The 57,671-nt window shown below is 52.8% G+C and carries 43 protein-coding genes (1 of these 43 running past the window's edge); 19 read left to right on the top strand and 24 right to left on the bottom strand.

The genetic code is table 11. The features are described 5' to 3' along the window. From DUE52_RS26460 to DUE52_RS26500, 9 genes are all read right to left on the bottom strand, one after another. Positions 1-562, bottom strand: a 562-nt coding sequence (locus DUE52_RS26460) for a RagB/SusD family nutrient uptake outer membrane protein (RefSeq protein WP_170315710.1), incomplete at its 3' end; no start/stop codon positions are given. Between the two features lie 32 nt (positions 563-594). Further along, positions 595-3,774 (bottom strand): SusC/RagA family TonB-linked outer membrane protein, encoded by a 3,180-nt coding sequence (locus DUE52_RS26465; protein WP_114409099.1) that lies wholly within the window; start codon positions 3,772-3,774, stop codon positions 595-597. A gap of 521 nt (positions 3,775-4,295) precedes the next feature. Next, the gene (locus DUE52_RS26470; RefSeq protein ID WP_114409100.1) at positions 4,296-5,801 is read right to left on the bottom strand and encodes a DUF4384 domain-containing protein; all 1,506 of its coding nucleotides are present in this window, start codon (positions 5,799-5,801) and stop codon (positions 4,296-4,298) included. Positions 5,802-5,876: 75 nt separating this feature from the next. Then, positions 5,877-7,283 carry a caspase family protein gene (locus DUE52_RS26475; RefSeq protein WP_114409101.1) on the bottom strand — a complete coding sequence of 469 codons (1,407 nt, stop codon included), beginning with the start codon at positions 7,281-7,283 and terminating at the stop codon, positions 5,877-5,879. Further along, positions 7,280-8,401, bottom strand: coding sequence for a caspase family protein (locus tag DUE52_RS26480; RefSeq protein ID WP_114409102.1), 1,122 nt, complete (start codon positions 8,399-8,401; stop codon positions 7,280-7,282). The genes DUE52_RS26475 and DUE52_RS26480 overlap by 4 nt, the downstream gene beginning before the upstream one ends. Before the next feature lie 64 nt (positions 8,402-8,465). Next, entirely contained in the window at positions 8,466-9,203 is a 738-nt protein-coding gene (locus tag DUE52_RS26485; RefSeq protein ID WP_114409103.1) for a hypothetical protein, read from the bottom strand. A 14-nt stretch (positions 9,204-9,217) separates the two neighbouring features. Further along, positions 9,218-10,009, bottom strand: coding sequence for a LamG domain-containing protein (locus tag DUE52_RS26490; RefSeq protein ID WP_114409104.1), 792 nt, complete (start codon positions 10,007-10,009; stop codon positions 9,218-9,220). A gap of 254 nt (positions 10,010-10,263) precedes the next feature. Then, positions 10,264-11,754 (bottom strand): glycoside hydrolase family 130 protein, encoded by a 1,491-nt coding sequence (locus DUE52_RS26495; protein ID WP_170315712.1) that lies wholly within the window; start codon positions 11,752-11,754, stop codon positions 10,264-10,266. Between the two features lie 103 nt (positions 11,755-11,857). Next, complete coding sequence (locus tag DUE52_RS26500) at positions 11,858-14,158, bottom strand: glycosyltransferase family 4 protein (protein ID WP_114409105.1); 2,301 nt, start codon at positions 14,156-14,158, stop codon at positions 11,858-11,860. Between the two features lie 304 nt (positions 14,159-14,462). Here DUE52_RS26500 and DUE52_RS26505 point away from each other — a divergent pair, with 304 nt between their 5' ends. Beyond that, positions 14,463-16,823 carry an efflux RND transporter permease subunit gene (locus DUE52_RS26505; RefSeq protein ID WP_114409106.1) on the top strand — a complete coding sequence of 787 codons (2,361 nt, stop codon included), beginning with the start codon at positions 14,463-14,465 and terminating at the stop codon, positions 16,821-16,823. Positions 16,824-16,941: 118 nt separating this feature from the next. Here the strand turns inward: DUE52_RS26505 and DUE52_RS26510 are convergent, their stop codons facing one another. Continuing rightward, entirely contained in the window at positions 16,942-17,244 is a 303-nt protein-coding gene (locus tag DUE52_RS26510) for a DUF4286 family protein (protein ID WP_114409107.1), read from the bottom strand. 157 nt (positions 17,245-17,401) lie between these two features. Between DUE52_RS26510 and DUE52_RS26515 the strand changes: the two genes are divergently transcribed. The 3 genes from DUE52_RS26515 to DUE52_RS26525 all read left to right on the top strand — a co-directional run bounded on the left by DUE52_RS26515 (position 17,402) and on the right by DUE52_RS26525 (position 19,680). After that, the gene (locus DUE52_RS26515) at positions 17,402-17,863 is read left to right on the top strand and encodes a cytochrome B (protein ID WP_114409108.1); all 462 of its coding nucleotides are present in this window, start codon (positions 17,402-17,404) and stop codon (positions 17,861-17,863) included. Positions 17,864-17,941: 78 nt separating this feature from the next. Further along, entirely contained in the window at positions 17,942-18,439 is a 498-nt protein-coding gene (locus DUE52_RS26520; RefSeq protein ID WP_114409109.1) for a hypothetical protein, read from the top strand. Positions 18,440-18,507: 68 nt separating this feature from the next. Then, positions 18,508-19,680, top strand: coding sequence for a glutathionylspermidine synthase family protein (locus DUE52_RS26525; RefSeq protein WP_114409110.1), 1,173 nt, complete (start codon positions 18,508-18,510; stop codon positions 19,678-19,680). Between the two features lie 4 nt (positions 19,681-19,684). Here the strand turns inward: DUE52_RS26525 and DUE52_RS26530 are convergent, their stop codons facing one another. Further along, the gene (locus tag DUE52_RS26530; protein WP_114409180.1) at positions 19,685-20,482 is read right to left on the bottom strand and encodes an SDR family oxidoreductase; all 798 of its coding nucleotides are present in this window, start codon (positions 20,480-20,482) and stop codon (positions 19,685-19,687) included. A 156-nt stretch (positions 20,483-20,638) separates the two neighbouring features. On the opposite strand from DUE52_RS26530, the gene DUE52_RS26535 reads away from it, so the two are divergent. Next, entirely contained in the window at positions 20,639-20,986 is a 348-nt protein-coding gene (locus DUE52_RS26535; RefSeq protein WP_114409111.1) for a DoxX family protein, read from the top strand. Here the strand turns inward: DUE52_RS26535 and DUE52_RS26540 are convergent. Beyond that, complete coding sequence (locus tag DUE52_RS26540; RefSeq protein ID WP_114409112.1) at positions 20,977-21,525, bottom strand: GNAT family N-acetyltransferase; 549 nt, start codon at positions 21,523-21,525, stop codon at positions 20,977-20,979. The two genes, DUE52_RS26535 and DUE52_RS26540, sit on opposite strands and share 10 nt — an antisense overlap. Positions 21,526-21,867: 342 nt before the next feature. Here DUE52_RS26540 and DUE52_RS26545 point away from each other — a divergent pair, with 342 nt between their 5' ends. After that, positions 21,868-23,904 (top strand): M13 family metallopeptidase, encoded by a 2,037-nt coding sequence (locus DUE52_RS26545; RefSeq protein ID WP_114409113.1) that lies wholly within the window; start codon positions 21,868-21,870, stop codon positions 23,902-23,904. A gap of 5 nt (positions 23,905-23,909) precedes the next feature. On the opposite strand, the gene DUE52_RS26550 is transcribed toward DUE52_RS26545, so the two are convergent. The 7 genes from DUE52_RS26550 to DUE52_RS26580 form a co-directional block, all read right to left on the bottom strand. Continuing rightward, positions 23,910-24,560, bottom strand: a complete 651-nt coding sequence (locus DUE52_RS26550) for a putative outer membrane beta-barrel protein (protein WP_133299954.1) — start codon at positions 24,558-24,560, stop codon at positions 23,910-23,912. Positions 24,561-24,705: 145 nt separating this feature from the next. Then, positions 24,706-25,782: an aminotransferase class V-fold PLP-dependent enzyme gene (locus tag DUE52_RS26555; RefSeq protein WP_114409115.1), complete on the bottom strand. Its 1,077-nt coding sequence runs from the start codon at positions 25,780-25,782 to the stop codon at positions 24,706-24,708. A gap of 6 nt (positions 25,783-25,788) precedes the next feature. Beyond that, positions 25,789-26,226 (bottom strand): hypothetical protein, encoded by a 438-nt coding sequence (locus DUE52_RS26560; protein ID WP_114409116.1) that lies wholly within the window; start codon positions 26,224-26,226, stop codon positions 25,789-25,791. A 14-nt stretch (positions 26,227-26,240) separates the two neighbouring features. Continuing rightward, on the bottom strand, positions 26,241-28,145 hold the full coding sequence (gene serA / locus DUE52_RS26565; protein WP_114409117.1) for a phosphoglycerate dehydrogenase: 1,905 nt from the start codon (positions 28,143-28,145) through the stop codon (positions 26,241-26,243). Between the two features lie 9 nt (positions 28,146-28,154). Continuing rightward, positions 28,155-28,514, bottom strand: a complete 360-nt coding sequence (locus DUE52_RS26570) for a HepT-like ribonuclease domain-containing protein (RefSeq protein WP_114409118.1) — start codon at positions 28,512-28,514, stop codon at positions 28,155-28,157. Next, positions 28,498-28,785, bottom strand: a complete 288-nt coding sequence (locus tag DUE52_RS26575; protein ID WP_114409119.1) for a nucleotidyltransferase family protein — start codon at positions 28,783-28,785, stop codon at positions 28,498-28,500. Before DUE52_RS26575 ends, DUE52_RS26570 begins: the two co-directional genes overlap by 17 nt. A 7-nt stretch (positions 28,786-28,792) precedes the next feature. Then, positions 28,793-29,812 (bottom strand): YheT family hydrolase, encoded by a 1,020-nt coding sequence (locus DUE52_RS26580; RefSeq protein WP_114409181.1) that lies wholly within the window; start codon positions 29,810-29,812, stop codon positions 28,793-28,795. Between the two features lie 240 nt (positions 29,813-30,052). On the opposite strand from DUE52_RS26580, the gene DUE52_RS26585 reads away from it, so the two are divergent. Beyond that, positions 30,053-30,595 (top strand): DUF2911 domain-containing protein, encoded by a 543-nt coding sequence (locus tag DUE52_RS26585; protein WP_114409120.1) that lies wholly within the window; start codon positions 30,053-30,055, stop codon positions 30,593-30,595. A 169-nt stretch (positions 30,596-30,764) separates the two neighbouring features. On the opposite strand, the gene DUE52_RS26590 is transcribed toward DUE52_RS26585, so the two are convergent. Next, positions 30,765-32,771 (bottom strand): c-type cytochrome, encoded by a 2,007-nt coding sequence (locus DUE52_RS26590; protein WP_229312320.1) that lies wholly within the window; start codon positions 32,769-32,771, stop codon positions 30,765-30,767. Positions 32,772-32,786: 15 nt separating this feature from the next. Beyond that, positions 32,787-34,643, bottom strand: coding sequence for a 3-keto-disaccharide hydrolase (locus tag DUE52_RS26595; RefSeq protein WP_229312321.1), 1,857 nt, complete (start codon positions 34,641-34,643; stop codon positions 32,787-32,789). Between the two features lie 608 nt (positions 34,644-35,251). Between DUE52_RS26595 and DUE52_RS26600 the strand changes: the two genes are divergently transcribed. After that, positions 35,252-36,043, top strand: coding sequence for a 3-keto-disaccharide hydrolase (locus DUE52_RS26600; protein ID WP_114409123.1), 792 nt, complete (start codon positions 35,252-35,254; stop codon positions 36,041-36,043). A gap of 172 nt (positions 36,044-36,215) precedes the next feature. Next, on the top strand, positions 36,216-37,100 hold the full coding sequence (locus DUE52_RS26605) for a ChaN family lipoprotein (RefSeq protein WP_114409124.1): 885 nt from the start codon (positions 36,216-36,218) through the stop codon (positions 37,098-37,100). 317 nt (positions 37,101-37,417) lie between these two features. Here DUE52_RS26605 and DUE52_RS26610 read toward each other — a convergent pair whose 3' ends face one another. Continuing rightward, positions 37,418-38,017, bottom strand: coding sequence for an RNA polymerase sigma-70 factor (locus DUE52_RS26610; protein WP_114409125.1), 600 nt, complete (start codon positions 38,015-38,017; stop codon positions 37,418-37,420). A gap of 238 nt (positions 38,018-38,255) precedes the next feature. Between DUE52_RS26610 and DUE52_RS26615 the strand changes: the two genes are divergently transcribed. The 8 genes from DUE52_RS26615 to DUE52_RS26650 all read left to right on the top strand — a co-directional run bounded on the left by DUE52_RS26615 (position 38,256) and on the right by DUE52_RS26650 (position 50,285). Next, positions 38,256-39,338, top strand: a complete 1,083-nt coding sequence (locus DUE52_RS26615; protein ID WP_114409126.1) for a FecR family protein — start codon at positions 38,256-38,258, stop codon at positions 39,336-39,338. A gap of 214 nt (positions 39,339-39,552) precedes the next feature. Further along, positions 39,553-42,954 carry a TonB-dependent receptor gene (locus DUE52_RS26620; protein WP_114409182.1) on the top strand — a complete coding sequence of 1,134 codons (3,402 nt, stop codon included), beginning with the start codon at positions 39,553-39,555 and terminating at the stop codon, positions 42,952-42,954. A gap of 11 nt (positions 42,955-42,965) precedes the next feature. Then, complete coding sequence (locus tag DUE52_RS26625; RefSeq protein WP_114409127.1) at positions 42,966-44,651, top strand: RagB/SusD family nutrient uptake outer membrane protein; 1,686 nt, start codon at positions 42,966-42,968, stop codon at positions 44,649-44,651. A gap of 141 nt (positions 44,652-44,792) precedes the next feature. Next, complete coding sequence (locus DUE52_RS26630) at positions 44,793-47,279, top strand: hypothetical protein (RefSeq protein ID WP_114409128.1); 2,487 nt, start codon at positions 44,793-44,795, stop codon at positions 47,277-47,279. Between the two features lie 311 nt (positions 47,280-47,590). Continuing rightward, entirely contained in the window at positions 47,591-48,160 is a 570-nt protein-coding gene (locus DUE52_RS26635) for a hypothetical protein (protein ID WP_114409129.1), read from the top strand. Between the two features lie 109 nt (positions 48,161-48,269). Then, entirely contained in the window at positions 48,270-48,746 is a 477-nt protein-coding gene (locus DUE52_RS26640) for a response regulator (RefSeq protein WP_114409130.1), read from the top strand. Between the two features lie 50 nt (positions 48,747-48,796). Next, positions 48,797-49,225, top strand: a complete 429-nt coding sequence (locus tag DUE52_RS26645; protein WP_165841044.1) for a response regulator — start codon at positions 48,797-48,799, stop codon at positions 49,223-49,225. A 139-nt stretch (positions 49,226-49,364) separates the two neighbouring features. After that, positions 49,365-50,285: a hypothetical protein gene (locus tag DUE52_RS26650; RefSeq protein ID WP_114409132.1), complete on the top strand. Its 921-nt coding sequence runs from the start codon at positions 49,365-49,367 to the stop codon at positions 50,283-50,285. A 143-nt stretch (positions 50,286-50,428) separates the two neighbouring features. Here DUE52_RS26650 and DUE52_RS26655 read toward each other — a convergent pair whose 3' ends face one another. Both DUE52_RS26655 and DUE52_RS26660 read right to left on the bottom strand, forming a co-directional pair. Further along, positions 50,429-53,812 (bottom strand): DUF1080 domain-containing protein, encoded by a 3,384-nt coding sequence (locus DUE52_RS26655; RefSeq protein ID WP_114409133.1) that lies wholly within the window; start codon positions 53,810-53,812, stop codon positions 50,429-50,431. A gap of 38 nt (positions 53,813-53,850) precedes the next feature. Continuing rightward, complete coding sequence (locus DUE52_RS26660; RefSeq protein WP_114409134.1) at positions 53,851-55,122, bottom strand: Gfo/Idh/MocA family oxidoreductase; 1,272 nt, start codon at positions 55,120-55,122, stop codon at positions 53,851-53,853. 361 nt (positions 55,123-55,483) lie between these two features. Here DUE52_RS26660 and DUE52_RS26665 point away from each other — a divergent pair, with 361 nt between their 5' ends. Together DUE52_RS26665 and DUE52_RS26670 are read left to right on the top strand one after the other, a co-directional pair. Beyond that, complete coding sequence (locus DUE52_RS26665) at positions 55,484-56,887, top strand: Gfo/Idh/MocA family protein (protein WP_114409135.1); 1,404 nt, start codon at positions 55,484-55,486, stop codon at positions 56,885-56,887. A 150-nt stretch (positions 56,888-57,037) separates the two neighbouring features. Continuing rightward, on the top strand, positions 57,038-57,671 hold the 5' portion of the coding sequence (locus DUE52_RS26670) for a 3-keto-disaccharide hydrolase (RefSeq protein ID WP_114409136.1). It continues 65 nt past the right edge of the window; the window shows 634 of its 699 coding nt (coding positions 1-634); it begins with the start codon at positions 57,038-57,040; the stop codon falls past the right edge of the window.

The following is a 57,671-nucleotide window of genomic DNA, read 5'->3' on the forward strand; positions in this document are numbered from 1 at the left end:
CTTCCTGGGAAGCACGGGCGGGCTGGAAATCTTCCGAAGTGGCCGTTTGCGGTTTGGTAATCAAAGGAATGTCACCCCACAGACGAACCGCCGTAAAGTACGCAGAAGCGCGCAGAAACCGGGCTTCGCCCAGAATCTTGGTCTTCTGGGCATCCGGCATGGGCGTAATGGCGGGCACGCGGTCGAGCACCTGGTTGGCCTGCGCGATGACTTTAAAAAGCCCGTTCCAGTAGTTGACCACATGGGCGGTGTTGCCGTCGTGAACCAGCCCGTAGAGGTTGTTCAAATCCGAGTTCTGGGCGGTTTCGGTGGTCGAGGTGCCGGTGAGGGCTTCGAGCAACTGCCAGTTGGAAGAGAAGATCCCGGCCCCGTCGCCCATGAACCGCAGGTCGGCGTATACCGAAGCCAGGGCGGCTTCGGCGTGGTCAGGAATGGTATAAAAATTGTCGGGGGTTAGGTTGGAGGGTGCCTGCTCATCGAGGAAATCGGAACAACCCACCGGACCCAGCAGCACCGCCCCCAGCAGGGCGATTTTGCTCACTTTATTAACTATATGTTTCATCGTCAACTGTCTTTTTGAATACGTTTAATCAATTAAAACCCAATCTGCAGACCGAACATGTAGGTCGTCGGTTTCGGATAGTTGTGCCAGATCATCCCTTGAGAGAAGGCGCTGTTGCCATCACCCTGGTTGGTCGGGGTCACTTCCGGGTCACCTACGATTTTGTCGTCAACCAGCAGGAAGAAATTCTGCACGGTAGCGTAAGCCCGCAGGCGGTTCAGTTTGAGTTTGTTGGTTACGTTGCTCGGGAAGGTGTAGCCGAACAGCAGGTTACGCCCCCGCAGGAATGAACCATCCTTGATCCAGTGGCTGTCTACGTTGGTTACATAACCAGCGCGGGTATCCCGGATTTCAGCGATCATCGTATTCTGGTTGGTCGGCGTCCAGGCGTTCAATACCGAGGTGTAGCTGTTGGCCAGTGCCTGGCGGTCTTCGCTCGGGTGCAGGTTCATCAACATGACGTCGTTACCGTAGGAGAACTGCAATTCCAGCGTCAGGTCGAAGTTTTTGTAGCGGAAGTTGTTGGTCATGGCACCCCATGATTTCGGGCTACCGTTACCGATGATGCTCCGGTCGGCATCCGTGATGGCGCGGTCGCCGTTCACATCCAGGTACTTGATGTCACCCGGCAGCATGGTCAGACCGTTACGGTAGCTGGTGAAACGGGCGGCTTCTTCGCGCTCGGCTTCACTCCAGGTACCCAGACGCGTCAGCCCCCAGAACGACCCGACCGGCTCACCGATGCGGATGATGTTGGTTGGGTTGGTGAAGTTCGGACCACCTACGTTGAAGATGTCCGAAGGCGTCGCCAGGGCCAGTACTTTGTTGCGGTTAAAGGAAACGTTGAAGGTCGTGTTCCACTGGAAACCACCCGCGTCGATGTTGACCGTGTTCAAACCAAATTCAAAGCCTTTGTTTTCCATTGAACCCACGTTCCGGCGAATCGTTGCGTAACCACTCGTACGTGGTACCGGCGCATCCAACAGCATGTCGGTGGTTTTGCGATAGTAGTAATCCGCTTCCAATGAAATCCGGCCTTTCAGCAAGCCCAGTTCCACACCAAAGTCAGTTTGAGCGGTTTTTTCCCAGCGCAAATCCGGGTTAGCCAAACGGCTCAAACCCGTGCCCGAAACGCGTGCATCACCATAAATGGTCGCATAGTTGGAGCTAAGCAGCGACAGTGAGGAATAAGCCGGAATTTCGGAGTTCCCCGTCAAACCAAAGCTCGTCCGCACTTTCAGGTTCGAAATAATCGAGTTTCCTTTCAGGAATTCCTCTTCCGATGCCCGCCAGGCCAGAGCCGCCGAGGGGAAGAATGCGAATTTGTGGTTTTCCCCAAATTTCGAAGAACCATCGGCCCGACCGGTAACCGTGAACAGATATTTCTCCATCAGGCTGTAGTTCACCCGACCGAAATACGAGTTAAATGCCGAACGGGAAGCGCCTGACCCTACACCGGGGTTGGTGGCACCTGCACCAAGGTTGTTATACTCGAAATAATCGGTAGCGAAGTTGTTGACAGCCGCACTGATGCTGAACACATCCGTTTCCTGCCACGAAATCCCCAACAGGGCGTTGATGGCGTGTTTTTCGTTGATCTGCTTGTTGTAGGTCAGGTAGTTTTCCAACGACCAGAACGTTTCTTTCCGGTTGCTGGCCGATGCGTTACCGTTACCACCGATGTTCAGCGTCCGGGTTTGCGACTGGTTGTTTTCCTGGGTTTGCACGTTGGCACCCAAAATCGTCCGCATTTCCAGTCCTTTCGCCAGCGTGATGTTGGAATACAGGCTACCGATCGTCGTCTGGGTGTTCAGAATGTATTTCCGACCCATCAGGCGGTGAACTGAGCTCATGGTTCCTTCCGCAAACGGAAAATCCCGGTTGTTGGCGTAGGTTCCGTCTTCGTATTTAACCGGCAGGAACGGGAAATCTTCCACAATCTGACGGGCAACAGCATCACCCTGATCCACAATGTTTTCCGACTGGTTGTTGTAGCTCAAAGTACCCCCGATTTTCAACCAGGATTTCACCTGATCGTCGATCGTAAACCGGCCTGAATACCGTTTCATGTAGGAAGTCTTGATCAACCCCTGGTCATCGCGGTAACCGAGCGAAACCGAGTACTGCGTGCGGTCGTTACCCCCGCTGAAACCCAACTGGTGGTTTTGCGACAGTTTATTTTGAGTCGATTCTTCCAGCCAGTTTGTATCAAACTTGGGGCTTCCATCGGAATTCCAGACGCGGGGGTCGATCCGGCGCAGTTTAGGGTTCAGATACGCCCACTTGCCAGCCGCCCAGCCGACGGGATCGTATTTGGCCATGTTGGCCCAGGCCAGATCTTCCACCGCCATATACTGAGCCGTGTTCAATACTTCCGGCCGGTTGGGTCCGATGGTGTTCACGCTGAAATCGACGTTGTAAGTCACCTGACCTTCACCCGATTTCCCTTTTTTCGTTGTTACCAGGATAACCCCGTTCGCACCCCGCGCCCCGTAAATGGCGGTTGAGGAGGCATCTTTCAACACTTCCACCGAAACGATGTCGTTCGGGTTGATGTAGTCGATGGCCGAGCTGAACTGGTTCTGGTTCCCTTGTGGCAGCATCACACCGTCGACCACATAGAGCGGGTTGTTCGAGGAGTTGATGGAGCTAAACCCGCGAACGCGGATGGTGGTCCGACCGCCGGGACGACCCGAGTTGGTGTTGACCTGCACACCCGGCATCCGGCCCGACAACGCCTGCGTCAGCGAAGCCGCCGGACGTTCCTTCAATTCGGCTTCTTTCACCGAACCGACAGCACCCGTCAAGTCACTTTTCTTCGCCGTACCGTAACCGATAACGACGATTTCTTCCAGCACTTTGTCATCATTTTTCAGGCTGACATTCACGGAAGTCTGTGTTCCTACATTAACTTCCTGAGACAGATACCCCACAAATGAAAAAACCAGGGTGGCACCATTATCCGGAATTTCGATCTTGTAAAGACCATTCGCATCCGTCACCGTACCCCGTTGGGTACCTTTCAAAACAATACTCACACCCGGTAAAGGAGAACTTGACTCATCGGTCACCTTGCCGGAGAGAGTTCTGTCAACCGTACTGACTGCTAACGTGTTTTTCGATGAAGTGCCCGTGTTAGGATCTTTCGCTGCGAGAGCGACATTCGTGCAGACAAAAGCCAGCAGGAGTTGAGGAATGGATAATCTCATCATCCTGACAAGCCGGGCTTGCGGTAGTAAGAGTTTTACCATAGATGTTGTGAACCGTTGACACGGCGGTTTATTAGAGTGGTAGAATTAGTAAGAAAGAAATGTGATTATCTTTTGCAAAACTAATAAATAGTAAGGTTCTAATTGCCTACGATTAGTCACTATTAATAAAAAATATTAATAAATTAATAGTAGCCGTTTCATTTGAAATTTTGAATCCAATTTATTTTATTTCCGGACAGCGTATTAATAGACTGAAACCGGTCTCTAAACACCAATAAAATCGCTACTATACTATTTATAATCAAACACTTAACAAAAAAGAAAAACAGACTATCACTGTTCGTCTCTCATTCGGCCAGGTTTGCTTTTATCCACATTTTACTTGAATGTACACCATAGTATAACGAACTTTTTTACTTAGTAATCAAAAAAAAATACCTTTTTACTCCCTCATTTGTCAGGGGTCAGGAGCGTTTTGACCGGGCAAATGGGGTCTAATGGACTCTAAAAATCACGTCTGTTCATTTCGAAACCGTCCGTGTCGTGATCTGAATCCGATCTTCGGCAACTGAATTTGGGGCCATAGTACACCGCAGAGCCCTTAGCATTTCGGCCAGTGAACCCACCAGAATGCCATAACCATTCTCCTGTCGCAGATACAATCGCGGTGCTGGTTTGGTCGGAATCGGGCAAAAAGCGGTTTGGCTGGCATACGCCAGCAGGTATTCCGTTCCGAAAGGTTCCGCGCAGACAAACGACGCATCCGGCGCAATCCGAACATACTGATTCACCTGATCTGCCTTGATTTCGAAATCATTTTCCAGCAGGGTTTTCGTGCCATCCGCCAGCACATACACCAGCCGCAAATGACACGGGCGGTTTACCCGCGCTTCGATCGAGATCTGATTCCCCGGCCAGTATTCGACCCCGGTCCGGCCCCGGTCCGTTCGGATTTCCACCGTCAGTGGCGTTGGCCCAATGACGGAATGCTGCCGGATCGTATCCTGCACGGCCAGCACCCGCTGGTATTGCTCCGGTTTCAGCCGAAGGTTTTGCCCGCTGATCCAGGCCAGCGGCAACGCGGTATTCTCTATTTTTGCCACAACCCGGTTTGCGCGGGCATCAAACACCTCCGCGACGATTTGCAGGTTGTTCAGATCTTCCCGGTAATAGCCCCGAATCCACAGCAACGAGTCGGCACTTTGCATCGACAGAACGACCTCCACAGCCGCCTGTTTTTGAAGACAACTGTGCAGCGTGGCAAAAATCCGGTCCGATAACGGGTCGTTGATCCCGCAGCGGTCGTAGGTAAACCGGTCCAGAGCCAGGCGGGTACAACCGGCCGGAATCACTTTTTTTAAGTTCTCCGTTAGCGCCGATAGGGTTGTGAACAGGTCATTTTCGTTTTTCTCAGCCTGTTCCAGATCGTCCGGTTTCAAGGCAAAGGCGTCGGATGGCCACGCGTCTACTTTGGTGATCCCGGCAATTTTGAACGAATGAAATGCATTCAGTGCCGGGTCGAACACAAACCTAATCCGAAATTCGACCCGATTTTGAAACAGAAACGCCTTTCCCTCCTTTCCCACACCCTGCGCCCGTTTCTCGACGTATAGACTGATGAACGACAAACCGTCTTGCGTTCGACTGATCCGGTAACGAGCCTCATCCAGCGTCAGGGTGTTGGTTACCGGTTTCCCGGACGAAAAAATGCGGGTATCTTTCACGTATTCCTCGACAGTGGTGTAGGCATTGGAACCCGGTCGAAATTCATTGTACACCAGCACCTCCCGGTTCCGAAAAGCATCTTTCAGCAAGCCGTTGAGCTGGCTTTGCAACACCTCAAACGGCTGATTGGCCTCGTAGTGCGTCAGTACCTCCAGATTGGTTAGATAGCGGTCGCGCACCAGCCGACGGGCGTTATCGGCAATTTTCAGTTGGTCAGCCCGCGAGTACGTCTGCGCCACCGCCGATCCAAACGCAGCGAAGACACTGAAAAACAGGATGATCCGAAAAATCGCTTGATTCATTTTGGAGGTGAGCGATGCGTGTAACGGACTTTCCCGATTACGGGCGTCTGTCTGCCTTTTTTTTCGTCTTTATTCTCATTTCTTATTCCCGCTTCCAATCCCTTTTTCCGCAAGTCTGACATCCCCCAGCAGCACCGTCCAGCGGTTTTCTTCGTAGAAAGGGTCTTTCCGGGATTGCAGATCGACCGCCATCTGCTTGGCGGTTTTGGCCGCATAAACAAGCTGTCCTTTCGGATTAAAAGCCTGAAAATGTTGAAAGTACGTCGCCGTGGTTTCATAACCGCTGACGGTTTTTTCCCAGTCGGCCACCAGCGCCAGATCATAAAACGCAATGTTGATGTCGAAATACCGCTTCTCCAGGTTTTTCAACCGCCGGAGGTAAATCGCGATCGGGTAGGTTTTCACCGCCGTTTTGGGATTAGACGAACCGACCTGCATGGTGGCATCGTTCAAAAACAACAGCAGGGCATTTTCAATGGCCAGTTCCCGGATGTTGTCCTGTTGCTCAGGATCGGCAATAACCGATAAATACCGCTGAAATTCGTTCACTTTCTGTTCCGTTAACGCCCGGAAATCAAGGAGTTGCTGTTCGGTAAGGTGGTTTTCCTCCACCACGCCCTCCCGGTTCAGCAAGGGTTGTTCCGGCGACGAATACACCGTCAGCCGCCCCGCCGACTGCCGGGTTTCGCGCAGGTTGGCTTCATACAGCGATTGTTTGAAACGCGTGGCGATGTAGCGGGACAATTGCGTCTGGGTGTTTTTCAGCACGGTTTCCCACGACAGATCCGCTCCCGAACGAGCCGCCACCTCCAGCATTTCATCGAACGCGCGCGTATAGAAACTGCCCGAATCCGGGTGCGCACAGGCTTCCTGCGGGGGACGGCTGCTGGCAATCAGGACGTCGCCGGTGACGTCCAGCAGAAGTTTCCGGTATGCCCGATTCAGGGAATCGTTAGTCAATACCAGTGGTTTCGGCGGAATCCGTTTACGCCCGGTGGTGCGGGTGGCATCGATCACTTCGTTGCAACAATCCCCCAGGGTAATACACAACCGCGCTCCTTTCTTTTTCAACTGGGTATGAATGCTCAACAGGCCCGGATTCTGCCCGGCCAGGGCGTCCTCTTTTTCCAGCATCAGAATCGGAAACCGATCGGTGCGGTTTTTCAGGTTGTAGCCGTGGCCGGTGTAGTACAGAAAAAGAATGTCGTTCGGTTGGGGGCTGATTTCCTGCAACACGGCCTGGAGCTTTTTTTGGCCGAAATCATCCTGGGCCACAATCCGTTCGTCCAATGAATACTGAATAGCTGCCGCCATCTGAACAAATTGCCGGTGCATCACGTCCATGTCCCGTTTGCAGGCATCGATCAAAACCGGGTCTTTGGTGTCGGCCACCACAATGGCATAAAACGTCTGAGCCTGGCCGAACGTACTGAAAATCAGCCAAAACAGAACCGTCAGCGTTGGACAACCACCTGTTTTCATGGCATTTGAAAGAAAAATTTTCCCCGCAACCGGCCCTCGATGTAGGGTGGCTGTTTGAAACCGCGTTCTTCCAGTCCCCGATCGATCCGGTCGACCATCTCAAAAATATCGACGTTGGGCTGGCCGATGTGTTTGACCAGTTCGCTCGTAAAAAGCCCATTTTCTTCGTTGCCATCGTAAGCAGCTTTCCCCGGTTCGGTGGCGTAGATAATCAACGTTCCGACGGCGGGCTGAACGGTCGCAAAAACCGGTTCTCCCGCGCCCCGGTGCCACGACCGGTAGGGATTGTTCCGGCAGGCATCCCAGAAAATCACATTCGATCCCTTCGGATTGGTGCCAGCCATTCGGGCCACGAGCCTCCGCAGCGGGTAACACTCAAACTCGACATCCGGCTCGGCGGTCGGGTCGGCATCCACCGGCTGCACGTAGTTTTCGCCGTTGACCATCAAACCATGTCCGGCGTAGTAGAAAAGCCCGATGTTGTGGTTTCCTAATTCGGCCAGAAAGGTATCGAAACTTGTTTTCAGCTCCCGAAGTGGCAGATTTTCTTTGTAGGTGACCGCAAATCCCAGGCTTTCGAGTTGCTTTTTTACCGCTTTGCCATCGTTTGTCGGATTTTTGAGCGGGTATTTCGAATACTTTCCGTTGGCAATGATGAGCGCCAGCCGTTTGGGGGCCGTCGACTTGACGGCAATCTCCGTCTTTTCGGGTTCGTTGATAATCAGCCGCGTCTCCGACGTGGTCGTTCCGGCGGCATTGGTGGCCACGACATAGACCTCATTGGCACCGCTCACCAGTTGAATTTCTGCTGCGTATTCCGTACCGCAGGCCACTTTGATGATACCCCGTTGTAAGCCGTTGATTTCTTTGTCGTTGTGAAAGAACAGAAGTTTAGTAACGGGCTCTGCCGATTCGATGCAGACACTCAGCCGGTAAACCGATTTTGACTCCGAAACCCGCCGGGCCAGCGGAGTCCGCCAGGTGATGCGTGGCGCAACGGCGGGCGGTTTCGTCAATTTCACCCAATCGCTCTGTGCCGAAACCGCCGGAGGCTGCTGGGCCATTCCGGTTCCGGAGATGATCAGAAAGAGGAGCAGAGAATGTAGCGTGTTTTTCATGAGTGATGGTCCAAAACCCGGTACAGAGCATATCTTCAAAAAGACAAAAGGTTATCAGCGGTTTTTAAAACCGCATCGAAATCCCCAGGGTTGGCGTCGTTCCCACCCAACCGGCCACGACATTCCGGACGGATGCCCGCTTTTTCTTCCCATTTTTCATCCCCTTCAACACCGTATACGCCACATCGACGGCCCAAACCACAGCCGCTACCCGCGTTGCCACCAGATACCGGTGATGGTACTGCGTCGCCTGGTTGTAATACGGTTCCGCCTGTTGTTCGCCGGTCTGGCTTTCGTAGGTCCGATAAGTCTGTTTCGACCGGCTGCGTTGCACCAGACCGTAGGCAAGCAACCCGCCGTAGGTTGCCGTGATGACCGGTCGCCAGCCGATTTTCCGATTGGTCTGAACCAGTATGGTTCCCAGACCGGGTACCAGCGCCGAAAGCAGCGCATTGGCAGGACCTCCACCCGAAACCGGCTGTATCATCGGTTTGGCCAGAACCGTAACCCGAATCTCATCGTCGATGGTCACCCCATCCAGGCGGTAATCCCAGTAGATCGTTTGGTTGGGTCCGGACGAAACGCCTTTCCCAACGGCTCCGGTCACGGTTTTGGGCTTGAAAAACCCACTCCGGCGGCTTTCCACCTGAATGTATACCGAATCGGTAGCGATCAGATTGGCCACATCGTAGATGATTTTCACCCGCTGCGTATCCAGTTCGACGCGAACGTTGGAAACCGCCAGCCGGGCATTTCCCGGAGGTTGCCCGTAGGCGGTGCCGGTCAGAAGGAGGGCGAGCAAAAGTAGGAGCCGGTTCACTGCTGGTAGAGGGCTTTAATTTCAGATTCCGTCAAGGCGCGGTTGTAGATGCGGATGTCGTCCATCATCCCGCTAAATTGATTCAGATCACCCTCCCAGGCCACACCAAACCGCAACGGGCTCCCCGAACAGGCGTCGATCGGGCCATCCTTGAATTCGGTATTGGAAATTTGCTTTTGCCCGTTCAGGTAAAAAGTACCGGTTTTGCCTTCAAAAACAGTGACGATGTGTACCCACTGATTCAGTTGAAAGCCTGGATCAAAATACAAAACCCGCTTTTTGGTTTTGTCCTCCTGCTCACAATTGCCGTCCTGCTCAATATCCGCAATGATCTCGTACCCCGTTGTCGAACCGGTCGTGTAAGGCGGGGTAATTCGCGCCGTGTACTGGTTGTTGACGTTGTCTTTAAAAATCGCTTTCGAATAAATCTGGGTCGTCGACGTAACCCGCTGCGGTTTTATCCATAAGCTGATGGACAGGACCGACGGCCGCAGCAGCACATGGTCGGGAATTTCAAAATAGTCGTCGATACCGTCCAGCAACAGGGCTGAATTTTCGTTCGATTTCCGATCCAGTCCGTACGTGGCGCCATTTTTCAAGACACCGTGCAGGTTGTTTCCACTGGCATCGAGCGTGCTGCCGTTGAGTGGATAGTAGCCTACCGGCCCCGTTGCCACTGCAAATTGTTTACGCGGCAATACCCAGGCATCACAACTCAAGCCCAGCACGGCCACCCAAAGCCAGCAAAGCGACTTTAGCGTTTGGTTGCCAATGAATTGCCTGATCATAAGATGGTTACGGCCCGTTTTTCTATCAGTGCCTAATGTACTGCAAAATAACAGATAATACCTATTTTATCTTGTAATCAGACAACAATTTAGATACAGTCTATTTCCTGTAAAAACAAAAAACCGCCCCTGGCGTACGGGCGGTTTTTCATATCGATAAGTTCACTCGAACGATGAGGTGATTGGCCGCGTGCCAACGGCACTTATTCAACTCATTATAAACTATTTAATCTCATAGTTTGCATTAAGTTATCTTACAAACTTTGTTCTTCGACGTTTACTTCGACCTGCTTCTGGCTGCCGGTCAGTTCATTCAGAAGTTCCTGAACATTGACGGTGGCAAAGCTGCTGGCGTAGTCCGACATGGCATAGGGAATGATGAGTTCATTGCCGTTGATCAGGCCCCCGCAACTGTACACGACATTCGGTACGTAGCCTTCGCGTTCGTTTTCGTCGGGACTCAGCAACGGTTCGGTCAGGCGGCCGATCACTTTGCCGGGATCGTTCAGATCGAGCAAAAACGCACTGATGGCGTATTTCCGCATTGGCCCAACGCCGTGACTCAACACCAGCCAACCAGCCTCGGTTTCGATGGGCGATCCGCAGTTGCCGAGTTGAACAAACTCCCAATGGTAGGTCGGTTTCAGCAATATTTCCTTCGTTTGCCAGAAATAGAGGTCATCCGAATACATGATGTAAATGTTCTCGCCGTCCTGACGGGAAAGCATCACATACTTCCCGTTGATTTTCCGGGGAAACAATGCCATACCCTTGTTTTGCACCTCGGCTCCGTTTAACGTGCTGATGCTGAAGTGGGTAAAGTCCCGGGTGAGCAGCAATTGCGGAAAGGTAACCTGGCCATTGTAGGCGGTATAGGTGGCGTAATACGTCACTTCGCCGTCGTCTTCGACAAACCGTACGAAGCGGGCATCTTCAATTCCGTTGGTTTCATTGGGCGATGTGGGAAAAATACACCGCTCGTCCAGGCTCTGGTCTTCGTCAAAATCCAGCTCGTAATTGGAGCGGGCCAGCGTACGCAAACTGCTCGCAATGGCCTCGTATTCAGCGTGATGCCGGTATTGGCTCAGAACGCGTTTCAGCCGGTCTTCCATTTCTTCCAGCGCAAACTCCTCGCCCAAACCGGTCATCATCATTTCCGATATGGGATTTGATAACCGTAGTTCGTAGAGTTTCCGTTCAAACTGCGCCCGGTTGAACCGGTGGTTCGGCACAATTTCCGGAGAGGTAACGTAGCGGGACGGTTTTCGCAGGATGATCTTGCTGTCCTGATCAATGTAGCCCATGCGGAAGGTGATCGACGAAATGTGACCTTCGCCCGTCGCCCGCATGCTCAGAATAAACCGTTTGAAACCCGGCGGAACATTGGTCTGGTCGGGGTGCCACACCATCGACGGATTGAACAAAGCCGCCGATTCCAGCGAGTATTCCATGGTGAAATACGCGCCCAGCAGCAATTTCCGCTCCAGCGTCAACGGTTCGTCGGTGAGGAGCTGGGATTTAATGTGGTTGAAGCGTTTCAGAAAAAACCGCTCCAGTTTGTAATGCCGACTGCCAAATTCACGAATCACCTCGCCTAACTTACGCTCGGCTTCCTCTTCAGTCATGGCATTGACCCGGGCAATAATTTTCAAGGTTCGCGTTGAGCTACTGTGTTCAAAAGGGCGAAAAAGAACGCGCGTTGGGTCAGGACGCAGTACAATGCCGGTACGGGTTGCCTTTATCATAAGTACTAAAAGGTTGACAGACAGCAGGTTTATGGAATGAGGGAATGAACGTCTGTTTTTGAAGCAGTGCGTTTCATTCCCTCAGTGTCTCTGCCTTCAACGTTTAAACTAACAAGGTTAGTGCCGTATTTGCAATTTCAGCGTCGGAAATTTGTTTTTGGGTTAAATGCAGTTCGGTCAGCGCCATTAAATACGCCAGCGTCGATTCGGCCCCCTGGTTCTGGTTGACCCGGTCGACGTGCAAACCGTCGCGGCAACCACCCGTGTTGGGATCATAAACCGATAGACCCAGATCGTTATGGCCGGTAAACCACTTGAATATCTTCGTGGCCCGTTTCAGCCAGACGGCTTCGCGGGTGATCCGGTAGGCCGCCAGACAGGCCGAAACCGACCCCTGAACTTCCACCGGCTGCTGATCGAAATACGCCCGTTTTCCGCCTTTGGTATAAAAACCGTTGGAACCAATCGGCTGAAAATAACCGGTGCTGGCGATTCCGTTGCCCGTCATCTGCAAACTGATCAGCCATTCCAGTGTTTTAAGGCCCAGATCGGTCACCTTCGCGTCTTGCAACGTTTCTCCGGCGCAAATCAGCGCGTGGGATAATTTCGCATTGTCGTAGGTCAGATAGCCTTCAAACCACGGCCAGTCTTTGGATTTTCCGTCCTGATACCGGAGCAGTAATTTATCCACCAACTGCTGTAAAATGGTTTTTACCAGCCGGTCATTCGCAAAGCGTTTGAGGTACTCACAGGCGCCCATGATGCCGAAAGCCCAGGCCCGTGGTGAGGGCAGGTCGACCAGCGAGGGAAGTGCCTGGTGTAAAATCGGCATCGCCCAGGTAATCAGGTTTTTATCGACCGAACGACCGACACAGGTTCCCAGCGCCCAGATGGCGCGGCCCGTGCTGTCGTCGGAGCCCACTTCTTCAAGCCAATGGCGGTCGTAGCTCATAAAATTCCGAAACTGACCCCGTCCCTGCAGGTAAGCATAGTTGAGGAAAGCCGCAAAATCGTCGGTGAGCTTGGCCAGTTTCCGATCGCCCATACCGGCTTCTTCCACCATCACGGTCAGAATCAGCGCGCGGGCGTTGTCGTCGGTGCAATAGCCTTCTTCGTAGTGCGGCAAATGGTAACGGGCGTGTTGAATAATTCCCGTCGAATCGGTCAGACGATACAGGTGGTCGAGCCGAATCGGCGGTAATTTGTAGGTCCCTCCCCCATTGCCATTCAGCAACGCCAACGGACTTCCCGGCAACGCTATCGGCTGCTGACGCGCCTGAACGAACGCCTGAACGTAGCGTTCCATCACGCGTTCCCAGATCATACTGCGCCCGAGCATATACGCTTTTTTGCGCATCCCGTGCCGTAATGGCTCGTCACTCATCAGCTTGATAATGGCATCGGCAACCGCTTCCGAGTCGTTGAACGGCACCAGAACGCCCCGGCCGTCGGCCAGCAATTCTTCAGCGTGCCAATACGGAGTCGAAACCACCGCCTTGCCACATCCGAAAGCGTAGGAAAGCGTTCCGGACGTAATCTGCGCCGGATTCAGGTAGGGCGTGATGTAGATATCAGCCGCGCCCAGAAACTCGATCAGATTGTCCAGTTCAACGAACTGATTGAAAAACAGCACGTTATTTTTGACACCACAGTCGGCGGCCAGCTTTTTCAGACTGTCCCGATACACTTCACCCTGATCCCGGATGAGGTTGGGGTGCGTCGCGCCCAGCACGATGTAGACGGTATTCGGAAACTGGTCGACAATGCGGGGCAACGCCTTGATGACGTTTTCGATGCCCTTGTTGGGCGACAGCAATCCGAAGGTTAGCAGCACCTGCTTGCCTTCGATGCCAAACCGGTCTTTGTGAAAATGCGGATCGACAAACGGCATATCGGGAATCCCGTGGGCAATGACGTCGATTTTATCTTCGGGAACCTCATAAATATCTTTCAGAAACTGACGGCCTTTTTCGGTCATCACCACCACCCGCGCCGACAGATCGGCGATGGTTTTCAGCACCATGAGCTGGTCCTGATCCGGATTGCGCAACACGGTATGAAAGGTCGTTACCACCGGCATCGTCAGATTCCGGAGCAGGGTCAGAATATAGTTACCCGCCGTTCCACCGTAAATACCGTATTCGTGCTGCAGGCAGACGACTTCGGTATTCATGGAATTCAGAAATTCGGCGGCTTTTTTGTACGAATTCAAATCGTGCTGGTAAAATTCATACCGTACCTCGTCCGGATAATCGTAGCCCTCCGGCACATCGTTGACCGACACGACCATCGCCGACGATTCCGGGTAATACGTTGTAAATGATTTGTATAAGTCAGATGTAAAAGTGGCAATCCCACACTTGCGAGGGAGATAATCGCCTATAAATGCCACACTGGTAGGCATGTGCACACCAGGGGATACGTTTTGTAAGGTAGCAAGATTCATAATTATTCGTGGAAATAATGGTATAGAAATAACCCTGGCGCACTTGTAATTTAACTAAGCAAAGAATGACCGACTTTTTATGTGTGGACGCTAACTGATTAACTCCAAATAGCACGACTTGTTTAATTTATTTACGGGAGAAGTTATCCTGGACCCGGTTTTGTTAGAACAGCAACCAACAGCAAAACTGAACGTTCGACCTTCGTTTTCAAAAACACACCCAAATTTTGTACCTTGCGCGCTTAACTTCTGTTCTGGCTTGATGTTCTGGCACCGCGTTTCGGATTTCATCTTAAAAAATCGCATTCTCCTGCTCATTGTCATTTTCGTAGGGACGGTATTCATGGCCTATCAGGCCACCCGCATCCAGCTTTCCTACGAAATTGCCCGGATTCTTCCTTCCAACGACCCCGACTTTGAACTCTACGAATCGTTTAAAAAACGGTTTGGCGAAGACGGCAGCGTGATGGTCATCGGAATTGAAACACCTAACCTCTATACGTTACCGGTTTTCAAGGGCTGGTATGCGCTGAATCAGGCCATTAAGAAATCGGACGGCGTTCAGAATGTGTTGTCGGCCGCCAGTCTATTCCACATCGTCCGCAACGACAGCATCAAACAGTTCCAGTTTTTGCCCCTCGTCCCTCAACCGCCCACCACGCAGGCCGAGGTAGACAGCATTCGTTTAAAAGTGGCTAATCTGCCTTTTTACAAGGGGTTTGTTTCCGACAGTGCCGGTCGCTCGCACCTGATGGCCGTCACGTTCGACCAGAAGAAACTGAACACCAAAGACCGCATCGGGATTGTTCTGGAGATTGAGAAGAAAGTAAGAGCCTTCGGGGCCACGTATAACATCCCGGTTCATATGTCGGGTATGCCCTACATCCGCACCAAATTTACCGGCAAAGTCAGCAACGAAATGGTGTTGTTCATGGCGCTGGCGTTCGGCGTAACGGCCATCATTCTGCTCTTTTTCTTCCGGTCCATTGTGGCGGTTCTGGCGGCCATCAGCATCGTCGGGGTGGGTGTGGTCTGGTCGCTGGGCTTTCTGGTGCTGTTTGGCTACAAAATCACGCTGCTGACCGGTTTACTGCCGCCCCTGATCATTGTCATCGGTATTCCGAACACCATCTTTCTCATCAATAAATATTTCGAAGAATTCAGCCACCACGGCGACAAAATTCGGGCATTGAATACCGCCACGGAAGCTATCGGTGAAATGACGTTCTTTGCCAACGTCACCACCGCCATCGGGTTTTTTGTTTTCTATTTTGCCAGCAGCCCGATGTTGGCCCAATTTGGTTTGGTAGCTTCGCTGGGGGTTGTTGTGACTTACGCCCTGTGCCTGGTGCTGATTCCGATCGTTTTCGGCTATCTGCCCGAACCGTCGTCGCGGCAGCGGGGACATCTGGAAAGCCGCTGGGTGGTTTCGTTTCTGAGTTGGGTCAATCACACGGTTCACCACCGCCGTCGGGCGATTTATGCCTTTATCGGTATTCTGGTGATCGTCAGCCTGATCGGGGCCATGCGCATTCAGGCGGTTGGATACGTGGTCGATGATTTGCCGAAGAACGACCCGATTTATACCGATCTGAAATTTTTCGAGAAAAACTTCCGGGGCGTTCTGCCTTTCGAAGTGTCCATCGACACCCGCCAGCCGGGCCGGGTTTTAACACCCCAGACGCTGACCAAAATGCGGCTTTTGCAGCGAGAGTTTGAAAAGTATCCCGAGTTTACCCGCCCGCTGTCGGTGGTCGAAGCCGCCAAATTTCTGTATCAGGCGTATCGCGGGGGCGACCCGAAATATTACGTCCTGCCCGGTGCGCTGGAAATGGCAAAAGTGGCCAGCTATGCGCCCCAGATGAAAGGAAAAGCCAATCTGTTCAAAGGATTTATCGACAGCACGAGCCGCTACACTCGCGTGAGTTTTCAGATGGCCGACGTGGGTACGGTGCGCATCCGGGAGTTGCTGACCACTCTGCAACCCCGGGTCGATTCCATTTTTAACATCGACCGCGAAACCGGCAAACGCGTTTCCAACGGCGACATGTACGACGTCCGGCTGACGGGCAGCAGCAGCATTTTCACGAAAGGCAACGAGTACCTGGTGGATAACCTGAAGGAAAGCGTGTATCTGGCGGTAATTCTGATTACTGCCTTGCTGGCACTTTTACTCCGCGACGTCCGAACGATCATCATCTGCTCGCTGCCCCGCATTGTTCCGCTGATCATCACGGCGGGGATCATGGGCTATTTCGGCATTCGGCTCAAACCGTCGACTATCCTGATTTTTAGTGTTGCGTTTGGGATTGCGTCCGACGGCACGATCTATTTCATCGCCCGGTATCGCGAAGAACTCCGGCGGGGTCTCAGCATTTCCAAGGCCATTACCAACACCATTCACCAGGCCGGTATCAGCATGATTTACACGGCCTTTATCCTCTTCGCCGGTTTCGCCATTTTTGCCTTCTCGACCTTTCAGGGAACCGTGGCGCTGGGCGTTCTGGTGTCGATCACCCTGCTGATGGGCATGGCCGCCAACCTGATTCTCCTCCCCGCCTTCCTGCTCTCGCTCGACAAACGCAAGAGTCGGAAGGAGCTTTTGAACAACGAAGCCGTTTGAGGGGAGAAAAAAGAATGTTAAATGTAAAATGATGAACGCTGAATGTAAAAGTGTTTGGACGCGCCAGCCAACTTTTACATTTAACATTCATCATTTTACATTTATTATTCTTTTCTTTTCAAACTTCCTCCAGCAAACTCTGGAACGAGACATACTGATTCCCGAATCGTTCCTGGATTTTGTCCATCAGTTCATCGCCGTGGTATTTCTGAAAGCGGTAAAAATCCAGTTTGATTCGAAAGGAATACTGGAAGGTGTACGTCGCACCGTTGTTATCGACTTCCGTGAGTAAATGCAAAATTTTGTGGCTCAGTGGCAGGCCGGTTGCCATCACCGCCGGCACGTGTTCGGCCTTCATCCAGTGTAACCACTCCCGCTCAACGGTTTTGTCAATGTTAATCGTCAGGTTGTAAAGAATCATACGTTAGAGATAAGAGAAGAGACAAGAGAGCAACGAAAGAGTCTCTCCATCCGGATGCAACCGCAATTTCGTGCTTTTTGTCGGTAATCTTGCGGCTATTCTCATTCGTCTTAGCCACAAATGTTGTTTCTTTGCTCCAGACAAACTTACTCACTCTATGTTTTACAATATACTGGTTCGTGCCCACTCGGGCCTTCGCTGGGTTGTATTGATTCTGTTGCTTGCCGCCATTGTCACCGCATTTCGGAAATGGCAGGGCCGCGATGAATACACACCGGGCAATAACAAACTGTACCTCTTCACCTTAATTGCCACGCACACGCAGTTTCTGATTGGTTTGATTTTGTATTTTATCAGCCCCAAAGTGCCTCTTTTTGAGGGAGGAATCGATATGGGCACCATCATGAAAACAGCGCTGTACCGGTTTTACACCATCGAGCACATTACCGGAATGCTGATTGCCGTGGTGCTGATCACGATTGGTCGCTCCAAATCACGCCGGATCAGCGGGCCTGTTCAGAAACACCGGACGGTTTTCATCTTTTTTGGATTGGGACTGCTGGCCATCCTGATTTCGATCCCGTGGCCCTTCCGCATTCCCGGCGCAGGCTGGTTTTAAAACACCCCCAACCCCCTAAAGGGGCTTTTCATCCGGCAAAAGCCCCTTTAGGGGGTTGGGGGCAAAAAACATTAATCCATGCATCCCGCATCCCAGCACCGAACCATCCTGAACTGGATTCAGCCTTCCGACGCTGAACGGTACGAGATTTATTCGGAACTGGGACTACCACAGGCGGTTTTAACCATCGAAGCACACCAGCACGCGACGCTCGACTCCCGTTTTGGCAGCTACTGCATTCGGCGGCAGACGCCAGCCACCACCATTGCCGTGACCGACGCGGGCGGATCATCCATTGCCACCATTCGCTCCGGCTGGTGGGGACGCCTTTCCCTGACCTTTGACGACGGGCGCGAACTGCGCTTCAACTCCTCCAGCGTGTTTCGCAGCCGCTGGCTCTGGAGCAGTGCCGACGGTGATCCCCGGGCCGTTGTGCAACGCAACCGGATTTTCTTCGCCCCCGAATGGCCCATTCGCGAAGGGCTGTCGGCCCTGCTGGCCGGTCTATCCATTTACTTTATCGTCACCCGACCTAAATCAATATTCGGTTTTCGGTTTTCAGTTTACGGCGGCTGACGCATTTTTTTGTAAGCGTGCGACAGCCCCCGAAAACCGTAAACTGAATATCGTAAACCACATCAACTATGATAAACACCCGCTCTTTACCGGTTTCACCGGAACCGCAACTCCGCAACATTGGCTGGAACTGGATGCTCGGAACTGACACGCTGTCGTACCTGACCAACGAAGTCGTTGTCGTGAGCCCGGCCGAAGCCGATGCCTTTTATGAAGCCGGAAATCAGTTGTTTACCATGCTGGTGGAGGCCGGGCAGCACGTCATCGACACCAACCGGTTCAGCGAACTGGGAATTCCGGACAACCTCATCGACCTGATCAAACTATCCTGGAGCGACGACCGGCACATTCAGCTTTACGGCCGTTTCGACCTCGCGGGCGGTATCGACGGCCAGCCCATCAAACTGATCGAGTTCAATGCCGACACGGCGACCTGCATTCCTGAAACGGCGGTGGTTCAATACGCCCACCTGAGGGCCAACGGCCTGGACGAAGAACAGCAGTTCAATTCCGTTTACGAAACGCTGGTGGAGCAATTCCGCGACATCCTGCTGCACAACGAAGACAAACAACCGACACTGTTGCTATCCGCCATGCGCGGTTTCCCGGAAGACGACAGCAACCTGGCGGTTTTGGGCGAAGCGGCCCGGGAAGCCGGTTTTACAGTCGAATTCGAGTACATCGACAAGGTAGAATTTTCGGTCGATGAAGGTATTTTCAAGCAAAATCCGGAGAACGGGCAATTCGACAAGTTTGATTTCTGGTTCAAGCTGGTGCCCTGGGAATACATCGGCCACGAGGAATCCGACCTGGCGCACATCCTGACCGAAGCCGTGCGCCGTCGGCAGGTGGTGATCCTCAATCCCGCGTATTCGCTCCTGTTTCAGTCGAAGTACATTCTAAAGATTTTGTGGGAATTGTATCCGTTTCACCCTTTGCTCCTGAAAACCGACACCCAACCCCTCACCGACCGGATGTACGTCGAGAAAGTGTTGTTTGGTCGCGAAGGGGCCAACGTCCGCATTATGGACGAGCAGGGGCGCGTGCAGGCCGAAGCCGATGGAGACTATGACGACTACCCAAAAATCTACCAGGAATACGTGGAGCTACCCACCGACGGAACCGGCAAACGCTACCAGGCCGGGGTGTTTTACGTCGGCGAAAGCTGCGGTTTGGGTTTCCGGCGCGGGGGAGCTATTTTGGACAATGGCGCGCAGTTTGTCGGACATCTGATCGGCTAACCGATCAACCCATCAGCAACGACTCCCCGCCGTCGATCCAGATGGGTGTGCCGGTGATGTGGCTGGCCCGGTCGGAAGCCAGAAACGCGACCACTTCGGCCACCTGCTCACTGGTGCCGGGTTCGCCGTCCGTCAGCGGAATGACGCCTTCCGGAAATTCGACCGGTTCCCGGGCCGACTCCAGTTTGCGTTTTTCGGTGCTGTCATTGATGGCGGTATCAATGGCGCCGGGGCAAACAACATTCACCCGGATGCGATGTTTGGCGAGTTCCAGCGCGGCCATTTTCGCAAAGGCCAACTGACCGGCCTTGGTGGTTGAATAAGCCGTGGCACCCGTATTGCTAAAAATCCGCGTACCGTTTACCGAAGCCGTGATGATGACAGAACCGCCTTTTTCTTTCAGCATGGGAATGGCGTATTTGACGGTCAGAAACGTGCCGCGCAGGTTAATATTCATGGTTTTGTCCCACTCGTCCGGCTCCAGATCTTCGATGGGCGCCCAGACGCCGTTAATACCCGCATTGGCAAAAACGATGTGCAAACCGCCGAATTGGCTTTTGATGGCTTCAAATGCCTTTTGCATGTCCTCCGGTTTTGAAATGTCGGCCAGCAAAGCGATGGCTTCTCCTCCCTCCTGCTGAATTTCCTGCACGGTTTCCTGCAACTCGCTGTCCGTTCGGCCCAAGGCCACCAGTTTTGCGCCGTTTCGGGCCAGTAGCAGGGCTGCCGCCTTTCCAATTCCCGAACCGGCACCGGTTACCAGTGCTACTTTTCCGGTAAATTCCTTATCTTGACTCATCATGTTGCCAATCAATTACGTTTCTCCTGACTTATCTACCTGTACTTCGTCCTTTTTGTTAGAAAATTCAGCAAATTCTTTCCAAATTCTCCAGTAAATGCATCGTTCAGGATTTATTCAAAACCCAGGTTGTTCACCCCAAAATCGCTTTCCCCGTTCATGAACAACCTGAGTCTTTACGCCATTGCCGCAGTCTACATCGTGTCGGGAATCCTGCATTTCATCCGCCCCGAACCCTACCTCCGCATCATGCCCCCCTACGTTCCCTACCACCCGTTGATGGTGATTCTCAGCGGTATTGCCGAACTGGCGCTGGGCGTTGGCCTGCTGTTTCCGGTCACCCGGTCGCTGGCTGCGTGGGGATTGATTCTGCTGCTGATCGCCATTTTCCCGGCTAATCTGTACATGGCGACGGCTGACAAATTTTCGTCCATACCGGCCTGGATACGCTGGGGGCGGCTTCCGTTGCAGGGCGTCCTGATCTGGTGGGCCTGGCGCTACACCTGAACCAACGGTTGCGAACGGCGTCGTTCCCAGCGCACACCCTCTTCCACCGCACCGACCAACTGAAAACCGTTCTTTTGTAACACCCGCTGCGAAGCCAGGTGCTGGGTGGGCGTATCGGCTACAACCGCCTTCACATCCGGATGTTGAAAAATCCAGTCCAGAAAACAGGCAACGGCTTCGGTGGTAAACTGCCGGCCTTCAAACTTTTGATCCATAAAGTAGCCAATCATCGTTTGACCCGTAGCATCCGGTGCTCCGGCCACGCCAATCCCACCGATGGTCAGGTTCAATTCACGATGGACGACCAGCCAGTGGGTATACCAAAACCAGTGGTCAGGGTGGTCTTTGACCTGCGGGATGATATACTGCGGCAGTGCTTCATCGAACTCTGCCATGAAATCGTGATCACCACTAAGGCGAAGGTTCGAAATTTCTAATCCACGGGCCGTTTCCAGGGTAGTCCGGCTGATCGCCAGTTGTTCAAGGCTCGTCAGGGGCAATGGAATTAATTGCAAGCGTGTTGAAAAAAGAGAAGTCATTGCGGTAACTGGTAAATGATTGAAAATAAAGACAATAGGATATCACACCACCCGAATGGTGATGCGCTATCCGGACTAATCAATCAATAAACCAGTCCAGGCAGGAAGCCGGAAAGAAGTGACGTATTCAGAGGCAGTTGTTTTAAACCGTCGTAAAGATAGAACCAAATTGATTCTTTTTCCAGTGGTTACCGGCTTAAACGGGTAGCCATGAGAGCACTACCGGCCCCAATGCCCGAAATTATACAAACGGTCAATATCACCCAATTTACGGTAGGAATAGACAATAGTAAAAAAGCTACTTTTACCTCTTTCTCTTTGAGTCAACGAACAAATTAGTGTATGAAACTCCCAAAATCTCTCCTGCTGGCTGTTGGCGGAATGGTATGGCTTACGGCCTGTAAAACTGAAAAAGATGAAACCGCCCGCACGGTATTTTTCGACAAATCGGGCATGGATACCACTGTCGTTCCCGGCAATGATTTCTTTTCGTATGCCAATGGAAGTTGGGTAAAAAACACCAAAATCCCGGAAGACCAGACCGGTTGGGGCTCCTTTTACGAACTTCACGAGGAAAATCAGAAAAAAACGAAATCCATCCTGGACGAAGCAGCCGCCAGCGGAGCCGCTAATGGCAGTGTCGAGCAGAAAGTGGGGGATTTTTACGCCAGCGGTATGGATACCGTTGCCATCGAAAAACGGGGTTATGAACCTCTGAAAGCCGAGCTGGCGAAAATTGCGGGTCTGAAAGACTACAAGGAAGCCCTGATTTACATGGCCTCCGACGAAATCAACCGGGGGGGCGTTTTGTTCGGCATGGGCGTTGGACCCGACGACCGCCAGAGTACAATCAACCGGCTGAGTTTCGGCCAGAGCGGGTTGAGTTTACCGGAGAAAGAGTATTATTTCAAAACCGACGACGAAACGAAGAAAATCCGGGCGGCTTTTGTAGCCTACGTCACCAAACTTTTTGTGCTAACCGGCACGGATTCAACGACGGCCCGGAAAAAAGCCGACGGTATTCTGGCGTTTGAAACCACCCTGGCAAAGGCCCACAAAGCCGCAGCCGACCTCCGCGACCCGATCAAAAACTACCACAAACTGTCGATAGACGAACTGAATCAACGTACGCCCAACATCGACTGGAAGTCGTTTCTGACCGCCATGACGGTGAAAACCGATACGGTTCTGGTGGGGCAACCGGAATATTACCAGGCCCTGAGTGCGGCCCTGCCCGCGACGCCCATCGACGTCATCAGAGACAAAGCGGCTTTTGGCTACATCGACTTCAATGCGTCTTTGTTGAGCCGCCCGTTTGTACAGGCTAAATTTGACTTCTACAGCAAAACGCTCTACGGACAACCCGTTCAGTCGGAACGGTGGAAGCGGATTTCCCAAAATGTCGATGCCTATCTGGGCGAATTGTTGGGGCAGTTGTGGGTCAAAAAATATTTTACACCCGAAGCCAAAGAACGGATGCTTACGCTGGTCACCAACCTTCAGAAAGCCTATCGGAACCGGATTGAAAAACTCGACTGGATGTCGCCGGAAACCAAAAAAATTGCGCTGGTCAAACTGGACGGGATCATGAATAAAATTGGCTACCCGGATAAATGGAAAGATTATTCGGATGTTTCCGTCAAACGGGATGCTTATTTTGAAAATGTGCAATCAGCCCGCATTCATGCCTCGAAAGAAAGTTTTGCCAAAATCGACAAAACCGTCGACCGCACCGAATGGCTGATGACTCCGCCCGAAGTGAATGCCTACGCCAATCCGTCGTTCAACGAAATTGTGTTTCCGGCCGGTATTCTGCAGTTTCCGTTCTTTGATAAAGACGCCGACGATGCCATCAATTACGGCGCCATCGGCATGGTGATCGGTCACGAACTCACGCACCTTTTCGACGATCAGGGCCGTCAGTATGATGTTCAGGGGAACTTGCGCGACTGGTGGCAAAAGTCGGATGCCGATAAGTTTACGGCCAAAGCCAATCAGGTAGTCGATCAGTATAACAACTACACGGTTTTGGACAACCTGAAACTCAACGGACGTTTGACGTTGGGCGAAAACCTGGCCGATCTCGGCGGATTAGCCATCGCCTTCGATGCGTTTAAGCTGACCGATCAGAGTAAAAGTGATGAAAAAATCGACGGTTTCACGCCCCAGCAACGGTTTTTCCTGGGCTTTGCGCAAGTCTGGCGCATCAAAATCCGGGATGAAACCCAGCGGGCTTACGTTCAGGTCGATCCACACTCACCAGCGAAATACCGGGTCAATGGCCCCCTGAGCAACTTCGCGCCCTTCTACCAGGCTTTTAACGTCAAAGCGGGGGAACGAATGTATAAGCCGGAAGTGGATCAAACCCGGGTTTGGTAAGTTCGTTAGCGGCCAAAGTGCAGATTGGCCCCCAGTTTGATTTGCGGGCCGCGGTTGTGGCCCGCAAATACCGGGGCCTTGTCGTAGTAGTTGTTCTCGATCATGAGTTCGAAGCTCAGCTTTTCCATCGCTTTCACACCCAGACCCAGGCCAATGTTCAGGCTGCTGAAGCCCCGGCGATCGTTGGGACCGACATCGCTGGAACGGAATTTCCCGATGTTAAAACCGCCTTCCCCAAAGACGTAAAAGTTGTTTCGAACCGGGTAATAGCGCACAAAGGCACCCCCGGAATTAGCGCGGTAGCTGGTGGAGGCCCGGCTTTCAAACGCGCCCCGCAGGCCGACGGATAGGCCCTGTTGAACGAAATAGCTGGCTCGGGGATTAAAAGCCGTGTACAACCCCTGTCCTTTTCCCGTGGCAAAACCCAGGGCGGCCCCCAGCATGAAGGCTCCCCTTTGAAACCACGGCAAGCCAGGCCGTCTGAAATAGGAAGGCTTTACGTCCGAAAATACTTCCCGGGAGCGATACGTCGTATCTGGTAATGGGGCGGTGGGAACATCCCGTCGGAGGGTATCGGTTTCCTGCGCTTGTACAACAACGGTTGTAAACAGGCAAAGAACAATCAAGAGGCCAAGTCGGTTAGAGTACGGTTTCATGGAATTACGCTGAGTTGTTTATGTAAAACCAGCTTGCGGGAATAAAGTTTATTTAAATGCGAATAGCACCGGTTTTGGCCAGACCATCCCTGCGTTTTGTGAGGATGGTCTGGCCAAAACCGGTGCTATTCGCATTTATCAAAAATTAGATCTTCCCCAACACCTCGATCAATCGGCCGATCTGCTCCACATCGGTAGCCGGAAAGTTGGCAATCCGGATCTGGGTATCTTTAAACTGTCCGTAGCCACTGCCCACGACCATTCCGGATTCTTTGACTTTGCTGATGATCTCAGAAGATGGTTTTTGCGTATTGGCTACCACCACCGTCCGCGAACGGTGCCGGTCGTTTTTCACGAAAGGCGAGAATTGCGGGTGGCTTTCCACAAACTTATACAGCATTTTCGCCTTTTCTTCCGTCTCTCTCCGCAGGTTTTCGACGCCGATCCGGTTGAAATCCTGCGCAATTTTACCCAGCAGGTAGATGAACAGAACGTTGGGCGTAGCCGGTGTTTCGTACGTTTTGTAGTTTTTCCACAGCATGGGCAAATTATTGTGAGCGCCAATGTGCTGATCACCGTGTTTCAGGGTTTCGGCTTTTTCGAGGCATTTCTCGTTGGCAATCCACACGCCCAAACCGGCGGGTAGACCAAACGCTTTTTGAACGGAGAAAAAAGCCGTATCGACGAGCGAGAAATCCAGATCGGGAAACGGTGCCGACGACACCATATCGACCGCAATCAGTTTTTTAGCGTGACTGCGCTTCAGCTTATGAATGTCGACCGGCCGCATCTGCACGCCCGAGCTGGTTTCATTGTGCGTCACCGCAATCAGTTCGGCATATTCCGGCACCTCGATCTCGCTGTAATCGAACCCTTCGCCGAACGGTTTTTCCTGCTTGTGGGCGTATTTCTGCAAAGCCGTTGCGTAATCGCAGAATTTCTTCGAAAACGACCCGTTCACCAGGTGAAAACTTTCGTGCTCGACGCAGTTGAGCAGAATCCGTTCCCATACTTCAGAAGCCGAGCCGGTGAAGAAAATCCCGTGCGATTCCGGAATCGTCAGTAGCTCGCGCAACTGTTCGTCACAAAACTGATAGATACTCCGGAACTTGGCGCTCCGGTGCGAAATCGACCCGATCTGCTCATCCATCGCCGTTTGAAGGTGTTGGGATACAGTGGGGTACAGTTCCGCTGGTCCGGCGGTGAAGTAGGTTTGTTTCATAATTGATCAATAAAAATACTGCCTGGTCCAAATCAAGCTATCCGGAAATGCAAGTCCGAAATGTCCAAACTGTTCTTCGTTTGAGAGTATAACACTATTCGAAGGGTCTGCCTTCTCATAAACTACCGGCAATTTCTCCTCCAGCAACGAGTCTAGCTGCCACTCCCTAAGCGACCAGAAAGCCCGGCATTTACCCGTAAACAACTTTCCGTCAACATTGTACTGGACCTCTACCCGGTAGACATCTCTGGCTCTTCCTCTTTCGTATTTAAACCGGGAGATGGTTCCAACGGCAAATGCCTGATCTTTCTGAATCTGCTTTCGTTTGTAAATGGTATAAAACTTTGGCGCGGCTGCCAAGGAAAGCAAAAGAGAAGAAAAGGCCATGAGAATCACTTTTGATGATGGCCATTCCGTGTTTTTCCCTTTTACTTCCTCTCCCATCCGTTTTCCATGGATCAATACAGCAACCTGAATTTGATCGTATTATCGATATTCCGCAGTTCGTTGACCACTTCGTCCGAATAATCCTTGGCGATGTCGGTAATCACATACCCAACCTGTTCGGTTGTTTTCAGGTACTGCCCCTGAATATTGATGTGGTAATTGGCAAAAATAGCGTTGATTTTCGCCAGAATGCCCGGCACGTTGGCGTGAATATGCAACAAACGGTGCGAGTCTTTCAACAACGGCAACTGCACTTCCGGGAAATTGACACTACCGTACGTACTGCCATTGTTGATGTATTCCAGGAGTTTTCCGGGCACAAAATTACCGATGTTTTCCTGCGCTTCTTCCGTGCTACCGCCGATGTGCGGGCTCAGAATGACGTTCGGCAAACCGCGTAACTCGTTGATAAACTCTTCATTATTGGTTTTCGGTTCATACGGAAACACGTCGATCCCCGCACCCGCTACGTGCCCGCTCCTGATCGCATCCACTAATGCCGCAATGTCGACAATGTGGCCGCGCGACAGATTCAGGAAAATGACCCCTTCTTTCATCAGCGCAAACTCCCGGGCACCAATCAGGTTTTTGTTGCTGGCGCGACCGTCGGTGTGCAGGCTGAGGAAGTCAGAAATGGCGAGCAATTCGTCCAGGGTTTTGCATTTGCGGGCGTTCCCCAGCGCCAGTTTATCGACAATGTCGTAGAAATACACTTCCATACCCAGTGCTTCGGCTACCACCGACAATTGGGTGCCGATGTTGCCGTAGCCCACCAGACCCAGTTTTTTCCCCCGGACTTCGAAGCTATTTTTGGCTGATTTGTCCCAAACGCCTTCGTGCATTTTATTGCTTTTCGGCACAATGTTCCGCACCAGCATGATGATTTCGCCGATGGCCAGTTCGACCACGGAGCGGGTGTTGCTGTAAGGCGCGTTGAAAACCGCAATGCCTTTTTCGGTGCAGGTTTTCAGGTCGATCTGGTTGGTACCGATGCAGAACGCGCCGACGCACATCAGTTTGTTGGCGTGTTCGAGTACGCGGCTGGTCACCTGCGTTTTGGAACGGATGCCGAGAATGGAAACGTCCCGGATTTTCTCGATCAGTTCGTCTTCATCCAGCGCCCCTTTCAGAATTTCCACATTGAATCCTTCGCCCTCAAACAGTTTCACCGCTACAGGGTGTACGTTTTCCAGCAACAGAACTTTGATGCGGCTTTTGGGATACGACTGGCTGCGACTCAGCTTGTTGTGGTATAAAAACTCGTCGAGTGAGGGTGCCACATGGTCGGCTTTTTCGATAACTTTTGGACGCAGGACATTCTCGGTAAAGGCGTAAAACCGGTTGGCCAGACCAGACTCCCGGATTTCGTAGTCGGTATAGCCGTCGCCAATGACATAGATGTCACCTTCGAGCTTTAGGTCCCGAATCAGCTTCACCTTTCCTTTGTCGGTCGAGAGCGGGTTTTCACAATCGCAGCTCACGATGTTGCCGGCGGCATCGTAGACGAACGTATTGGCAAATACATTCTCCTCCTTGATGCCCAGCGACGTCACGATCGGGACGATAAATTCTTTAAAACCGCTCGACACGATGTAAATCTGGTCGGCATGTTCCGCCAGGAATTCCCGGTTCCGTTGAAACGAGTCCGAGATTTCAGTCTTCAGCGTTTCAATCAGCGCAGGCAAATGATCCCGGTGCGCCTGCAACAGTTCGAGCCGCAATTCGATGGATTTCGACAGCGAAATCTCGCCCGACATGCCCCGGTCGGTGATGATCTTGATTTTTTCGAGAATCGCTTCCCGGTCGCGGTGACCCGCCAGGGAGATTTCTCCCAGTACATCCAGGGCTTCGACTTTGGTAAAAGTGCTGTCGAAGTCAATGACGAAATACGTCTGTTCGAGTGTTTTGGTTAACATAATTGAGGATTACCCGTTATCAATAGACAATTGCTGTAAAACACTTTCTACTTTGATTTTCAGCGTCGGAATTTTGTCTATAATTGCCTGCCAAATAATATCATAATTGATTCCGAAGTATTCATGAACCAGAATATTCCTCACCACGTAGAGGGTATTCCACTCGACTTCGGTAAATTTAGTTTGTGTGTCTTTCGTAACAAAGTTGGCCGCTTCTCCAATAATTTCCAACAACTTGACCAGTGCCAATCTCAGTTTTATATCTTCCATGTATTGCTCGTAGGTCAATCCGGCAGTAAACTCCTGAATCAACCTTATTGCATCCAGCATATGAAGAAGTCGGGCTTTTTCGCTAACGTTCCCTTTCATAAATCAGCAATTTATCCCGGTCAATGAAGGGTTGGATGTAAGGCGAAAGACCTCCTGCTGAAACCAAATCCACTTCCTGTTTTAACAAATTTTCCAGTTGAATTTTCATGTTGGCAAACTGAAAAATATCGACCCGATCATCCAGTTCGACCAGAATGTCGATATCGCTTTCCGGCTGGGATTCTCCCCGTGCCTGCGATCCAAACAAGTACGCCCGGAGTACAGGTTGATTGGTAAAAAACTGTTGAATAACGGCCTGTTGCGCAATCATAAGCGAATTAGTCAGTAGTTTTCAAAAACCGCAATGCCCGTTCTTCCGACCAGTACACGGTTTTATTAGACCCCGCGGGTGTGAATCCGCAATGGCCGCCCTGGGTCGGAAATTCCATCCAGACGTTGGGCAGTTGGCGACCCAGTTCTTCCGGGAAACATTCGCGCGACAAAAAAGGGTCATTTTTAGCACTAACAATCAAAGTCGGAATCGCAATTTTAGTCAGGTAGGGCAAGGCGCTGCTCTGCTGGTAATAATCTTCCGCATCGCGAAAACCGTGTAAGCGAGCCGTAAACAGATTGTCAAACTCCCGCAAAGTACGGACTTTTTGCAATCCCTCCGTCTGAATGACACCCGGCATCAGGGCGGCTTTTTCAAAAACTTTGCGCTTCAGCGTCTTGTTAAACCGCTGGTTATAGACCTGACTATCCCAGGCTTCCAGTCGGCGCGATGCGCTGGTCAGGTGCAGCGGCACCGAAAAAACCACAGCTTTTTCGATGGCCGGATGGATCGCTTCCCCCTGCTCCCCCAAATATTTCAACGTCACATTACCACCCGCACTGAACCCCATCAGGTTAATGTGTTGGTAGCCTTTTTGCAGGGCGTAATCAATCACCAACTGCAAATCACCGGTTTCGCCAAGGTGGTAAAACCGCGCCTGCCGGTTCATTTCGCCACTGCAACTGCGGTAATGCCAGGCCAGACAATCGAACCCGTTAGCCGTCAGATGCCGAACCATCCCGGCCAGATACTGCCGCCGGGAATCGCCTTCCAGACCGTGGGAAAGGATAGTTAAGCGTTCAGAGTTAGGAGTTAAGAGTTCTTTACCACTCTTAACTCCTAACTCTGAACGCTTAACTCCCGAAAGGCTCCAGTCCAGATCCAGGAAATCATCATCCGGGGTTTCAATCCGTTCGCGGGTATACGATGCGCTGACTTTTCGGAACAAAGCCGGGATAATGGTTTGCAAATGTCCGTTCCACAAATGAGCGGGCGGGCGGTAATCCGACGGGGTAATCAGCGGCATAGCAATTCTCAAAAGAAGCACAAAGGTAAACGGTTCCACGGCAAAGGGAAAACCAAACGTCCGGAAACACAAAAGAGATTCTGCAGACCGATTTTTTTTGTAGTATTTGTTTACCCGCTTGAACTATTTCGACAGACCATTTAACGTATTTTATCCGCCGATTAAACCTTTGCGGTATCTTTTTGCTCTAAGTTTTGTTTTCTTTGTGATGAATCATTCACCAATAACTTTCTATTACCTATGAAAAAGGGATTATTAGTATGTCTGGCGTTGCTGATTACAGCAACCTCCACCCTTGTTTTTGCACAGGCAAAAAGTCCACACCTAAAAGTTGAAAGCCCCAGTAAAAGCGTAAAAGTCGTTTATGGCCAGCCTTCCAAGCGGGGCCGGGTGATTTTTGGGGCCGACGGATTGGAGAAATACGGTAAAGTATGGCGTACAGGTGCTGATGAAGCCACCGAAATTACATTTGCCAAAGACGTGATGTTTGGTGACAAGATGGTAAAAGCCGGTACCTACACCCTCTTCACCATTCCTGACGAAAAAGAATGGACGGTTATTTTGAATAGCAAACTGGGCCAGTGGGGCGCGTATGACTACATCGATCCCGTAAAAGGTGTCGAATTGAAGAAAAAAGACGTTGCCCAGATCAAGGTTCCGGCCAAAACCAACGCAACACCGGTTGAAAAACTGACGATCACCCCAACCGATTCGCAAGTGTCGATTGCCTGGGACATGGCTTCCATCGCCATCCCCATCAAACCGGTTGGTGGTACCAACTGAAGGAAATCCGCCGGAGCGATTCGCCGTCGTACGCTGTAACGACCGATCAATACCCCGGAAACAAAAAGCCCGACCACTTTGGCCGGGCTTTTTAAATAGTTAAGGAGTTAAGAATGAAGAGTTAAGAGTTGGCTGACGCATTAACTCTTAACTCTTCATTCTTAACTCCTTAAGGCTGATCCGCATTTTTCGCGGCTGCGGTTTTTCCACCCGACAGCGAGTTGATCCAGGCGGCAATCTTCAGCGCGTCGGCTTTCGGAACCTGCGGCATGGGTGGCATTTCGGTCGAATAGTCCGGCCAGTTCTGCGGTTTCGGATTGTAAATCAGCTCGACGATTTTCTCGTTTGAATACCCTCTTTTGGCCACATCGGCAAAAGCCGGGCCTACCTGCCGTTTCTCGGCATTGTGGCAAGCCGAACACGTATGGCGGTTTAGCAACGGTTTTACCTCCTCGAACGTCGGTGCTTTGGCGACCAGCGTGCCGGTTTTGGCACCGGAAACCGCCGTTGTTTTCGCACCCGCTTTTACGCCCGGTTTCGCGGGAATGCCCTTTTTGGCCGGAACCGCTTTGGAAGCCGCCGAGTTGAACGTGCTAACGCCCGTCATCGCCAGTTTCTGGCCTTCCGGAATGTTGTTCAGCGTGTAATACGCCGTTGGATGAACCAGTGAATACGAGCCCTCAGCCGCCCGAACGCCGTCGAGCGTCAGGTTGTGGATGTAATATTGGCGCAGGTTATCGACAATCACGCGGGCTTTCAGTCCGTCGGGCGACACTTTCACCCCTTTCACTGCGCAGGCTTCTTTGTTTACCGTCGGGCTACCATACACCGGGTGGTATTTGTAAATAAAACTTTCGACAGAATACGAAGCCAGATCCTCCGCCGATTTCCGGTCGACGGGCGTGGTGAATTCCACCTCAAAACCGTCCGGCATGGCGCGAACCGCCCGCATCTCGAACGGCATCTGGTTGTTCCAGGTCAGACGCTGCAAGCCTTCATCAGCTTCTCCCGCCGAGCCCCAGCCCCGGTTGGTTTCGCCGACAAACAGCGAGCCGTCTTTGGCCCACGCCATCCGCAACACGCCCGAGCGAAAACCGCTGCGAAAATCGATCGAAGCGCCCTGAAATTCGCCGTTCACTTTTTCCATGAACACGCGCGTAATCTTGCTCTGGCCCTGATCGCCCACCAGCAATTGCCCCGTAAAAGGCCCGAATGAACCTTCGGGAATCTGGACAATTTCCGAGTTGGAAATCCCCTGAACGCCGTGAGGCAGCCAGACGACGGGCAACTGAATTTCCGGAAACTCTTTCTTCATCTCGAACAGTGTGACGTATTTTTCGTCCACCACGTTCTCCGGTTTAATAGCCCGGCCCCGCTCGTCGCGGTTGTCGCGCGGGTTGATCTTCGCGTACAGTTGCTCCTGCGTCAGTTTGACCGGCGATTTTGGGTCTCCACTCCAGCGTAAACCCGCCGGATGGCCCATAAACGCGCCTTTTTTCACGTGCCAAACACCACCGGAACCAATCCAGTCGCCCTGGTTATCCGCGTAAAACAGCTCCCCGTCGATCATGCCCAAACCGGCTGGTGACCGAACGCCCGTTGCCCAAGGCTCGATCTGACCGTCTTTGGTGATGTGCATGATCCAGCCCCGCCAGGGGACGCGACTTTCGCCCGCCCACCATTTTTCGTCACCAAACGCCACATTTCCCGAGATAAAAAACGAACCGTCGGGGGCAATTTTCGGGCCGAACGTGTACTCGTGGTAGTGACCCGATACCGGAATGTTGGTTACCGTTTCGATGATGTCCGCTTTGCCGTCTTTGTTCGAATCGACCAGTTTGGTGAGTTCACCGCGCTGGGCGCAGTATAGCGCACCGTCTTTGTAGGCCAGACCCAGCACTTCGTGCAGACCCGAGGCAAATTTCCGGAAGAAAGGACGACGGCTGGTCGGGTTCTCGACGATAAAAATGTCACCCCGACGGGTGGCTACGCCCAGATCGCCATTCGGAAGCACGGCCAGACCGCCGACTTCCAGCAACGTCCCCTCCGGTGCCGACACCTTCAGGATTTTATAAAAATCTTCTTCCTTGGGCGATTCCTGCGCCCAACCCACCGAAAAAGCAGCCGCTGACAGCATCGTGCCAACCACCGCCCGGCGAAGAATGGATGTATACATTGGTTTCATCAGGATTTAAAACAAGATCGAATAAGTCAATTTCCCCTTCACCGGAACAATCAGTTCCTGGCGGTCGCCCACCTTCCGGACAGCGGGTGTCGCGCCCCCGGCATCGTCGATCCGTACGTAATACGCCTTTCCGTCAATGAGGTACATCCCATTTTCCAGCGGAGCAATCGTGCTGCCCTCGGCCAGCCGGGCATACAGATCCGCGGACGGGTTTTGAATGGTCACTTCCCGGCGAACGCCCTGGCTGTTGTCCAGCACGCGAATGGCATCCGTAACGGTGGCACCGTAGGATTGGTAGCGGAACGTCGGACGGTCGCTTTCATCGAGCACGTAGCCTCTCGTCCGAAAACCGCTGCCGGTTGTGTCGGTGGCCCAGGCGGCTGTCGGCGACGACAGTTTGGCAAGTCCCAGCACCGGCGCACCCAGCCGCTGCACCATGCCCATCGGGCGCGACGAGCCATCGCCCCGCTCGTGCCACATCGGCGTCGAATCCAGAAACTGACCCCGCCACACCTGCACCAGCGTGCCGTTGTCCATGTCGTAGGTATAATGCACCTGCTCAGGGCTTCCCACCGAAACCGCATGAACGACCCGTAACGTACGGCCCTGGGCATTTTTGTAACCGGGCATATCCATGAAACTCCGCAGAATGGTGTTGGACGACGCATCGACCAGAATCGGGTCGGTCGGATCGCCATTGGTAGCTCCGCTGGCGTCGCTGATGACGTATTCGCGAATACCGGGGCCCGTTACGGCCAGCCCAATTGACGGTTTGGCCCAGTCTTCCATTTTGGCATACAACAACTCAAACGGAACATCGCCCGCGGGCAGGGTAACACTGCCGCGCTGTCGGCGGTCGCCGGGCGTGATCACGGCTTTGTTGTTGATTTTCATCATGCCGCCACCACCCGCAGCGCCGAGGTTGAAGGCATATTCACCGGCTTCTTTCACACGGAGCGTACCGGTATACCGAATCAGAAAGTCGTTCGGAATCCGGGTGACGTTGGCGGTCAGCATCACCGACGACCCTTGCGCTTCCGGCGGCAGTTTGCTAAAATCCGGTTCTTTGTCAAACCTTCCTTTGTAAACCGCATACTTCAGGTTCATGAGTTCCGGACGCGGTTTGTCGTAATTCTTCACGATGATGTTCCGAATCGCTACCGGCCCGTGGTCACCCTGAATCCGCAGCGGTCCGCTGTCTACTTCGTCTTTGCCAAGCGCCCCCCGGGTTGGGCCGGAGAGTTCCACGTTTTCGTGAATCGCTACGCCGTTCAGTTCGACGAGCAACATGCGGGCGTTCTCAATTTTCTTACCGCTGGCATCAAAACGCGGTGCCTGAAACGACACTTTGAGGTGCTGCCACAAACCGGGTGCGCGGCTGGCGTTCTGGCGGGGCGGGTGGCCTTCGTATCCTTTCTGTCCGTCGGGTTTGGCGTCGTCCCAGCGTTCATAGATACCGCCGTTGTCGCCCGCTTTGGGATTTTTGGTTCCCCAGCTATCGAGCAGTTGAATCTCGTAGCGACCCTGCAAATAAATGCCGGAGTTCGATCCTTTCGCAATCAGAAAATCCAGATCCAGATCGACATCGCCGTGTTGAAAATTCGACACCAGATCGATGTTCCCGTCTTTGGCGGGCAGATTAGCCAGAATGCCGGTTCCCGGCGTACTTTTCAGAACATCCTTCTGGTTGAGATCGGCCGTCACATCACCGACGATCCGCCAGTTGTTGCCCGGTTTTTGAAAAGCACTTAAATCGTTGAGCGGAAGAGCCGCTGGTTGGTCGGCTTTCGGCTGGGCCATCACCAGTCCGATGCTAAAGACCCACCCGACACCCATCACCAAACGGGCGAACGTTGTGTTCATAGAGGTTGACTTCATTAGGTTTTATTTTGAGTCGGAAAGTTACCATATTTTAAATTTTTTAAAAAATAGATTCCCTTCCCAGTGAAACAGTATTTTTTCAATATACAATTTTACATTACCGGCACCTCAAATTTCGATCACAATTTTCAAGAATCTACCTGAAATAACAATTGGCCGGTTCCGTACTGCCCCCAACCCCCTAAAGGCCGGACGGCCGGTGCCGGGCTTCGAAATCCGGATGTTTTAGCCCGGCACCGGCCGCCCGGCCTTTAAGGGGTTGGGGGCGAAAAGCGGATCGATATTGCTAACTTCAACGATCCTAATTTCCAGAACTTAACAGCCCTGCCCTTCAGGGGGTTGGGGGCAGTATGAACAACGTGTTTTTCAGAACCGGTTTTTCAAAAGAAAATCGTCTTCCCTCCTAAAATCTTGACAATGACCTTCCTACGGTTTTGAACGCTGGATGAGTTATCTTTTTTCTACTCTTTCGGAATCAGTAACATTAGAATGCAAGTTATGGAGGTAAAACGGGCAATGCGTTGACATTTCGCTATCTTTGAAGGCGGTATTTCGTGCAAATCATTGTTCACACAATCCTATTTTTACGAATGAAAAAAAGTACTTTAGCCTTTGCCCTGCTTCTGGGGCTGGCCCAATGGGCAGTAGCTCAGGAGAAACCCAAACAAAATCCGGAATCGTCTGAAATCTGGGAACCGGTTCCACGCGTGGTCACACCGGGTGTTTTGTCGCCCGCTACGGCCTCCGGCACCACGGCTCCTTCCGACGCCATCGTGTTATTCGACGGCAAAGATGGCAGCAAATGGGTGTCTGTCAATGGGTATAGCGCAAGCAACTGGAACGGCGTTACGGAAGGGTCCAATCCCTGGCCGATCCGGGACGGAGCCATGTATTCGGCCAAAGGGGCTTCCCTGCGAACCAAGCAGGAGTTCCAGGATTTCCAGCTTCACATCGAATTCCGGACGCCGGAAAAAGTGGAAGGCAGCGGACAGGGACGCGGCAACAGCGGTATTTTCCTCCAGGGTCGCTACGAGTTACAGGTACTCGACGGCTACAACAACCCGACGTATTCAAACGGGATGGTGGGTTCCATCTACAAACAGGCAATTCCGCTGGTCAACCCCAGCCGCAAACCGGGGGAATGGCAGACCTACGACATCATCTACTTTGCGCCCCGGTTCAACAAAGACGGCATGATGCTGGAACAGGGTAAAGTGACGGTTTTGATGAATGGTATTCTGGTGCAGAACAATACCAACATCAAAGGCACGACGGAATACATCGGGTATCCGAAACTGCAACCCCACGGCAAAGGACCGCTCCTGTTGCAGGACCACGGCAATCCGGTGGGCTACCGGAACATCTGGATTCGGGAGTTGTAATCTTTTAGAGTTAAAAACGGGTTATTTCGCGGAGTTGAGCGGAGGTAAAGGGAGTTACGCAGAGTTTTTCTCTGATTAACTCTGATTTCCTCCGCTCAACTCTGCGAAATAACCTTTTTTAATGACGCACTCAAAATCCTTGTTTATATTGCGTCTAAATAAACAACCTGCGATGAAATACCTGCTCCTGTTCCTCCTTCCCTGTTTTGCCTTTACCAGCGATAAACCGGCTTACCAGTTTTACACCCAGAAACTGAAAACCACAAGTTATCAGAAAGTTTTGAAAGAGGCCGGGGAGGCCGATATCGTCTTTTTTGGTGAATTGCACAATAATCCGATCTGCCATTGGCTGGAATTGCAGTTGACGAAAGATTTGTATGAGCAGAAAAAAGAACAGTTGATGCTGGGCGCCGAAATGTTTGAAGCGGATAACCAGACAGCATTGTCGGATTACGTTTCCGGAAAAACGACGGACAAGGAATTCCCCAAACAGGCGCGGCTCTGGAATAATTACAAAACCGACTACCGCCCGCTGGTCGATTTTGCGCGGGAACACAAACTTTCGGTGGTGGCAACGAATGTTCCTCGACGGTACGCCAGCGCCGTGGCGCGTCAGGGTCTGGCGTCACTCGATACGGTTCCGGCGGCCCAAAAAGCCTGGATAGCTCCCCTGCCCCTGACCGTCGATTTGACCCTGCCCGGCTACAAAGCCATGCTGGACATGATGCACGGCGATGCGGTTTCGACCTCCGCCCGCAAAGAGCCCTCCGACCAGGCCGCCAATTTTGCCCGTGCGCAGGCCATCAAAGACGCGACGATGGCGCATTTTATCCTGCAAAACCGCAAAACCGGCTCTACTTTTCTGCATTTCAACGGTTCTTACCATTCCAACCATTTTGAAGGAATTATCTGGTATCTGCGCCAAAAACAGCCGGATCTCAAAATCGTGACCATCGCGTCGGTTGAGGTTCCGGACGTGGCGAAACCCGACAAAGCCAACCAGAATCTGGCGAGCTTCATCCTGCACATTCCGTCGGATATGACAAAGACATATTGAGTCGCCCCATCCACTCAGCAGCCCCAAATCCCCCATAAAAAACCCCAAAAAACCAAGCCTGAAAGGCTTACATCAATAGCCCCGGATGAAATCCGGGGAGGCCGGGATATGACGGGGGCCGGATGAAATCCGGGGAGGCCGGGAATATGACGGGGGCCGGATGAAATCCGTGGGGCCGGGAATATGACGGGGGCCGGATGAAATCCGTGGGGCCGGGATATGACGGGGGCCGGATGAAATCCGGGAGGCCGGGAATATGTCGGGGTGAACGCGAATATACCGGGGTGAACGGGAATAGGCCGGGAGAAGGAGACACCCTACCGGCAAATCATCATCAAAAAAAGCACAAAACTATAATCCCGCAGTTGCGTACGGAGCAATTTGAGCGCCTTTGAAAGGTGGTATTCGACGGCTTTGTCGGTCAGGGCGAGTTTTCGCGAAATTTCCGGGATGGTCTGGCCTTCGAAACGGCTCATCCGGAACACTTCCTGGGTTTTGGGCGGGAGTTTCAGCAGCTCGGTTTCGATCGTTCCCAGCAAGTCATTATACGACAGTTGGTCTTCAGTCGAAAAATCCGCCTGCGGGGCAAAAAACTGCTGGTATTCCTGAAATTTCTCGTGAACGATGCGGCTTTTGATGGCATCGATGATCGAATATTTCAAGGCCCCGAACAAATAATAATCGACCCGGCGAACGGCCAGCGACTCGCGTTTCTGCCAAAGCTGAACGAATAAATCCTGCACCAGTTCTTCGGCCATTTCCGGCGATTTCGTTTTTTGAAAAGCAACCCGATAAAGGGCATACCAATACCGCTCATACAGTTCCGCCAGCGCCAGCCGATTGCCATCGGTTAACGCCCTCAGTACCTGCTCATCATCCCACTCTTTCAGCGAAGAAAGTCGTAAATCTGCCGACATGTGTGCACCCGCGTCGATTAAAGAAAGACCAAATTACCATTTTTTTACAAAATAGTGCCAAAGGAGTTAACCCGCCCTCAGGGATGTGGCTTTGAAATCGAGACGTCAATTGAACTAAAGAAATAATATGTCGCCAAATTGGGCTTATTTATATAAACAATCCCCTATTTTATAAAAACATTTAGGGTAAACCGGGGCCTTGATCGACATACGCAGTACATGACAGCGTCAACGGCCCATGCAAAAAGAAGAATTCGCCCAACTGCTTACGAAATACAACGCCGGCCAATGCACGGACGCGGAAATCCGGCTGATCGATCGTTGGTATGATCAACTGGGAACCGGCAGCGCACTGGCATTGAGCGAAGAAGACCGGCAGAAGCTGAAGAAAAAACTGTGGCATCAGATTGATTTACAAACGACTGATGATCTTGCAGCGTCTTCGGATGGAGAGGAGAACGTACTCCGGTGGCCGTGGTTCCGGCGGTGGGTGGCGGCTGCGGCCGTTGTTGCGCTCATCGGTTTTGGCTCCCTGGTTTTCTACCGGTATCAGTCAGCACCCAGAACGATAGAAAATAGTCCGGTTGCTGCCGGGAATGGTTTCGTCGAACAAGCCAATAAAACCGCTAAACCCCTGATCATCGAACTAGAAGACGGCAGCATCGTTCACCTGCAACCGCAGAGTACAATCCGCTATGCCACCCAGGCGGTGCCCCACAAACGAGAAATCTGGCTCAACGGAAAGGCTTTTTTCCGGATTCACAAAGACGCCAGCCGTCCGTTTCTGGTCTACAGCGGTGCCATCGTAACGCGCGTTTTGGGAACGAGTTTCTGGATCACAGCCCCCACCAATGCGCCGACCGTGGAAGTGGCGGTTCATACCGGCAAAGTGGCGGTGTTTAAAAAGAATCAGCAGTCTACGCCAAAAACGGAAAACGCCGACGTCCGGGAAGCGTCGGTGGTGTTGACGCCCAATCAGAAAGTAACCATTTTTCTGGATGAAAACCGCCTGACCCGCGGCTTGATCGATCAGCCCGAACCGATCCAGACTGCCATCCGCCCCGAACCGGCCACGTTTGCCTTCGACAACAGCACGTTGCCAGACGTGCTGAAGCAACTCGAAAAAACGTACGGTATTGAGATGGTGATCGGCAACGACTCCCTGACCCATTGCCGGTTTACGGGAAAGATCACCCACCAGCCGCTCTACAGCAAACTGGAACTGTTGTGCCGGGCGATCAATGCGCAGTATGAAGTGCAGGGAAACCGCATTCTCATCACGGGTGTCGGCTGCGACCCCTCTTCTTTTGACCCACTTTAACCCACCCTGAACCCTATGAAGTAACCAACAGCTACCAAAAAAAGGCCGAAAGTGCGGCTACACAGTCGGCCCGGAATTTTCCCTTGATGCGCATCATCATTCATCTGCCAGGATGAACAGGGATTTGTTTTGTCGAATTCATTCATTTTCTCCCAACAAAACATACAAAAGTATGAAATTTTGTCGAATGCTCGGTTTGACCCTTCTAACCGTCATGAAAATCTCTCTATTCCCTATATTTCTCAGCCTGCTGCTGGCCGGATCGACTCTGGCCTACGACAGCAAGGCGCAGGATATGCTCCAGCGCCCGATCTCGATCAAGGCGGATGAGGTGGCCCTGAAGAACATCCTCACCCGGCTGGAACGGCTCGCTAAGGTCGATTTCGTGTACAGCCCCAACACCATTCCGGCGGCCCGGAAAGTGTCGCTGAATGCCCAGAATCAGAAACTGGCCGCTGTGCTCGAATCGCTCCTGAAACCGCTGGGCCTGACCTATCAGGTCATCAGTGGCCAGATCGTCATTCAGCTTCCGCCAGCGGCCTTACCGGCTTCCGAGTCGAATGCCTACCTGAATACTGACGGTGTTCCGGAAGCGGTCGACCGAACCATTACCGGGACCGTCACCGCCGAAAATGACGAGGGGTTGCCTGGCGTTAGCGTGGTCATCAAAAACACGACGCGCGGCACCTCGACCGATATGGATGGCAAATTTCGGCTGTCGATACCGGACGGGGGTGCTACGCTGGTTTTCTCCTTTGTGGGGTATGAAAATCAGGAAGTGGTGGTTGGCAACCAGTCCACTTTCGCGATTCAACTGGTTCCGGACCTGAAAACGCTGGAAGAAGTTGTCGTGGTAGGCTACGGAACCATGCAGAAAAAAGACCTGACCGGGGCCGTTGCGTCGATTCAGGGGGATGCGATCACCACCCGCAAAACCACCCAGATTTCCCAGGCGTTGCAGGGGGCCGTGCCGGGTGTCACCGTGACGCGCAGCAACAGCGCCCCCGGTGCCACCGCCACCATCCGGGTTCGGGGCATCACCACCATCAGCGATGCCGGTTCCAATCCGCTGATCATTCTCGATGGCGTGCCGATCGACGACATCAACTCCATCAATCCGAATGATGTCGATAACATCTCGGTGTTGCGGGATGCGGCTTCGGCTTCCATCTACGGTTCCCGGGCCGCTGCCGGGGTGATTCTGGTGACGACCAAACGGGCCAAAACCGGTCAGCTCAGCCTCGATTACACGGCGGAATACGGTTTTGAAAAAGCAACGCGACTGCCGGACTATGTGAACGCCAAACGGTATATGCAGCTTACCAACGAGCTTCGGTGGAACGACAACGGCAACAACGCCAACGAATATCCAACCTACCCCAAAGACCTGATCGATAACTACGACAACCTGCACGCGCAGGACCCCGACCAATATCCCAATACCGACTGGCGCAGTCTGATGCTGAAAGATTATGCGCCCCGGCGCACCCATTTGCTCAGCATTTCCGGTTCCGGCAAAGCGCTGCGGTCGCGGGTTTCGCTGGGCTACGACAAAACCGATGCGTTGTATGACGGCCGGAGTTACGAACGAATTACCGCCCGGGTCAACAACGACCTCACCATCACGAAATACCTCTCAGCCAGCGTCGATTTCAACTTCCGGCGGGCCTTTTCGCCCCAGCCCATCACCGACGACCGAAGCGGTTCTTATCCGTTTTACAAAATGGGCATCATGCCCCCGGTGTATGCCGCGACGTTCTCGGATGGGCGCATCGGTTCCGGGAAAGATGGGGCCAATATCTACGCCCGGCTGAAAAACGGCGGTTTCAACAACGCCTGGTATAACCAGGTCGGCGGCAAGATCAGCCTGGATTTCACCCCGATCAAAGGATTAAAAATCACCGGTGTACTGTCGCCTTTCTTCAATTTTGACAAGGTTAAAGTCTTTACGAAGAAGGTTCCGTATACCCTCTGGAACAGCCCAAATACCATCGCCGGGTACATTGAAGGGCAATCGCAAACCAGGCTGGACGAAAGCCGCAACGACAGCTACCGCTACACCACCCAGGCGCTGGCCAACTATACGCGCCAGTTCGGTGATCACAACCTGAATCTGCTGGGCGGTTACGAATATTTCTACGCGTTCAACGAATTCCTGGGCGCATCGCGCGGGCAATACATTCTGAATTCGTATCCCTACTTAAACCTCGGTCCGCTCGACTTCCGCGACAACAGCGGCAGTGCCAACGAGAATGCGTACCGGTCGTGGTTCGGGCGGGTCATGTATGGCTACAAGGACAAGTATCTGCTTCAGGCCAACATCCGGTACGATGCCTCGTCGCGGTTTGCTTCGGCCTATCGCTGGGGTTCCTTCCCCTCGGTTTCGGCGGGTTGGGTGATTTCGGAGGAACCGTTTCTGAAAACCAGTGCCTCCTGGCTGTCGTTCCTGAAATTCCGGGCCTCGTGGGGAACGCTGGGGAACGAACGAATCGCCAGCAACTTCTATCCATACCAGGCGATTCTGAATTTTGAAAACATGTCCCTGTTCTATCAGGGTAATACCGTGGTTTCGGCGCAGTCGGCGGCTCAGTTTCAGTATGCGATCCGGGATATTACCTGGGAAACCACCTCGTCCTACAACCTCGGTCTGGACGTCAATTTCTTCCGCGACCGGCTGCGGATTACGGCGGATTATTTCAAAAAAACCACCCGAGATATGCTGCTGGAACTGGAAATCCCCGATTACGTCGGTTTCGATAACCCGTTTCAGAATACCGGAAAAATGCATACAACGGGCTGGGACATGCAAGCCACCTGGAACGACCGCGCCGGTGATCTGACCTACAGTGCGTCGGCCAATCTCTCTGATTTTAAATCCGTTATGGGCGATCTGGGCGGAACCGTCTTCACCGGCGACCAGATTATCCGGGAAGGCAGCCAGTTTAAAGAGTGGTACGGTTATGTCTCCGACGGCCTTTTTCAAACCGCCGACGAGGTGGCCAACTCGCCCAAACTGAACGCCAACGTCAAACCGGGCGACGTGCGTTACCGCGACATCAGCGGCCCCACGGGCGTCCCCGATGGCCGGATTTCGCCGGAGTACGACCGCGTGCTGCTGGGCGGTTCGCTGCCCCGGCTCACCTATGGAGCCAACTTCAATGTGGGGTATAAAAACTGGGATTTCGGGCTGGTGCTTCAGGGCGTGGCCAAACAAAATTCCCGCCTGGGCGCGGACATCGTGCAGCCCCTGCGCGAAAATTTCGGCACCTTTCCCGCCATTCTGGACGGCAACGCCTGGAGCACTTACAACACCGCTGACCAGAATTTGCAGGCGCAATACCCCCGGTATTCGAACACCTCGGCGGGGAATAACTACACCCTGTCTGACTATTGGCTGATCAATGGCGGTTATTTCCGGCTCAAAAACATCAGCCTGGGCTACAACATCCCGAAAGGATTCACGCAGAAACTAAAAATGCAGAGCATCCGCGTCTATAGTTCCGTAACCGACCTGCTGTCGATCAGCAAGTTCCCCAAAGGCTGGGACCCCGAAATGACGTCGCTGGGTTACCCGATCACAACGTCTTTTGTCTTTGGAGCTACTGTCAAATTCTAACCCGATCCGCCATGAAACTAAATGTATTAATCTTCCTTTTCGGGCTGTTTTTCATAACCGCCTGTGACAGTCTGGACCTGAATCCGTTGTCCGACGGCTCCGGCGAAACCTGGAACGCCAACGCCGAGGAAATCGAAATGTCGTTAAACGGTTTATACAAAGATGCGTTCTGGATGCAGGACTCTGATGAGTGGACCGACGACTGGACGTACCGGGATGCCACCACGGCCATTACCGGAGCCACCATCAACGGCGAAACTGACTTTGTCGGCACCTGGTGGACCAATACCTATAAGGCCATTGCCAGAGCCAACCTCGTGATTCAGAGTGTGGATCGGGCGGCCGCCGTTTTGTCGAAGGAACAAATCGACCGCTATGCCGCCGAAGCCCGGTTTATTCGGGCGTGTCAGTATTCGCGGCTGCTTTCGCACTATGGCAATATCGTCTATACGGAAAGCACGCTTACCATCGACGAAGCGCTGGCGCTGAAACAGACGCCCAAAGAGACGGTTTTGCAGAAAATCTACGCCGACTTCGATTTCGCTGCTGCTAATCTGAAAACCACCTACAGCACCTCGGAGCTGAAAAGGGCAACCGCCGGAGCCGCTCATGCCATGAAAGCCCGGATTGCGTTGCAGATGAGCGACTGGAAAACCGCGCGCGATGCCGCCAAGGCCTGCATGGACCTGAAGGTGTACAGGCTCCACGACAGTTTCGACAATCTGTTTTTATCGAAGACCAAGAATTCACCGGAGGCCATTTTCGCCCTGCCCCGCTCGGTGGCGCTGAAGGTGACGCTGGGGGGACTCCAGGACTATGTTCCCCGGAACGCGGGCGGTTATGCGGCCAAAGATCCTTCCTGGGATTTGTTCTGTGCGTTTCTCTGCAAAGACGGTTTGCCCATCGACGAATCCCCGCTGTTCGATCCGCGAAAACCGTTCCTGAACCGCGATCCACGCTGCACGGCCACTATCGTTGAATTCCAGACTCCACACCTGGGCTTTGTTTTTCAGCCGCATCCGGATTCGGTCAAGGTTCTAAGAACCAGTAACAATACGCTGGTCAACAACAACGACACCCGGTCGATTGCGCAGTTTGCGTCGTTCAACGGGCTGATCTGGAAAAAAGGCGTCGATGCCGACTGGCTGCTGAACTCCTGGACTGCCGAGCCAGACAAAATCATTATTCGTTACGCGGATGTGTTGCTGATGTATGCCGAAGCCAAAATTGAACTGAACGAAATTGACCAGTCGGTGCCGGACGCTATCAATGCGGTTCGGGCGCGGGCCTATGGCGTCAGTGCGACGGCAACGACCTATCCGGCGGTAAAAACCGGTACGCAGGCGGCTTTACGCAAAATCCTGCGGACGGAACGACGGATGGAATTTGCGCTGGAAGGCATTCGCTACATGGATTTGATTCGCTGGAAACTCGCCGAAAAAGTCCTGAACAAACTCAACTACGGCCTGCTCGACCCGGCTGATTTGCGGACGAAAGTGGTCAAACCGGGTTTGTGGTTTTTCCCGCAGGTACCGCAAATCGACGACGATGGCGTGGCGGATTTCTCGCCCATGTTCAGTGCCGGACTCATCAAGCAACTGACCATCCGGAAGTTCGACGCCACCCGGCAATACCTCTGGCCCATTCCGTCGAAAGAAGTGTTAACCAGTGGCTTGGTTCAAAATCCCGGTTATTAATGGGAACACGGATTGAACAGATTGAACGGATTTACACCGATTAAAATCCGTTTTGATCCGTTCAATCCGTCTGATCGCATCGGCGACCCGGCCGTGTTCCTATAAACAGCTTAACGATTACAACATTCTATTCCTTCAAGGATGAAAAAAAACATTCTTTCCGCGTGCCTTATCGGCACATTAATCGCCGGAACGGTCAATCTTAATCCGGCAAACGCCCAAGCCAAAACCGGAAAATCGTTCAGCGGTATTTACCCGCATCTGGCCATGTATAACAACGAGGGCGAGTGTGGCACGGGCGCGGTGGTGCCCTGGGCGGGCAAGCTCTGGGCCGTGACCTACGGACCGCATTTGCCGTTTGGCTCGTCGGATAAACTCTACGAAATAACACCGGATCTGAAGCAAATTGTCCACGCTGAAAGCATTGGCGGTACGCCTGCCAACCGGATGATTCACCCGGAAAGCAACCAGCTTTTCATCGGGCCCTACGCCATCGATGCCAAAGGAACCGTGCGGGTAATTTCGCCCAACATCATGCCCGGTCGCCATACCGGCAACGCCCGTCACCTGACCGACCCGAAAGGCAAAATCTATTTCGGCACGATGGAAGAAGGGTTTTATGAAGTCGATGTCAAAACCCTGACCCCCACCCTGCTCTATGAAGACGGCAACGTCAAAACCAAAAAGGGAGCCGACGAATCGAACAACCACGCAGGGGCGCTGCTCCCCGGTGCGCACGGCAAAGGGCTGTATTCCGGGCAGGGTGTGCTGGTGTATTCTAACAACGGCGAACCCGGTCCGCAGGCACTGAAGCAATTCGACATTGAAGCGGGTTCACTGTCGGAGTGGAACGGCAAAGACTGGAAGGTGGTGCGCCGGAACCAGTTTGTGGAAGTGACCGGACCCGGCGGTATTTATGGCAACAAAAACCCGGCCACCGATCCGATCTGGGCCACCGGCTGGGATCATAAATCGGTTTTGATGGCCGTTCGTGATGCCGGTAAATGGAGTTTTTTCCGACTGCCGAAAGCGAGCCACAGCTACGACGGTGCCCACGGCTGGAACACCGAATGGCCCCGCATCCGGGACGTCGGAACCGCCCAAAAACCGGATTACCTCATGACGATGCACGGCCTGTTCTGGCGGTTTCCCGGACAGTTCTCGTCTAAAAATTCGGCCGGCATCCGGCCCCGGTCGGCCTATCTGAAAGTCATTGGCGATTATACCCGCTGGAACGACCAACTGGTTTTTGGCTGCGATGACTCGGCGCAGAAGGAGTTTTTGAACAAACGCAAAGCCAAAGGCGACATCGAAGGCCCCGGCCAGTCGAATTCCAATCTGTGGTTTACGTCCACCAGTCTGCCCGATCAACTCGGCCCGAACACCGCCGAAGGGGCCGTCTGGCTGAATGAAGCCGTCAAAGCCGCTGAGACCTCGGAGCCGTTCCTGTTTGCGGGTTGGCCCAATCGCTCGGCCTGGATTCAGAATCACGGCGACGCTGACGTGAGCTTTACGTTCGAAGTAGACAAAACCGGCAACGGTTCCTGGACGACCTTGAAAACCGTATCGGTTGGTGCCAAGAAAGCCGCTCATGTGGAATTTGCCGCCAACGAAACCGGCGAATGGATTCGGATCAAACCCAGCCAGGCTACTCACGCAACGGCTCACTTTTTTTACAGCGCGAATGATTCCCGCACCGCCACGCCGAACGCGTTATTTGCCGGTTTGAGTCCCGTTTCGTCGGCAACAACCGCTGGCGGTTTGATCTACGGTTTGGGCGAAAACCGGCGCGTGCTGGGCATGGCGGCTCTGGATTACACGGATGGGAAAGCCACCGAAGTGGGCTACTACGAACTGGACGGAAACATGAAACTCGTTCGCAAGGAAGATGACAAAGCCATGGCGTTCATCCAAAGCAAATTCGCGATTCCGCAAAAAGCCGTGACGGTGGATGAATCGTCGATTCTGGTGGTAGATGACAAGGGCCGACGCTGGCGGCTCCCACTCGGAAACGACGCCTATACCAACCTGACCAACCAGGCGGCACTCCGAATTTGCCGGGAAGTGGCCACGGAGCGTGATTTGTTCAACGCGCACGGCACCTTCTACGAACTGCCCGCCGAAAATGCCGATGGTTACGCCAAAATTCGCCCGGTTTCGTCGCACAACCTCCGCATCAACGACTATGCATCGTACCGGGGACTGCTGATTATGACCGGCTTAGACCCCAAGCTGTCCGCACAGAACGACCACATTGTGGTATCGGATGACAAAAAAGCCGCCGTCTGGGCCGGAGCCATTGACGATCTGTGGAAATTGGGAAAACCGACCGGCCACGGCGGCCCGTGGAAAAACGCGACGGTTAAAGCCAGCGAGCCTTCCGACCCGTTCCTCATCGGTTTTTACGACCAGCGGAGTATGCAACTTTCCCACAAATCCACCTCCCCCGTTACGTTCACTATGGAAGTCGATCCGGTGGGCAACGGCCCCTGGATGACCTACCAGGAAGTGACGGTCAAACCCGGTCAGACGTTTAGCCACACCTTTCCAAAAGGATTTCAGGCCCGCTGGATTCGGTTCAAAAGCAATAAAGATTGCGAGGCAACGGCTTTTTTTCAGTACAAGTAGAAAATTTTTACCCTTTATTTAATTGAATTTCAATGACTTACCTAAAAACATTCAACACAGAATAATTTTTTTTAACTTTTTTCAAATTCCCGCAATCTAAACATCCGGGTCATTCGTAGGTATGGGACACGCGATGAAGAGTACTATGGAGGTAGCGCGCTTCATCAGCCATACACGTTTCCGACAGAAAGTCCAGAGGCTCAGCTACTGGACTTTTTCGTTGGCAGACGGTTCGTTTTTCTAACCCGTCGTGCGAAATACTTTTGTTATCTTTGTTATAGCCGGTTTTTCCCATAATCCGCCGGTTTTCTATGCACGAGATTGAGCCTTTCTATAATTGGGAAAAATGGTATAACGCGTCGGAAGATCCGAATTCGCCGTTTTTTGGCCGCGTCTACAACATGACCCAATACACCAATACAATTTATGGGTATTACATTCACCCGCTTTGGGACGAAATCGGGTCGGAGACGCTGTACTGCAAAATTCTCTTTGCCGATTACGACCGCCGGTTTGTGGTGATCGAACTCTTCGGCGAGTGGAACGACACGCTGCACAACGACATCATGTATTTGAAACGGCAGGTGATCGACCCGCTGGTGAATGAACAGATCAACAAATTCATTCTGGTGGGCGAAAACATCCTGAATTTCCACGGTTCCGACGATAGCTACTACGAAGAGTGGTTTGAGGACGTGGAGGATGGCTGGATTGCCGCCGTCAACTTCCGGGACTTTGTCGAGAGCGAATGGAAACGCTTCCGGCTCGATTATTACATGAATTTTGGCGGTACGCTGGATGAGATCGATAATTGGCGTACCTTGAAGCCAGCCGCTTTCTTCGACCTCGTCAATAGTTTAATTATTAGAAGATTAGGCTAGTCGTTAATGCTTTAAGTATTGGATTTTAGGCGGTTTAGGCTAACTTTTTTTCCATTGCCTCGTTTTATTTTTGATTAATGACCTGGATTACATCTCATTTTTTAAAACCATGAACGGCCCCTTATCCATCTTACTCATCGGCTCCGACACCCCTGACCGCCAGGCGCTGGCTGACGCTTTTCGGAGCTATGGCGTTCCACACCGGTATCTGTCGGCCCAGGAAGACGCTACCCTGAATGCCTATTTTCAGAAGGGTTTGGCGGATGCGCTGTTTGTTCCGACCCTGATTATGCTGGACCGGGACACCGGCAAACCGGCGAAAATGCTGGAACTGTTGAAACAGCATCCGGTGCTTCGGCGGATTCCGGTAATTGTTTACGGGAGCGGCAACGATCCGGAGCAGGTCAGGCTGGCCTACCGGTGGGGCGCAACCTGTTACATGCCCAGACCGGAAAACTGGGAAGCATCGATGGCGCATTTTTGCTCCTACTGGAAAAAACGCGTTGCCCTGCCCACCATCAAGGCAGAAGACAGTTTATCATCAACCCAAAATTCGAATCAGCACAACCGCAGGCGTTGGGCCTGATGGTCCCGACCGGGTCTGCCAATAGCTGGCGGTTGGTTGGTCAATACCATATGAAAAACAAACAGATTATAGCTGTCGTAGACGACGACGATGATGATCTATTTTTGATACAGGAAGCCTTCAAAGTGTGTTTGAACGAGGAGAGAGTGCTGATTGCGACCAGTGGAATGGATCTGTTGTCACGGCTGGAAACCGTAAAGACTTTACCTTCTTTTTTGCTGCTCGACCTCAACATGCCCTTGATGAGCGGTTTTGAGGTGCTGGGAAAACTGCGCGCCGATCCCCGCTACAACCTGATGCCGGTGCTGATTTTCAGTACGTCGAATGCCCAGCCCGACATTGACCGGGCGTACGAACTGGGGGCCAATTCGTACGTCAAAAAACCGGATTCGTTCAATGACTACAAATCCGTGGTCGAAGACCTCTGCAACTTCTGGCTGCGCGTAGCCTCCACCCCTTCCAGCCGTTTTTACCGGTAAAGCCAGTAGCATCCTTCCGGGCTTTTTTATCTGATTTAATCAAAAACCTTTTACTAAACCGGAAGTTATAAGGACATTGCTTTGGCTTTTGAAATCAAAGCATTTGAATATTTCTATTCACTAACTCGTAACAAACGGTATGGAATCGAATGTGTTTCATGATTCGCAACAGGCGGACCTCGTATCCAACGAAAACGCTGATACAAAATACGGTCAGGATCAGGCCGATACGCATATGGTCAAATTGGTCGATGGAAAATTAGTGCCGACCGCCCACCTCGAAACGGAAGTAACCGACGACCTGAGCGATCGGTATACTGATGACGTGGAGCGTGGCCTGAACTCGCCCAACCAACGGACTTTCGATGTGGTCGATATCAAATCGGATCATCCCCAGGCGGATATGATTCCGGAACTTCCGTCGACCCCCGACCCCAACAATCCGATTCCGTCGTCGCCCGAATTTCCGAACCAGCCTACTCCGCCCCCGTCGCCCGGCCCCGAAATCCCGGATTTGCCGTCGACCCCGAAACCGGACAAACCCGAAATTACGGAACCGAGCGAACCCGGACGGTCACACGAAGTGAACAATGCCGGGAATTTCGATAGCCAGGTTTCCAATGAGGGCAACACGAAAGATACGCCCACCAGCGGTTTGGCGGATACGATGCCCGGCGCGGATGTGCCGACACAAAGCCAGCATCCGGGCGAGAAGGAGAAAGCCCCGGATCTGATCGATTCCGATGCCAACGACGGTCCCGGCCCGGCCAATTACATCAAGCCCAAAACCGACGAAGGCATGACCGAAAATCCGGATACGGGTTCTTCGGAACATCCTTACGACGTTAACGAAAAAGACAAAGAACCGTATCAGTCAGCCGAGCGTCCGGAAGAAACCGCCCAGATGCTGGATCAGCCGAAGGAAACGCTGGACGAAAGTGCCATCAAAAAACAGCCAATGCAGGAATCCACCGCCCAGGCACCGTCGGATATGAAATCGACCGATCAACTGGATCGAAAATACAATGATCCGGATGCGGCACGGGAAGACGTGGTTTAGTGAAAAGAATTTAAAATTTAAACCGGGTCGCCGGAGCGATGGTGAATGTTAAATGTAAAAGTACCCGCGTAGGGAACATTTTTACATTTAGCATTCATCATCGCTCCGGCGACCCGGTTTACATTTATCATTAAAAAAATCTTCTACAGTTCCTTCACCCGAATGTTCCGAAACCGCAGCACGGAACCGTGGCCCAGAAAACCGATGTGGCCTTTGGTACGTTGCAAACCGGGATGTTCTTTGTGATCCAGCGTGCCATTTTTACTGGCTTCGGCAATATCGCCGTTCAAAATCTGAATCCCATTTAACACGACTTTCACCTGATTGCCTTTCACGGTTACTTCCTGCTCGTTCCACTCACCCAGCGGTTTGAGCGCCCCGCGTTTGGCCGGAATCACGCCATAGACCGAACCGTGGTATTGGTACACCTCCAGTTTTTTGTAAATATCTGCGTCATTGTCCAGAATCTGGAGTTCCATGCCCACATAAGCCGCATCGCCCTCCAGCGGAGCGCGGATGCCCAGCCCATTGTTTGCACCGGGCGTTAGCTGAAACTCGAACCGGAACACGAAATCCGCATATTCTTTTTTCGTATACAAATTACCTTTCCCACCATTGTTGTACCAGACGATGTCGCCATCTTCGGCCACATAATCCTTCGTATTGCCGGTCCACTGGCTGAAATCGCTGCCGTTGAACAACGCCTGAAAACCGTCCTGTTTTTCGGCTTCGGTCACTTGATACGGTTTGGGTTGGGGCAACTCTTTGATGTAAATATTCCGGTAAGCCACGTAAGTGCCGTGCGCCTGGAGTTCAATCTGTTCCGACGGGAAAATAGGCTGGCTGCGATCCCAGTAATTTTCCAGCACCGTATTGTCCGTTACCAGTTCGCCATTCAGATAAACCGTCACGCGTTCACCTTTCATGATGATCCGGAACGTGTTCCATTCGCCCACCGGATTGTCGACCCGTTTCAGCGGTTTGCTGGCAAACTTCTGGTTGTTATACAATCCGCCTGAGCCGACCTGTGCGCCCACGTTCGTCCGCGCCGGGTCCCAGATCTGCACCTGCGGAGTACCGCGCAGGTAAATACCGGCGTCGCCTTCTTTGGTAATTTTCCAATCGACCAGCATCTCGAAATCCTGGTACGGTTTTGTGGTGCAGATGTTGTTTCCGTGTCCGTTAAAAACCAGCAACCCGTCTTTGACCGACCAGCCAGCCCGCATGATTTCATCGGCCTTCTGCTGTTTCAATGCCAGCGAATCCGCGCTCATTTTGCTTCGTTTGACCGGGTTTTCCACCAGCCCTTTCCAGCCCGAAAGATCTTTCCCGTTGAAGAGCGCCACAAAACCGTCGCCAGCGGACAGGGTTTGCAGGCGTCGCTGGATGGCCTGCCGCTGGGCGTCGCTGTCGGGACCGGTGACGACCTGGCTGGTTTTTTCCAGCAACTTCCGCACCACATCCCCCGTAAAATCCCGGCTGGATGAAGCCACTGTTAAAACCGTCGCGGCCGCCTGTTGCTGCACCGCCGGATCGTCCAGATAGTTTCCGGCAAAAACCAGCGCCAAAAACGTCCGGCACCGGCTGACCGATTTCAGAATGTCGATTTTCTGCTGCGGAGTTCGGGCCACGTCCATCGCATCCCGGAGCAGCAGCAACCGCTGGTCGGCCGGAAAAGTTGACCGGTCGATTAGTTTGAGATAACCGCTCAGGGCCGATTCGGAAACCACGCTATTCTGTCGCGCAATCGCCAGCAAAGCCGGAGCCGCTTCGGGCGTCAACCACTCCGACAGAGCCGCTACGGCAGCAGGCTGGGCAATGCCTTCGCCTTTTCCGAACGATTCCTGCACGATTTGTAACGCTTTCGGCCCGCCAATGCCGGCAAAAGCCCCCAGAAAACGCGGTTGTGCGACTGTCGGAGCCTGTTGCATCATGCTGAGCAGCAAATCTGTCCGTTGGAGCGAGTCGCCCACCGAAACCGTCGCAGCCGCCAGGGCTTGTTGCAACGAGCGAATGGCTTTCGGTTGTGTTGTGCTGGTTAATAAAGTCACCAGTTGCGGAAGTTGCTCCTGACTAACCAGAAAAGGCAACGCAGCCGTGGCTGCCTGACTAATGGTGGTATCGCTGTCCTGCGCCTGAGCCAGCACCTGCTGCACGCTCGATCCGGCAGCGCGGGCGCCCAACACCGACAGCAAAGCCGCCCGCGCTTCGGCGGGCATGCTCGGCAACGCGTGCGTGATTTGGGTCACAACGTCCGGGCCTTTCAGGGTCAACACCGCATCCCGGATCGCCGTTATTTCCGGCGACGTACCGCGCTTCATCAACGCCAGCAAATCGGGCAATGCCTTTTGCTGACCGGTGTGGGCAAGAGCGGAAATAGCCGCCAGCCGAACCGCCTGATCGTCACTTTTCAGACCCATCAACAGGGATGGCGTCAAAGCCGCATCGCCGGTTTGCCCCAGTTGGGTAATCAAATCTTTCTGCACCTCGCCGGTGGTTTTGGCTACCAATTTGGCTAGTTGCAGATTGAGCGGTTTGTTCTTCAAACCCGTCGCCAGTTTCAGGGCCGCAACCCGGTATTCGCCGGATGGGTCCTGCACCGCCGTGGTGAGCAGGGGCAGGCTCTTTTCTTTGTTGTTATCGACCAGAATTTTCAGCACGGCCGACCGCGTATGAACCTGTTTCGCATCCGTGCATTGGTCCAGCAGCTTCCGGGCCAGCACGTCGGCCTGCGGTTTTTTGCCCAACACCGAGAGTTGTTTGATATAATCGAGGTAGCTGGCCGTGGCTTCCGTTACGTCATATGTAAAACCGCTTTGTTCGGCGGCTTTGGCCAAAACCGCTCCGGCAGTCGGAGCCGCCAGCCGGGCCAGGGCATACATCGCCACCTTGCTAAGTTTCGGATCGCCCTGCTCCACCAACGGAATCAGCGCCGGGGCTGCGGGCTGGTAACGCGTGTCGCCCAGGGCTTTCACCAGCGACAACCGGCTGGTTCCCTGCGATTCGGCCAGAGCCTGCAACAAGGCTTTCTGAGCCGAGGGCGTGTTGATCTTAACCAACGCCCGAACCGCCGGGGCGCAAAGCCGTTCATCAGAGAGAGCCGGTTTCAGAAAAACAACGGCATCGTCTTTTCCGACAATCTGCAATTGACTGAGGATAAACGCCTTACTTTCTGGATCGGTTAGCTTTTCCAGCGACTGCCCGTAGGCCCGTACCGCCACCGCCCGCTGTGCTTCCTTGCCCGGTTTGGTAACGTAATAGGAAAAACCGCCCAGCGCGTATTCCAAAGCTGTGTTGTCGCCTTTGCCGGGTGCCGCCAGTCGCAGAACCATCTCCTGAAGACCGGTCGAACCCAAAGCAGCCATCGCATCCATATTGGCGATCAACTGTTTACTGTCTAAAGCTGGCATTTGCGCCAGCTCATCAGCGACCCGGTTTTCGAGTGGGCGCGGGTCGGGTTTGGGTTGCGCCCAACTGGTTGAAGTGAGTAAAAACAGGCCCGCAAAGGCCATCTGAGGGAATTTCATGACAGGATAACGAGGTTAAAAAATGCCAACGGCAGTTATTACAGAATCCAGGGTGCGCGCATGGGCTGGTCAATCAGCCGATTGGCGCCCTCGTCGTTGACAAATACCTGATTGACCGGATCAAATTTCAGCGAGCGACCCAGTTGCAGGGCGATTTTACCCATGTTGATGAGGGTGCACGAACGGTAGCCATTGGCTTCATTGAGCGCAAAACGCTTGCGCCCCCGAACAGCGTCCACAAAGTCGGTTTGCTGCGGCAACGGTTCGGGAAAAGCGGCCAGTTTCTTCTGCAAATCCGGAATATCGGACTTAAAGCCTTGATACAATTTCCCTTTCGGCCCTTCGATATAGGGCATGTTGACATCTTTGCCCTCACCATCCAGAATGATTTTACAGCCATCGGCGTAGGTATACTCGATGCGTCGCCAGGTACCAACGGCGTCGGGATGTTGCTGGGGCGCGTCGATTTCGACCGAAATCGGACTGGTGTCGTCTTTCCCCAGAAAATACTGAATGGGGTCTAAATAATGTTGTCCCATATCGCCCAGTCCGCCCCCATCGTAATCCCAGTAGCCCCGGAAGGTGTTGTGAACCCGGTGCTCGTTATACGGTTTGTAGGGGGCCGGACCCAGCCAGGTTTCGTAATCCAGTTCGGGTGGCACCGGCATGGGCTCCAGGTCGGTTTTCCCGACCCAGTAAAATTTCCAGTCGAAACCGGTGTGTTTGCTCACGGTCACTTTCAGCGGCCAGCCCAGCAAACCGCTGTCGACCAGCTTTTTGATGGGTTTAACGGGCGTACCCATGCCGTAGAAATTGGATTCGAACCGAAACCAGGTGTTGAGCCGGAAAATCCGGCCGTGTTGCTGCACGGCCTCCATCACGCGCTTGCCTTCGCCGATGGTGGTGGTCATCGGTTTTTCGCACCAGATGTCTTTGCCGGCGCGGGCCGCTTCAGCCGCCATGATGCCGTGCCAGTGGGGCGGGGTGGCAATGTGGACAATATCGACTTCGGGCAGTTGAATCAATTCCCGGAAATCCCTGAAGGTTTTGAGCGCGGAGTCTTTGATGATCCCTTTGGCCAGCTCCAGGTGCCGTGTATCGACGTCGCAAATGGCCGCGACCCTCGTTCCGGCGTAGGGAATGTGTCCCCGGCCCATGCCGCCAACGCCGATGATGCCTTTGGAAAGCTGGTCGCTGGGCGCCAGATAGCCTTTGCCCAGCACATGGCGCGGAACAATGGTAAAAGCCGCCAGGGTTCCCAGCGAGTTTTTGAGAAAGGTACGTCTTGAAGGGATCTTTTTAAATTCCATTTAGCCTATTGTGTTAACATTGAGCACTATGTTTTTTTGAAATATTAAATGTAAAATGATGAATATCGAATGTAAAAGTGATGGCTTGGAAACTACTTTTACATTTAATATCCATCATTTTACATTTATCATTTCTACAGTGAAAATTTCCCAAAACAGCTCAATATCGAATTATAGCTCCTGAATAACAAATCGTAGGTACCTGGCTAATTCCGGGTTTTCGGGTACATTTACAATACTACTACTTTTCCCCTTAATAAGACCATCACCCGCCCAATCACCTCATTTCGCGGGGTGTTTTTCCCGACGTAAACTAAAAAGTCGTAAATTACGGCTTCCTGTAAACGCCTAATTTAATTCTATGGAAAACCCTGAACAGGTTCCTTCTCGTCGGTCCTTTCTAAAAACATTGGGACTGGCCGGAACCGCAGCCGCAGCCGTTCCGTCTTCGCTCGCCCAGGCCGGTACGGCTCCGATGTACCTTCATTTAGTGAAAAGTCATAGCAGCACAGCCGCTAACGACAAAGTCCGCATCGGGCTGATCGGAACGGGCGGTATGGGCATTGGGGATACGGAGACCGCACTGATGGTCGAAGGAACCGAAATCATTGCCGCCTGTGACCTCTACGATGGCCGTTTGCGCCGGGCCAAAGAGCTGTGGGGCGATGGTTTGTTCACCACCCGCGACTACCGCCAGGTGCTCGAACGGTCGGATGTCGATGTGATTATCAACGGAACGACCGACCACTGGCACGAAAAAATCTCGACCGACGCCATGCGCAAAGGCAAGCACGTCTACTGCGAAAAGCCGATGGTGCAGAAGGTCGAAGATGGCCATACCCTGATCAAAGTTCAGAAAGAAACCGGTAAAGTGTTTCAGGTGGGCAGCCAGTTTGCCAGTTCCATCATCATCGCCAAAGCCAAGGAATTGCTGAAAGCCGGCGACATTGGCGAGCTGGTTTTTGCCGAAGCCCAATACGACCGCCACAGTGCCATGGGTGCCTGGCAATATTCCATTCCGCCGGATGCGTCGCCCCAAACCGTCGACTGGGACACCTATTTAGGAACCGCTAAAAAGCGTGAGTGGGACCCGAAGCGGTTTTTCAGATGGAGAAACTACCAGGACTACGGAACGGGGGTAGCCGGTGACCTCTACGTTCACCTGCTGACGACGCTCCACACCATTACGGGTTCCAAAGGCCCCAACCGGGTGTATGCCAGCGGTGGGCTGCGTTTCTGGAAAGATGGTCGTGATGTTCCCGATATTCACCTCGCTATTTTCGATTATCCAAAAACCGCCGAGCATCCGGAATTCAACCTGACGACGCGGAGCAATTTCGTCGATGGTGGTGGGGGCGGTTACCTGGTTCGGCTGGTCGGTACAGAAGGCGATTTGTCGGTTGGCTGGGATAGCCTGACGGTTCGGCACCACAAACTGCCGAAAGCGCCCGGTCTGTCGATCAGCAATTTTCCGAAAGACCAGCAGGAAGCGTACCTGAAGGAATACAAAAAAATGTATCCCGAGCGCCCCGAAATGGAAGGCCCGCGCGAAATGGTCTACAAGACGCCGAAAGATTACAAAGGCGACCGCTACGAACACTTTGTCAACTTCTTCGATTCGGTTCGCAACCAGAAACCGGTGGCTGAAGATGCAACCTTCGGGCTCCGGGCCTGTGGACCGACGCAGTGTGGCAACATCAGTCTGTTCAAAAAGCAGATCGTCAACTGGGATCCGAATGCCATGAAAATTCTGAATGCTGTATAGGTTTCTCCTTTCATTATTCAATATTCGTTATTCATTATTCGATATTGACAAGTCCATTTTTTTCAATAAATCCCTGATAATAAGGCATTAATATCGAATGTTGAATAACGAATATTGAATAATGAAGGAAAAACATAACCCTACAAAACCATGAAAAAAGCAACCTTTGCTCTGGCCCTGCTGGCGGGCGTCATTACCCTCACGAGCCTTTCGAATAGCGGCTCGAAACCCGGCAAATGGGTATCGCTGTTCGACGGAAAATCCACGAAAGGCTGGCACAGTTACCTGAAAGACAAGGCCATTGGCTGGAACATCGAAGACGGAACGCTGACGCCCGACGGCACCGGCGGTGACCTTGTGACGGACAAGGAATACGAAAATTTCGAGCTGGAATTTGAGTTCAAACTGCCGCCCAAAAGCAACAGCGGGGTGGTTTACAAAGTGATCGAAGATCCGGCGAACAAAGCCACGTACTGGTCCGGCCCCGAATACCAGGTGATCGACGATACCGGCTACCAGTTGGGCGACGGTGCCAAGCTGAAAGGCAGCCAGTTGACGGGTGCCAACTACGACATGATCGCGCCCAGCGACCCAACCATCAACAAACCCGCCGGGCAATGGAACAAAGGCCGGATTGTGGTGAACAACAACCACGTTGAGCATTACCTGAACGGCAAGAAAGTGGTGGAATACCATTACGGCGGGGACGAATGGCAGAAGATGGTGGCAGGCAGCAAGTTTAAAGACTGGAATTACGCCAAAGCCCACGCCAAAGGCAAAATCG

It is taken from the genome of Larkinella punicea, assembly GCF_003334855.1.
Lineage (GTDB): Bacteria > Bacteroidota > Bacteroidia > Cytophagales > Spirosomataceae > Larkinella > Larkinella punicea.

What these genes read in the sequence shown, in the direction of transcription:
- DUE52_RS26465 (WP_114409099.1), bottom strand. Translation starts at nt 3,774, where the DNA reads ATGATGAGATTATCCATTCCTCAACTCCTGCTGGCTTTTGTCTGCACG.
- DUE52_RS26470 (WP_114409100.1), bottom strand. Translation starts at nt 5,801, where the DNA reads ATGAATCAAGCGATTTTTCGGATCATCCTGTTTTTCAGTGTCTTCGCT.
- DUE52_RS26475 (WP_114409101.1), bottom strand. Translation starts at nt 7,283, where the DNA reads ATGAAAACAGGTGGTTGTCCAACGCTGACGGTTCTGTTTTGGCTGATT.
- DUE52_RS26480 (WP_114409102.1), bottom strand. Translation starts at nt 8,401, where the DNA reads ATGAAAAACACGCTACATTCTCTGCTCCTCTTTCTGATCATCTCCGGA.
- DUE52_RS26490 (WP_114409104.1), bottom strand. Translation starts at nt 10,009, where the DNA reads ATGATCAGGCAATTCATTGGCAACCAAACGCTAAAGTCGCTTTGCTGG.
- DUE52_RS26495 (WP_170315712.1), bottom strand. Translation starts at nt 11,754, where the DNA reads ATGATAAAGGCAACCCGTACCGGCATTGTACTGCGTCCTGACCCAACG.
- DUE52_RS26500 (WP_114409105.1), bottom strand. Translation starts at nt 14,158, where the DNA reads ATGCCTACCAGTGTGGCATTTATAGGCGATTATCTCCCTCGCAAGTGT.
- DUE52_RS26505 (WP_114409106.1), top strand. Translation starts at nt 14,463, where the DNA reads ATGTTCTGGCACCGCGTTTCGGATTTCATCTTAAAAAATCGCATTCTC.
- DUE52_RS26510 (WP_114409107.1), bottom strand. Translation starts at nt 17,244, where the DNA reads ATGATTCTTTACAACCTGACGATTAACATTGACAAAACCGTTGAGCGG.
- DUE52_RS26515 (WP_114409108.1), top strand. Translation starts at nt 17,402, where the DNA reads ATGTTTTACAATATACTGGTTCGTGCCCACTCGGGCCTTCGCTGGGTT.
- DUE52_RS26520 (WP_114409109.1), top strand. Translation starts at nt 17,942, where the DNA reads ATGCATCCCGCATCCCAGCACCGAACCATCCTGAACTGGATTCAGCCT.
- DUE52_RS26525 (WP_114409110.1), top strand. Translation starts at nt 18,508, where the DNA reads ATGATAAACACCCGCTCTTTACCGGTTTCACCGGAACCGCAACTCCGC.
- DUE52_RS26530 (WP_114409180.1), bottom strand. Translation starts at nt 20,482, where the DNA reads ATGATGAGTCAAGATAAGGAATTTACCGGAAAAGTAGCACTGGTAACC.
- DUE52_RS26535 (WP_114409111.1), top strand. Translation starts at nt 20,639, where the DNA reads ATGAACAACCTGAGTCTTTACGCCATTGCCGCAGTCTACATCGTGTCG.
- DUE52_RS26540 (WP_114409112.1), bottom strand. Translation starts at nt 21,525, where the DNA reads ATGACTTCTCTTTTTTCAACACGCTTGCAATTAATTCCATTGCCCCTG.
- DUE52_RS26545 (WP_114409113.1), top strand. Translation starts at nt 21,868, where the DNA reads ATGAAACTCCCAAAATCTCTCCTGCTGGCTGTTGGCGGAATGGTATGG.
- DUE52_RS26550 (WP_133299954.1), bottom strand. Translation starts at nt 24,560, where the DNA reads ATGAAACCGTACTCTAACCGACTTGGCCTCTTGATTGTTCTTTGCCTG.
- DUE52_RS26555 (WP_114409115.1), bottom strand. Translation starts at nt 25,782, where the DNA reads ATGAAACAAACCTACTTCACCGCCGGACCAGCGGAACTGTACCCCACT.
- DUE52_RS26560 (WP_114409116.1), bottom strand. Translation starts at nt 26,226, where the DNA reads ATGGGAGAGGAAGTAAAAGGGAAAAACACGGAATGGCCATCATCAAAA.
- serA (WP_114409117.1), bottom strand. Translation starts at nt 28,145, where the DNA reads ATGTTAACCAAAACACTCGAACAGACGTATTTCGTCATTGACTTCGAC.
- DUE52_RS26570 (WP_114409118.1), bottom strand. Translation starts at nt 28,514, where the DNA reads ATGAAAGGGAACGTTAGCGAAAAAGCCCGACTTCTTCATATGCTGGAT.
- DUE52_RS26575 (WP_114409119.1), bottom strand. Translation starts at nt 28,785, where the DNA reads ATGATTGCGCAACAGGCCGTTATTCAACAGTTTTTTACCAATCAACCT.
- DUE52_RS26580 (WP_114409181.1), bottom strand. Translation starts at nt 29,812, where the DNA reads ATGCCGCTGATTACCCCGTCGGATTACCGCCCGCCCGCTCATTTGTGG.
- DUE52_RS26585 (WP_114409120.1), top strand. Translation starts at nt 30,053, where the DNA reads ATGAAAAAGGGATTATTAGTATGTCTGGCGTTGCTGATTACAGCAACC.
- DUE52_RS26590 (WP_229312320.1), bottom strand. Translation starts at nt 32,771, where the DNA reads ATGTATACATCCATTCTTCGCCGGGCGGTGGTTGGCACGATGCTGTCA.
- DUE52_RS26595 (WP_229312321.1), bottom strand. Translation starts at nt 34,643, where the DNA reads ATGAACACAACGTTCGCCCGTTTGGTGATGGGTGTCGGGTGGGTCTTT.
- DUE52_RS26600 (WP_114409123.1), top strand. Translation starts at nt 35,252, where the DNA reads ATGAAAAAAAGTACTTTAGCCTTTGCCCTGCTTCTGGGGCTGGCCCAA.
- DUE52_RS26605 (WP_114409124.1), top strand. Translation starts at nt 36,216, where the DNA reads ATGAAATACCTGCTCCTGTTCCTCCTTCCCTGTTTTGCCTTTACCAGC.
- DUE52_RS26610 (WP_114409125.1), bottom strand. Translation starts at nt 38,017, where the DNA reads ATGTCGGCAGATTTACGACTTTCTTCGCTGAAAGAGTGGGATGATGAG.
- DUE52_RS26615 (WP_114409126.1), top strand. Translation starts at nt 38,256, where the DNA reads ATGCAAAAAGAAGAATTCGCCCAACTGCTTACGAAATACAACGCCGGC.
- DUE52_RS26620 (WP_114409182.1), top strand. Translation starts at nt 39,553, where the DNA reads ATGAAAATCTCTCTATTCCCTATATTTCTCAGCCTGCTGCTGGCCGGA.
- DUE52_RS26625 (WP_114409127.1), top strand. Translation starts at nt 42,966, where the DNA reads ATGAAACTAAATGTATTAATCTTCCTTTTCGGGCTGTTTTTCATAACC.
- DUE52_RS26630 (WP_114409128.1), top strand. Translation starts at nt 44,793, where the DNA reads ATGAAAAAAAACATTCTTTCCGCGTGCCTTATCGGCACATTAATCGCC.
- DUE52_RS26635 (WP_114409129.1), top strand. Translation starts at nt 47,591, where the DNA reads ATGCACGAGATTGAGCCTTTCTATAATTGGGAAAAATGGTATAACGCG.
- DUE52_RS26640 (WP_114409130.1), top strand. Translation starts at nt 48,270, where the DNA reads ATGAACGGCCCCTTATCCATCTTACTCATCGGCTCCGACACCCCTGAC.
- DUE52_RS26645 (WP_165841044.1), top strand. Translation starts at nt 48,797, where the DNA reads ATGAAAAACAAACAGATTATAGCTGTCGTAGACGACGACGATGATGAT.
- DUE52_RS26650 (WP_114409132.1), top strand. Translation starts at nt 49,365, where the DNA reads ATGGAATCGAATGTGTTTCATGATTCGCAACAGGCGGACCTCGTATCC.
- DUE52_RS26655 (WP_114409133.1), bottom strand. Translation starts at nt 53,812, where the DNA reads ATGAAATTCCCTCAGATGGCCTTTGCGGGCCTGTTTTTACTCACTTCA.
- DUE52_RS26660 (WP_114409134.1), bottom strand. Translation starts at nt 55,122, where the DNA reads ATGGAATTTAAAAAGATCCCTTCAAGACGTACCTTTCTCAAAAACTCG.
- DUE52_RS26665 (WP_114409135.1), top strand. Translation starts at nt 55,484, where the DNA reads ATGGAAAACCCTGAACAGGTTCCTTCTCGTCGGTCCTTTCTAAAAACA.